The 51,315-nt window shown below is 41.7% G+C and carries 43 protein-coding genes, 3 tRNA genes and 1 pseudogene; 24 read left to right on the top strand and 23 right to left on the bottom strand.

Annotated features, from left to right (window positions below; genetic code table 11):
- Positions 1 to 182, bottom strand: a 182-nt coding sequence (locus BB781_RS15960; protein WP_207205247.1) for a hypothetical protein, incomplete at its 3' end; no start/stop codon positions are given.
- A 651-nt stretch (positions 183 to 833) separates the two neighbouring features.
- Here BB781_RS15960 and BB781_RS06545 point away from each other — a divergent pair.
- From BB781_RS06545 to BB781_RS06520, 6 genes are all read left to right on the top strand, one after another.
- A complete protein-coding gene (locus tag BB781_RS06545; protein ID WP_094227702.1) occupies positions 834 to 1,346 on the top strand; it encodes an amino acid-binding protein in 513 nt (170 codons plus the stop codon).
- On the top strand, positions 1,346 to 2,341 hold the full coding sequence (locus BB781_RS06540; RefSeq protein ID WP_094227701.1) for a homoserine dehydrogenase: 996 nt from the start codon (positions 1,346 to 1,348) through the stop codon (positions 2,339 to 2,341). The genes BB781_RS06545 and BB781_RS06540 overlap by 1 nt, the downstream gene beginning before the upstream one ends.
- Positions 2,342 to 2,382: 41 nt before the next feature.
- Positions 2,383 to 4,074 (top strand): ATP-dependent DNA ligase, encoded by a 1,692-nt coding sequence (locus tag BB781_RS06535; RefSeq protein ID WP_094227700.1) that lies wholly within the window; start codon positions 2,383 to 2,385, stop codon positions 4,072 to 4,074.
- A gap of 46 nt (positions 4,075 to 4,120) precedes the next feature.
- The gene (locus tag BB781_RS06530) at positions 4,121 to 4,486 is read left to right on the top strand and encodes a cupredoxin domain-containing protein (protein ID WP_129582649.1); all 366 of its coding nucleotides are present in this window, start codon (positions 4,121 to 4,123) and stop codon (positions 4,484 to 4,486) included.
- A 198-nt stretch (positions 4,487 to 4,684) separates the two neighbouring features.
- Entirely contained in the window at positions 4,685 to 5,530 is an 846-nt protein-coding gene (locus BB781_RS06525) for a phosphatase PAP2 family protein (protein ID WP_094227698.1), read from the top strand.
- 80 nt (positions 5,531 to 5,610) lie between these two features.
- Positions 5,611 to 6,834: an MFS transporter gene (locus BB781_RS06520; RefSeq protein ID WP_094227697.1), complete on the top strand. Its 1,224-nt coding sequence runs from the start codon at positions 5,611 to 5,613 to the stop codon at positions 6,832 to 6,834.
- Here BB781_RS06520 and BB781_RS06515 read toward each other — a convergent pair.
- The 5 genes from BB781_RS06515 to lonB form a co-directional block, all read right to left on the bottom strand.
- Entirely contained in the window at positions 6,831 to 7,637 is an 807-nt protein-coding gene (locus BB781_RS06515) for a response regulator (RefSeq protein WP_094227696.1), read from the bottom strand. The genes BB781_RS06520 and BB781_RS06515 overlap by 4 nt on opposite strands.
- On the bottom strand, positions 7,637 to 9,679 hold the full coding sequence (locus BB781_RS06510) for a CHASE4 domain-containing protein (RefSeq protein WP_094227695.1): 2,043 nt from the start codon (positions 9,677 to 9,679) through the stop codon (positions 7,637 to 7,639). The genes BB781_RS06515 and BB781_RS06510 overlap by 1 nt, the downstream gene beginning before the upstream one ends.
- A gap of 277 nt (positions 9,680 to 9,956) precedes the next feature.
- Entirely contained in the window at positions 9,957 to 11,267 is a 1,311-nt protein-coding gene (locus BB781_RS06505) for a TldD/PmbA family protein (RefSeq protein ID WP_094227694.1), read from the bottom strand.
- 1 nt (position 11,268) lies between these two features.
- Positions 11,269 to 12,600, bottom strand: a complete 1,332-nt coding sequence (locus BB781_RS06500) for a TldD/PmbA family protein (RefSeq protein ID WP_094227693.1) — start codon at positions 12,598 to 12,600, stop codon at positions 11,269 to 11,271.
- A 58-nt stretch (positions 12,601 to 12,658) separates the two neighbouring features.
- Positions 12,659 to 14,560 carry an ATP-dependent protease LonB gene (gene lonB, locus BB781_RS06495; protein WP_094227692.1) on the bottom strand — a complete coding sequence of 634 codons (1,902 nt, stop codon included), beginning with the start codon at positions 14,558 to 14,560 and terminating at the stop codon, positions 12,659 to 12,661.
- 385 nt (positions 14,561 to 14,945) lie between these two features.
- On the opposite strand from lonB, the gene BB781_RS15315 reads away from it, so the two are divergent.
- The 4 genes from BB781_RS15315 to BB781_RS06475 all read left to right on the top strand — a co-directional run bounded on the left by BB781_RS15315 (position 14,946) and on the right by BB781_RS06475 (position 16,143).
- Complete coding sequence (locus BB781_RS15315) at positions 14,946 to 15,197, top strand: hypothetical protein (RefSeq protein WP_129582648.1); 252 nt, start codon at positions 14,946 to 14,948, stop codon at positions 15,195 to 15,197.
- Between the two features lie 647 nt (positions 15,198 to 15,844).
- A tRNA-Val gene (locus BB781_RS06485) sits at positions 15,845 to 15,921 on the top strand.
- Positions 15,922 to 15,985: 64 nt separating this feature from the next.
- Positions 15,986 to 16,059: transfer RNA gene (locus BB781_RS06480), tRNA-Phe, on the top strand.
- Between the two features lie 12 nt (positions 16,060 to 16,071).
- Positions 16,072 to 16,143 (top strand) — tRNA-Gly (locus tag BB781_RS06475).
- Between the two features lie 697 nt (positions 16,144 to 16,840).
- Here BB781_RS06475 and BB781_RS06470 read toward each other — a convergent pair.
- The gene (locus BB781_RS06470) at positions 16,841 to 17,881 is read right to left on the bottom strand and encodes an AI-2E family transporter (protein ID WP_094227690.1); all 1,041 of its coding nucleotides are present in this window, start codon (positions 17,879 to 17,881) and stop codon (positions 16,841 to 16,843) included.
- 619 nt (positions 17,882 to 18,500) lie between these two features.
- Here BB781_RS06470 and BB781_RS16090 point away from each other — a divergent pair.
- Positions 18,501 to 18,818: a hypothetical protein gene (locus tag BB781_RS16090; protein WP_242492565.1), complete on the top strand. Its 318-nt coding sequence runs from the start codon at positions 18,501 to 18,503 to the stop codon at positions 18,816 to 18,818.
- A gap of 49 nt (positions 18,819 to 18,867) precedes the next feature.
- On the opposite strand, the gene BB781_RS16085 is transcribed toward BB781_RS16090, so the two are convergent.
- The 3 genes from BB781_RS16085 to BB781_RS06460 form a co-directional block, all read right to left on the bottom strand.
- Complete coding sequence (locus tag BB781_RS16085; RefSeq protein ID WP_242492564.1) at positions 18,868 to 19,152, bottom strand: hypothetical protein; 285 nt, start codon at positions 19,150 to 19,152, stop codon at positions 18,868 to 18,870.
- 5 nt (positions 19,153 to 19,157) lie between these two features.
- Positions 19,158 to 19,517 carry a phage integrase N-terminal SAM-like domain-containing protein gene (locus tag BB781_RS16080; RefSeq protein ID WP_242492563.1) on the bottom strand — a complete coding sequence of 120 codons (360 nt, stop codon included), beginning with the start codon at positions 19,515 to 19,517 and terminating at the stop codon, positions 19,158 to 19,160.
- 303 nt (positions 19,518 to 19,820) lie between these two features.
- Positions 19,821 to 22,466, bottom strand: coding sequence for a cation-translocating P-type ATPase (locus BB781_RS06460; RefSeq protein WP_094227689.1), 2,646 nt, complete (start codon positions 22,464 to 22,466; stop codon positions 19,821 to 19,823).
- 205 nt (positions 22,467 to 22,671) lie between these two features.
- Between BB781_RS06460 and BB781_RS06455 the strand changes: the two genes are divergently transcribed.
- Positions 22,672 to 24,087, top strand: a complete 1,416-nt coding sequence (locus tag BB781_RS06455) for a sodium/glutamate symporter (RefSeq protein WP_094227688.1) — start codon at positions 22,672 to 22,674, stop codon at positions 24,085 to 24,087.
- A 58-nt stretch (positions 24,088 to 24,145) separates the two neighbouring features.
- Here BB781_RS06455 and BB781_RS06450 read toward each other — a convergent pair whose 3' ends face one another.
- Genes BB781_RS06450 through BB781_RS06440 form a run of 3 tightly spaced genes read right to left on the bottom strand, consistent with a single transcriptional unit; the run spans position 24,146 to position 25,957 of the window.
- Positions 24,146 to 24,541 carry a P-II family nitrogen regulator gene (locus tag BB781_RS06450; protein WP_094227687.1) on the bottom strand — a complete coding sequence of 132 codons (396 nt, stop codon included), beginning with the start codon at positions 24,539 to 24,541 and terminating at the stop codon, positions 24,146 to 24,148.
- A complete protein-coding gene (locus BB781_RS06445) occupies positions 24,534 to 25,268 on the bottom strand; it encodes a DUF1538 domain-containing protein (RefSeq protein WP_094227686.1) in 735 nt (244 codons plus the stop codon). The genes BB781_RS06450 and BB781_RS06445 overlap by 8 nt, the downstream gene beginning before the upstream one ends.
- Positions 25,265 to 25,957, bottom strand: coding sequence for a DUF1538 domain-containing protein (locus tag BB781_RS06440; RefSeq protein ID WP_094227685.1), 693 nt, complete (start codon positions 25,955 to 25,957; stop codon positions 25,265 to 25,267). Before BB781_RS06440 ends, BB781_RS06445 begins: the two co-directional genes overlap by 4 nt.
- Before the next feature lie 211 nt (positions 25,958 to 26,168).
- On the opposite strand from BB781_RS06440, the gene BB781_RS06435 reads away from it, so the two are divergent.
- Positions 26,169 to 26,393 (top strand): YgaP family membrane protein, encoded by a 225-nt coding sequence (locus tag BB781_RS06435; protein WP_094227684.1) that lies wholly within the window; start codon positions 26,169 to 26,171, stop codon positions 26,391 to 26,393.
- A gap of 158 nt (positions 26,394 to 26,551) precedes the next feature.
- The gene (locus tag BB781_RS06430) at positions 26,552 to 28,282 is read left to right on the top strand and encodes an alpha-amylase family glycosyl hydrolase (protein WP_094227683.1); all 1,731 of its coding nucleotides are present in this window, start codon (positions 26,552 to 26,554) and stop codon (positions 28,280 to 28,282) included.
- Positions 28,283 to 28,369: 87 nt separating this feature from the next.
- On the opposite strand, the pseudogene BB781_RS16435 reads toward BB781_RS06430, so the two are convergent.
- Positions 28,370 to 28,468, bottom strand: a pseudogene (locus BB781_RS16435) (hypothetical protein); the annotation flags it as partial.
- A 414-nt stretch (positions 28,469 to 28,882) separates the two neighbouring features.
- Between BB781_RS16435 and BB781_RS06420 the strand changes: the two are divergent.
- The 10 genes from BB781_RS06420 (at position 28,883) to mtaB (ending at position 39,995) form a co-directional block, all read left to right on the top strand.
- Positions 28,883 to 30,025 carry a pyridoxal phosphate-dependent aminotransferase gene (locus BB781_RS06420; protein ID WP_094227681.1) on the top strand — a complete coding sequence of 381 codons (1,143 nt, stop codon included), beginning with the start codon at positions 28,883 to 28,885 and terminating at the stop codon, positions 30,023 to 30,025.
- A 182-nt stretch (positions 30,026 to 30,207) separates the two neighbouring features.
- The gene (locus tag BB781_RS06415) at positions 30,208 to 30,693 is read left to right on the top strand and encodes a metal-dependent transcriptional regulator (protein ID WP_094227680.1); all 486 of its coding nucleotides are present in this window, start codon (positions 30,208 to 30,210) and stop codon (positions 30,691 to 30,693) included.
- Between the two features lie 172 nt (positions 30,694 to 30,865).
- A complete protein-coding gene (locus BB781_RS06410) occupies positions 30,866 to 31,108 on the top strand; it encodes a FeoA family protein (RefSeq protein ID WP_242492562.1) in 243 nt (80 codons plus the stop codon).
- A 66-nt stretch (positions 31,109 to 31,174) separates the two neighbouring features.
- The gene (gene feoB, locus BB781_RS06405; protein ID WP_094227679.1) at positions 31,175 to 33,172 is read left to right on the top strand and encodes a ferrous iron transport protein B; all 1,998 of its coding nucleotides are present in this window, start codon (positions 31,175 to 31,177) and stop codon (positions 33,170 to 33,172) included.
- Entirely contained in the window at positions 33,162 to 33,659 is a 498-nt protein-coding gene (locus BB781_RS06400) for a hypothetical protein (protein ID WP_094227678.1), read from the top strand. Before feoB ends, BB781_RS06400 begins: the two co-directional genes overlap by 11 nt.
- Positions 33,660 to 33,661: 2 nt before the next feature.
- Positions 33,662 to 33,934, top strand: a complete 273-nt coding sequence (locus BB781_RS06395) for a winged helix-turn-helix domain-containing protein (protein ID WP_094227677.1) — start codon at positions 33,662 to 33,664, stop codon at positions 33,932 to 33,934.
- A 256-nt stretch (positions 33,935 to 34,190) separates the two neighbouring features.
- A complete protein-coding gene (locus tag BB781_RS06390) occupies positions 34,191 to 35,813 on the top strand; it encodes a methylamine methyltransferase corrinoid protein reductive activase (RefSeq protein WP_094227676.1) in 1,623 nt (540 codons plus the stop codon).
- A 35-nt stretch (positions 35,814 to 35,848) separates the two neighbouring features.
- Positions 35,849 to 36,985: a GTP-binding protein gene (locus tag BB781_RS06385; protein ID WP_094227675.1), complete on the top strand. Its 1,137-nt coding sequence runs from the start codon at positions 35,849 to 35,851 to the stop codon at positions 36,983 to 36,985.
- Between the two features lie 849 nt (positions 36,986 to 37,834).
- Positions 37,835 to 38,596 carry a methanol--corrinoid protein MtaC gene (gene mtaC, locus BB781_RS06380; protein ID WP_094227674.1) on the top strand — a complete coding sequence of 254 codons (762 nt, stop codon included), beginning with the start codon at positions 37,835 to 37,837 and terminating at the stop codon, positions 38,594 to 38,596.
- Positions 38,597 to 38,609: 13 nt separating this feature from the next.
- Entirely contained in the window at positions 38,610 to 39,995 is a 1,386-nt protein-coding gene (gene mtaB, locus BB781_RS06375; RefSeq protein ID WP_094227673.1) for a methanol--corrinoid protein co-methyltransferase MtaB, read from the top strand.
- Between the two features lie 332 nt (positions 39,996 to 40,327).
- On the opposite strand, the gene BB781_RS06370 is transcribed toward mtaB, so the two are convergent.
- From BB781_RS06370 to BB781_RS15955, 9 genes are all read right to left on the bottom strand, one after another.
- On the bottom strand, positions 40,328 to 42,259 hold the full coding sequence (locus BB781_RS06370) for a hydantoinase/oxoprolinase N-terminal domain-containing protein (RefSeq protein ID WP_094227672.1): 1,932 nt from the start codon (positions 42,257 to 42,259) through the stop codon (positions 40,328 to 40,330).
- Positions 42,260 to 42,388: 129 nt separating this feature from the next.
- A complete protein-coding gene (gene mtaA / locus BB781_RS06365) occupies positions 42,389 to 43,399 on the bottom strand; it encodes a methylcobamide:CoM methyltransferase MtaA (protein WP_094227671.1) in 1,011 nt (336 codons plus the stop codon).
- Between the two features lie 256 nt (positions 43,400 to 43,655).
- A complete protein-coding gene (locus BB781_RS06360; protein ID WP_094227670.1) occupies positions 43,656 to 43,841 on the bottom strand; it encodes an MM0924 family protein in 186 nt (61 codons plus the stop codon).
- A 111-nt stretch (positions 43,842 to 43,952) separates the two neighbouring features.
- Positions 43,953 to 46,784 carry a DEAD/DEAH box helicase gene (locus BB781_RS06355; protein WP_094227669.1) on the bottom strand — a complete coding sequence of 944 codons (2,832 nt, stop codon included), beginning with the start codon at positions 46,782 to 46,784 and terminating at the stop codon, positions 43,953 to 43,955.
- Positions 46,781 to 47,629: a metallophosphoesterase gene (locus BB781_RS06350; protein ID WP_094227668.1), complete on the bottom strand. Its 849-nt coding sequence runs from the start codon at positions 47,627 to 47,629 to the stop codon at positions 46,781 to 46,783. The genes BB781_RS06355 and BB781_RS06350 overlap by 4 nt, the downstream gene beginning before the upstream one ends.
- Positions 47,630 to 47,679: 50 nt before the next feature.
- Positions 47,680 to 48,090 carry a hypothetical protein gene (locus BB781_RS06345; protein ID WP_242492561.1) on the bottom strand — a complete coding sequence of 137 codons (411 nt, stop codon included), beginning with the start codon at positions 48,088 to 48,090 and terminating at the stop codon, positions 47,680 to 47,682.
- Positions 48,091 to 48,510: 420 nt separating this feature from the next.
- On the bottom strand, positions 48,511 to 49,122 hold the full coding sequence (locus BB781_RS06340) for a hypothetical protein (protein ID WP_094227666.1): 612 nt from the start codon (positions 49,120 to 49,122) through the stop codon (positions 48,511 to 48,513).
- Positions 49,123 to 50,240: 1,118 nt separating this feature from the next.
- Entirely contained in the window at positions 50,241 to 50,834 is a 594-nt protein-coding gene (locus tag BB781_RS06325) for a hypothetical protein (RefSeq protein ID WP_129582647.1), read from the bottom strand.
- Positions 50,835 to 51,099: 265 nt separating this feature from the next.
- Positions 51,100 to 51,315: hypothetical protein (locus BB781_RS15955; protein ID WP_207205252.1), on the bottom strand; the 216-nt coding region annotated here is incomplete at its 5' end.

Here is a 51,315-nt window from a genome sequence, read left to right as displayed (position 1 = left end):
TTCTTTTCTTTATCCCAGTATGATACGGATTCATAGGCATAGGTTATCCCGGATCGGTTGTCTGTTTGATAGACAATTGCAGTCATGTGTATCAGTTCCTCGTTATGTATTACATATGATACATAACGATGATAAAGCTTTCGCTCCGATATGGAAGAGGTTTTGGAGATTTTAAGGCACATCAAAGGAGGAATTTATGGACACGTTATGAGTAAGCGGGAATGTAGGGTACATCGTTATTTATGGGATTCCTTTTGTCTTTGAGCAGCACTGCCATAGTTCTCCGATCACTCAGGAAAAAGGAGAAATTTATACCACATTGAAAAAATGACTTTTCATACTCATATTTCAGGACATAATAATTATTCCTATGATACTTGTAACACCTATTATAGCTGGAACAACGACAGATACACTAAATACATTTCTTATTTTTGCTCTGTAGAACCTATCAAAATCAAAATTCATAGACTGGAGATGAGGTTGTAATCCAATATCTTGCAACACATTAAATAATATTTTTAATCAAATTGTTGTTCGAATATTGAGGATTTCTACAAAGCCCAATTTCTGCTATATTTTTAAAGATTGTTAATTGATATTGTCTGTTATACTCTTACAGCACTGAAATAATATCCCTGCCTTCATATAGAATTAATTATAAATGTAATTATTTAAGTACTATTTAAGTGTATCTAGCACTGATTTGCAACTAAATCTTAACACATTTGTAGCAAACAAGCAAAAAGTTTGTACGTAGAATATATCTACATTTAATGTGTATGAGGTTAAGCGTTCATAAATAATTCTATTTACACATTACGAGGGTATACATGCGAGTTTCCATGGACATTGAGTTGAAAGATATCCCCGGGCAGTTACTTCTGGCTTTAAGACCTGTATCCGAATTCAAAGGAAATTTGATTTCGGTGGTCCACCATCATGAGAAAAGGACTCCCCGTGGCACTATCCCGGTTCAGGTAGTGTTTGAGACTAAACCGGACAACCTTTGTAATATCATTTCCAGCCTTGAAGAGAGTGAAATTGGTATTGCACGTATCGATGAGAAAAGATATTTTGAGCACGGTGCGGTAATTCTTATCGGACATATCGTCCACACGGATATCCAGGATACAATAGATACTATTGATAATACCGGCTATGCAGAAGTTGTTGACCTTAACCTTTCAATGCCAAAGATCAAAATGCCATCTTCAGCATCTTTAAAAATAGATGCTGTCAGCAAGGAACATCTCGCATCAGCTATTGAGCTACTAAAGGAAATTGCCAAAAAGAAAGACCTGCTTGTCATCGAACCTATTAAAAGCGAATTGGGGGCAGTTTGATGAGAACAATACGTATCTCCATTATAGGATTTGGTGCAGTGGGACAGGGTGTTGCAAGAGTTATTCTGGATAAGAAAGACTATCTTGACAGTATCGGCCTTGATTTTAAGGTCGTTGCTGTTGCGGACTCAAGAACAGCTGTTATTGATCATGATGGCGTGGACCTTGCCGCTGTGCTTTTCAGGAAGAAGACTGAAGGGAAAGTAGGCTTTGAAAAGGTCACAGGACTTGAGATCATAGAAAACATTGATCATGAACTTGTGGTTGAGACCACTCCTACTAACATAGTAACTGGTGGCGCCGGCCTTAAGAACATGCTTATGGCTTTTAAGCATGGAAGGGATGTCGTGACTTCCAATAAAGGTCCTCTTGCAATGAAATACGGGGAACTTATGGAGACTTCCGCTGCAAATGGTTCAAAGTTCAAGTTCGAGGCAACCGTAGGTGGTGCAATGCCTGTACTGAACCTGGCAAGAGATGTTCTGGCAGGTAATAAGATCACGAATGTGGAAGGTATTTTCAACGGTACCTGTAATTATATTCTTACCCGCATGATGGAGGAGCATGCCCCGTATGAACAGATGCTTGCAGAAGCACAGGAGCTCGGATATGCAGAAACTGACCCTACCTACGATGTAGAGGGAATTGATACTGCCTGTAAACTGGTCATACTTGCAAACAGTGTATTTGGAATGAATGCAACCCATGAGGATGTCACGATCACAGGTATTACAAAGATAACACCTGAGGCACTGCTTCTGGCCCAGAATGACGGGTATGTCATAAAACTCATAGGTGAGGTCAATGACAGCAGGATAAATGTAGCCCCTAAACTGGTGCCGACAGATCATCCACTGGCAGTGGGCGGTACTCTCAATGTTGCATCCATGCAGACAGAACTGGCCGGCCCTATCACTGTAACAGGACGCGGGGCAGGCTCTATTGAAACTGCAAGTGCGATCCTCAGTGATATAATCTCTATTTACAGGGAATGAAAAGGCCTCTATCGTCTTATATTTTTAAGGAAAGGCGCATTATGACAAGTTTCAGAGAATTCGCTTACGCCTGTAAGGTCATCGAAGGTACTTCCGGTTCGCTTGATATGGCCTCTCTGGTCGCCGACTTGCTCAAAAAGGTCACTCATGAGGAACTTCCTGTTGTCACTCACTTTGTGATGGGTGAGGTTTTTCCTGCCTGGAGCAGTGAAGAAATAGGTGTTGGTGCAGGTATTCTCTACAATGCCCTTGCAAAGTCAGCTGGGCTTTCTGTAACTGACATCAAGGAACTTGTGAAAGAGACTGGCGATATCGGTGAAACCGCATCAAGAGCTTTAAAAAAAAGTTCCGGGGGCCAGGCAACATTCTCTTCTTTCCTTGAAGAATCTAATGACCTTTCTATTCTGGAAGTATTTGAAAGGTTCAGGTCTATCTCCAAATCTTCAGGCAAAGGCTCCCAGACATCTAAAATAAAGAATCTTCAATATCTTTTTAATTCATCCTCGCCTGAAGAGGTTAGTTACATTGCACGCCTTGCAGTTGAAGAGCTGAGAATCGGAGTTGGCGAGGGAATTGTAAGGGATGCCATTTCCAAAGCCTTTGATGTTACGGCAGAAGAAGTTGAAAGGGCTTTCATGCTTACCAATGATCTTGGGCTTGTTGCAAGTGCCGCGAAGAATGGTGGACGGGATGCGGTAGTATCTCTTGGGCTTGAGCTCAATCGTCCAATACGTATGATGCTTGCTCAGGTCACTCCAAGCCTGGATGCAGCTCTTTCAGACATCGGCACTGCCGCAGTAGAATGGAAATTTGATGGCGCCAGGGTCCAGATACACAAAGAAGGAGACAACGTTACACTATTCTCCCGCAGGCTTGAAAATATTACGGAATCACTTCCGGACATAGTGGAAGCGGTAAAGGAAAACGTCACTGCCGGATCTGCAATACTTGATGGTGAAGCGGTGGCTATAGATGAGAACGGCAGGCCCAGGGCATTTCAGGACATACTGAAACGTTTCAGACGAAAGTACGATGTCCAGGCTACTGCACGCGAAATTCCTCTCATACTCAATCTTTTTGATATTATGTACCTCAATGGTGAGGAACTGCTTGATCACCCTCTTGTTCAGAGAAGGGCGAAACTTGCCGGATGTGTGAGAAACGGTGAGACGATCAAAGTTGATACACAGTATCTCACCGATGATCCAGAAAAGATCCTGGAGATATACAATGATGCCTTAAAGGCAGGTCATGAGGGTGTGATGATAAAAAACCCTGAGTCACCATATTCTCCCGGGAAAAGAGGTAAGAACTGGCTCAAGAAAAAACCGGTTATGGAAACCCTTGATCTGGTCGTTATCGGGGCAGAATGGGGGTATGGCAGGCGTACAAGTTTCCTCGGTTCTTATGCACTTGCATGCCATGACCCCGACACAGGACGTTTCCTGCCAGTCGGGCGTGTTGCCACTGGTTTTTCTGACGAGCAGCTTGCAGAACTGACGGAACTGTTCTCTGAACTCATTGTAGTGGAATCCGGAACAGAGGTTGAAATTAAACCCGAGGTAATCTTTGAGGTTGCTTTTGAAGAGATCCAGAAAAGTGTGAACTACGAATCAGGCTATGCACTTCGTTTCCCTCGACTGGTAAATGTAAGGTCTGACAAATCTGTTGAAGATGTTGAGACTATCGGACATCTTGAGGAAATGTACCTCTTGCAGCGTGAAAGGAACTGAGATGCCATCAAAAGTGTTATTAGCAAATAGCAATTGTTCTAAGAATATGAGAGTAAGAAACCTTGTATTCCTGACCATACTGATATCCCTGATGGTATTATTCTTTTCAGGTTGTATAGAGGAACATTCTTCAGATGTACAGGCAATTGAAGCAGATGCTGTCATATACATTGAGAACTATGAGTTCCATCCATACTCAGCCACAATCACGCCTGGAGATACTGTCATTTGGGTTAATAATGACTCTGTAGCCTTTATCATAAAAGGCAATCTTGTTGGAGGCGACAGTTTCCAGTCTCCAACACTCCGGAAAGGTGACACATTTACCTATGTATTCGAAGACGCGGGCAGTTATAAATACGAGCTTATGACCCACCCCTGGACAAAGGGCGGCTTCATTGTCGTGGAGTGAACTTCAAAGCAGGACATCCTTAAATCCTGCATTTTTTACCAATCTGATTGCTTTTTCGTAAAATAAGATTGCAGGCAAATGATCGTTTGGTATCTTCTGATAGCATTTTAGGAACATATGTTCAGGCACAATCTTTATCTTTAAAGGTAAATTTGTTAAATCATATCTTTATGCATTGAAAAACAACTGAATGATACAATGGAAGGTATTCATCTAATAGCGATAATTGTTCCTGTAGTTTTCCTTATGAACCTTATAGCTTATTTTGTATTCATACCCCACAGATACAGGATCGAAAACAGAATTTCCGCAGCAGATTACAGAAGCATGCAAACATTCACATCGGAGATACTGCCACATTTGCTGTTGGTTTCGTTCATCTATATTCTAGTGAAATCCCAGGGCGTGATTGTAAGCATATTCGAAATTTCCCCTGATTATGACCTTGCACAATACATACTCCATATGGAAGGCAGCAGTGTGAGTATGTTCCAGGCTTTTACCCATCCTTTGTTGACATATGTAAGTTCATTTATCTACATTTTTGGATTTTCTTTCCTTCTTATATTCACTTTTGTAGCACTCATATTTACCAGACATTCCCAGGCACTGCGGGAGTATGCCATTGCAATTGCCATTATTTACATGACTGCTTTTCCGTTCTACATCTTCACTCCTGTAAAGGTCACTGGCCATACTTTGCCAGAAGTAATGCCGCTGCTGTACAATTTAAGTCCTATAGTATATGAAGGCTTGAAGACCGTGGACCCTTTTTTTGACAACTGTTTTCCAAGTCTTCATGCAGCCCTTTCCATCCTTGCAATGCTCTTTATCGTTTTCAGGACAGATCTGAAGAGATTCAAGATGTTTGCAGTTATTATAACTCTGGCTATCCAGTTCACAATATTTTATCTTGGGATACACTGGATAACTGATTTTGTTGGCGGCATTATACTTGCTATCTTTAGTTTTCACGTTGCTACAAGATACAGTTACTGGATTCCAGGTAAAGTTCGTGTTTCATATGACCGCGATGATAGATGACCGGTTCGTCCTCAGGATGTTTATTCATTGATTCTTAGGCTTTACGCTTTGACAAATAATCACATTACACAGGTCCTAAAATGAACTCTGATGCTCCGGTACTTCAAAATAATAAGCAGAAACTGGACCCTGCCCTTTATATTCTCTCTCTTTCCAAATTGTTCAAGGATCTTGGTACCGGGATGCTTGCATTCCTGCTTCCCCTGTACATAATTGGGATGGATAGTGATATTTTCTCAGATATTCCTATTGTGGTCAGGGCAGGTATAATAGCTACTGTTTTCGGACTGTCAAATGCTATATCGCAGCCATTCCTTGGCCGGTTGTCAGATTCCCTTGACCGAAGAAAGCCTTTTGTTGTCATAGGCATGATCGGGTTTACTCTGATTTCCTTCATGTATGCAAATACCCACAATTTCGATCATCTGGTAATGCTGCGTATGGTGCAGGGAATTACTGCAGGTGCAACAGTTCCTGCTATTGTTGCAATGGTGACCCATATGTCGACAACTGGCACAAGAGGTATTGCCATTGGAATGTATTCCACGGTGCGGGGATTTGGTTTTGGCATTGGTTCTATAATAGGTGGTGTTGTGGCAAGTTATTATGGTTTTGCCACAGCGTTTTATGTAAGCACTTTACTGGGCCTTGCAAGCCTGATATTAATCTCTTTTTTTGTATCTGAGACCCATGATGGTACGCCTAATAAAAAAAGTACATCAAAGCCGGAACATGGACTCCAGTTTTTCATTCTTGCAGTTGCCATGTTCATGATGATGGCAGGAATTATGATAATCTTTGCTTTCCTGCCTGAATATGAAACAAGGCTCAACACAGGTGAAATATCTCTTAGTATTGCAGTCTCTGCCTACGTGATAGTAAGGGTATTGTTCCAGACCCCGATGGGATTAATATCTGATCGTTTAGGAAGGAAAAGGATAATAGCAATGGGCCTGCTCCTGAACATTCCTATTGTAATTGGTCTTGGCCATGTTGAAAACGTTAGCCAGCTGATAGTACTGCGTTCGATACAGGGAATATCCATGGCTGCTGTGGAAACTCCTGTGATGGCTCTTGCGGTTGATCTGGCAGGGGTTTCTGTCAGTTCCAGAGTAAGTACTATAACAGCTTCCCAGGCAGCCGGAATGGCCCTTGGTCCTATTATGGGAGGACTTCTTGCCGGTTATATCTCATTTGAAATGCCTTTCTATATATGTGCAACCATGTTGTTGTTGTCATTACTGCTTGTGCTGGCAGGCATTAAAGAACCCTTAAAATTAAAAACTAATAATAAGCCCACTTAACTATAGGCCACCTCAAAGCTGCGAAATGATCTTTCTATCTTTTTCCGGTCAGTGATATCATAGAAAATCACAACAGTTCCTATGATCTCATTTTTCTTATTGGTAATAGGAGAGCCGATCACATCAAGTGGTATGTGGGTGTTGTCTTTTGAAATGAGTGTAGTGTTATCATCAAGGCCAAAGAAAGCACCTTCCCTCAGTATTTTTGTTGTGGGGTCCTCTGCACACCGGTTGCCCTCACAAACAACTTTAAAAATCTGACAGATTTGCCGGCCCATGGCTTCTTCCTTCGTATATCCGGTAAGTGCCTGCGCAAATGGATTCATATATTTAATTACGCCGTTGTTATCAGTGGATATAATTGCATCACCAAAGTTATTGTGCAATGAAGTAATCCACTTTTCATGATCGAAAAGTTTTTCTTTTTCTTTTTCCCTTTTATAGAGAGCAATTTCAATATTTGTCCGAAGCTCTCTTTCATCAAAGGGTTTCAGGATATGTCCAAAAGGTTCTGTGAGTTTTGCCCTTTGAAGTGTTCTCTCATCAGAATATGCTGTGAGGTAAATGACAGGTATATCATAATTTTCACGTATGACCTTTGCAGCATCTATACCGTCTATATTTCCTTTAAGGACTATATCCATCAATATAAGGTCAGGATGGCATTGATTAGCGATTTTGATAGCTTCCTCACCACTGGAAGTCATACATGGCACAGAGTATCCTAAATGTTCCAGACTATCTTTGATATCCAGAGCGACTATTTTTTCATCTTCGACTATCATTATCCGTTCATTAGCCATCAGTAGTCCCTTCTCTTGTAGGATAATTCTTTAAATGTGATCCTGAATTCCGTACCATTGCCTCTTTTAAGTTCTATACATCCTTCTATTTGTTCTACCAGTGAGACAACAAGCTGCATTCCTAATGAATCTGTATTCATGAAATCAATATCTTCAGGGAATCCTATTCCGTTATCTTTTATATAAAGCACGTAACTACCATCATTCTCGTGGTTTACCTCTATGAGTATTTCCCCTTTGTGCTCCTTAAAAGCATGCTTCAAGGCATTTGACACGATCTCATTAATGATAAGCCCAAGTGAAATAGCTGTATCAATGCCTTGTGTTACGTTTTTAATCTTTATATCAATTTTGATATCTTCCGGGTCACATGCATAGGCATTAAGCAAATATTTAATAAGTGTCTCAATATAAGTTCCAAGTTCGATATTCTCAAGATCACGGGACTGATATAGTTTCTCATGTGCTATAGCCATCGTCTTTGCACGATTCTGGCTCTTTCGGAAAGCTTCGATGGTTTCTTTATCAGTGAATTTTCTTGACTGGAGTCTGAGAAGGCTTGATATTATCTGCAGGTTATTTTTTACACGATGATGTATCTCCTTTAAAAGCAGATCCTTTCTACGCATTTCTTCTGCCTGCTTTATTTCAGTTATATCCTTTACAACAGCCATTACCTCATCTTCACCACTAACGATTACCCGCACCTCAAAATCCCTCATTTGGCCCTTCACATGCATTGTATATTGCATAGTCTGGATCGTATTTGTCAAAAGGGCCTGCTCTATCAATTTCAGTTCTCTCTCTGCAATATGAAAAGGAAGAACATCATCCAGAGTAAGATTTAGTTCTGTATCAGGGGACTCATAGATGCAGTTATCCGTGGAGAGTTTGTAGTTGCAAATCGTTCCATCCCTTTTAATCTTGAACATCATGTCAGGCATTGCCTGCAAAATAGCATTAATGGTTGTATCCCTTCTTAAAACAAGTTCCTGTGATCTTTCAAGTGATTCAAGCATCTTGTTTACGGATTCTCCCAGATTGGCGACTTCATCGGTACCTTCATGATGGACTCTCCTGGAGAAATCTTCCCGTTCACCAATATCCTTCACTTCACTCTGAAGCTTCTTGAGGCGGGAAAGATGTGATTTTTCCAGCAGTGTAGCCACAGAAATACCAAAAATAATTCCTGTAAGGACTAAAATAAGAAGGAAATAGTTTATAGCATTAATTCCATGTTGGTGTATGGACCGAAACATACTGGTTTCCAGAGAATATGCTTCATTTCCATAGATATCATTGAAATGCACATATGAATAAATATGAGTATCATCGTAGAGGATACTTGTAGTTATAGTTTCATTTTTATCGCCATAAGGAGTGTTTTTGTTGTTACCCTCCGGATTATAATTCCGAAGATTTGTAATTTTTATTTTGAGGTTTATTGTTTCTTCTAACCTTGTGATCTCGTCAGTATCAAGAAATCTCCCCATAAGTACAGTTCCCACAATTGGTCCGCTTTTATCACTTTTTACAATTGGCTGGGAAGTTAACATTATAGGTTTGCCTGCAAATACCAAAAAACCTGTCTTTCTGCTATTCTCATTATCATGCTCCAGAAGATCATTTCTTTGTCCCAGATGATCTTCCAGTTCATGAATTATCCGGTAATTATCTTCTCCGGAATGTACAATTTTATTATAGACCAAAACCCCCGCTTCATTATAATATAGCATAAAATCCAGCCTCTGGTTAAAAAAAGTATCATCCATCAAGTAATTTTCAATATAAATGCTGTTATTATCCTGAATGAATTGATACGTTTCATCCCAGACAGACCAGTCAGATGTTTTTTTTTCAAGGTCCAGGGTTTCGAACAACAACGTATTTTTAAGGCAAATGGCATTTTTATTTGCATCCTGCTCTTCAAGTTTATCAAAACTCTTTAAAATAATAACATGTGAACTCAGGTATATGATCAAAATCATTCCTACAAGAGTTGCACCAATGATGCCAAATGTTTTTTTGTGTAATGTAACCATTATCTGCCTTAACAAATGATTGTACAATTAGCATTGTTTTTAATTAAATATAACTCTCTTATAATTTAGATGTATATATAATTGTTTCTAATATGTGCGCACATTTGAGAAGTAATAAGTTTAAAATCGATAGTTATTGCCTATAATCATTGTTAATATACTGCAAGAATACACATATAAAAAAGATATGATGTACAATTCTGCATATAAGAGAACATATAAAAAAAAAGAGATCGATTCTCATGAGAATGATAATGTTCCCATGTAATTTATATTCTCAGCCTATTACACTGATGTCCGAAACTCTTATAGAGGGGGTAATGGTACCACCAACTTTCCGTACGTCTGTGCCTGCCCCATTAATATTCTTAAGCATATCGAATATATTACCTGATATCATGAGAGATGCAATGGGTTTGTCCAGTTTTCCATCTTTTATAGTAAAGGCGTTCCTTGCTTCTACTGAGAAATCACCGGATATGCCGTTTGCTGTATGTGCACCTATCACTGTATTTACATAAACACCAGAATCAGTATCATCTATAACATCACATTTGGGGAAATCTATTATGAAATTCCTGGTTCCCACAGAAGGTGTTGAAAGATATGAGTTCCTGGATGCGTTTCCAGTACTTTCCACACAATCTTTTCCTGCTGTGTAGGTATCATATAGATATGACATGAATGTCCCGTTTTCAATGACAGTGGTCCTTTGTGAAGCAACTCCCTCGTCATCTGCGATCCCCGTTTCGATACCACCTTCAAGCAATCCGTCATCGTAGATTGAAAGCTGTTCATTTGCTATGATTTCGCCCTTCTTTCCGATGAGGCTTGAACGCCCCTTCTGAACATTATCGGCATCTATTGATGACATGAATGTATTTTCGATCAGGTCTGAGAATGCAAATGGGTGGAGTATTACCTCTGTTCTGTGAGGCTCAATTGATATGGTGTCCTGGGACATCCTTGCAAGTTCTGCAGCATTCTTCCCTATGGAAATAAAATCAATATCATTGTTCCTGGATATTGCAAAATCATAGGCTGTGGATGTTTCACCGGAATTAGTGATGACATCGACAAACCCGGAAACTCCGGTTCCTTCTTCTGATACTTCAACTCCGTTGGTATTCAGGATGAGTCTCTTTCCATAACTGCGTCCAAAGCTGCCGGATGTAACTATTATTCCAGGTACGGTTTTTGTTCCTTCTATCATTTCCATAGTATGAGCGATACAGTCATCGAGTTCCATGTTCTTAAGTTGCTGGTCCATTATTCCGGAAACAGCCGGATATTTCTGGTTCGACGGCAATGATCTCCAGTCCGGGTCACTGTCCTGTATATTTGCAGAGCTGACCGCATTCTTTGCGGCCTCATCAATAAGGCTCATGATGTTGGTGCTTGCAAAACCTACAGCACCGTTTACAACAGCACGGATACCGATACCTGTTATTATATTTTCCTTTGCCCCTTCTATAACATCTTTCTGTATGCTTACAGACGTCTTCTGACTTTCAATGATGTAGACTTCAGCTTCTTTTGCACCGTATTTTGTCACTGCTTTCAGGGCTTTTTCAGCAAGATCATACATATTATACACCTCCGACCATGGCTTGGGATATCATCAGGTGTGGGGAACCGTCTGTAACAGGCACAAGCTGACCACCTTTCCCACATCTTCCTGAATTCATTTTCAGGTCATTACCGACCATTTTCACGTTATTCAGTATTTCAAGGATCTTGCCGGAAAGTGAAACATCCCTAATGAGTGTTGTTAGTTTTCCATCTTCAATGAGATATCCTTTTTCAGCATTGAACTGGAAAACACCTTCACCGGTATTTACCTGTCCACCCCGTGAACCTATCAAATACATTCCGTTACCTATTTCCTCAAGCATTTCCTCAAACCTGGAATTCCCGTTATCTATGTAGGTATTGCTCATACGTACGATGGGTCTGGAATGACCCTGTGCTCGACAATGTCCTGGCGTTCCTCCAAGTTTTGCGGCAGTTTCCCTAGAATGCAGATATGACTTAAGTATACCATTTTCTATGAGGGTTGTTTTCTCTGACTGTGAGCCTTCGTCATCAAAAGGGAAATATCCATATTCATGAAGTGTGGGGTCATCAACAATTGTGACCAGAGGAGATGCTATGCATTCTCCAATGCGATTCTCTAGGACCGAACTTCCTTCAAGTACAAGGTCAGCTTCTGATGCATGACCTACTGCCTCATGGGCAAAAACACCAGCAAGTTCCTGGTCAAGGATCACAGGCATATTTCCACCTTTGGCAGGTTTTGCATCGAGGAGTTGCAATGCGCTTTTTGCGGCAGCCTCTGCAAGTTCGGATGCATTATATGTATCGAATATTTCGTAGCCCGTAACACCAAAACGACTTTCTCTGCCTGCCTGGTAGATACCATTCCTTGATGCTACGGCACTTATGGCAAAACCAGTGCGTACGACTTCATATTCCCCTTCTATGCCCGTGGAGTCTGTATACTGTATTTTATAAGCTGACTCACTGTATACTGCACTTGTACTGCTGATGCTGTCCATTTTGGCATGTTTGCCGAATTCAATCAGGTTTTGGACCTTCTCTTCAAGAGATATATCAAGTGGGTTCTTTTTTACTTTTGGGAGGTTCGTGACAACAGGTTTTGCTATTTCCTTCATCCTAACTTTGTCTTTAGGTGATTTCTCATCCATGCTTATGGCAAGTTCTGTAGCGGCCCTTATTGCTTTTTCAATATCGAAATCCCCATCTGCGGAAGTGAATCCCCAGGAACCCCTTTTTAACGCACGTACAGCAGCTCCTTTTGTAAAATTGACCGATATCTGCTCTATCTTGCCATTATCGAGGACAACGGAAGTAGTAGTCCCCTCTATGATCCTTGTATCAAAAAAGTCTACACTATGCATAATTTTGCTCCTCCCAGTATTAATAAAATAAAAGTTTAAATAAATGAGAGTCCCCGATTTATACAGGGACTATCTCCGGCAGTTCGGAACTCATTTTGAAACTGCTCAGGCTCTTGAGCTTCTCAACGATCCTGTTTTTATCCGGACCAACCAGACTGTGTTCGATGACTTCAATAATATTAGTTACCGGAACGATCTCGATCTTATCCCTATATGCTTCTTCGATTAGCACATCATCCTCATTTGATTTTGGGATAATGACTTTCTTGATGCCGGCCCTGGCTGCAGCTTCGATCTTATAGGTTGCACCTCCTATTGGAAGTACATCCCCTCTGACAGACAATGAACCTGTCATGGCTACGGACTGGTCGATAGGAATGTTCTCAAGGGCTGATATTACAGCGGTTGCTATGGATATGGATGCACTGTCCCCTTCCACACCTTCGTATGTACCTATGAACTGGATGTGGATATCATGATTTGTGATGTCGTTACCTGTTATGTTCTTGATAACGGCAGAGACATTCTGCACAGCTTCCTTTGCTATATCCTTTAGCATCCCTGTGGCAATTACTTTTCCTTCTGAGTTGGAAAGTGATGGCGTCACTCCTGCCATTATAGGCAGAACGATACCTGAATCTCCTCCCATTACTGCAAGACCGTTAACTCTTCCAACAGCACTACCTGTTTTCTTGAAAAGCTGGTAATCGTTCTTGCGTTCAAGGTAACTGTCAGCAAGTTGCTGTTCTATGGACCTTGCCATCTTCTTTGCTGCAAGCACGTGTTTTGCAGTTGTGACCGCAGCATCTTCTGAGTGTGCAATGTCGCCTGCAACCCTAACAAGCCCTCCAAGGTCACGAAGTTTCAGTGTGAGGTGTCCTTTTCGTCCTGCTCTTCTCTGGGCTTCACGGATGACCTCATCCACAGCTTCCTTGTCAAACGGTGGAAGGTGCCCATCTCTGAGAACTTCCTGTGCTACGAATCTAACCAGGCTCTTACGATTCTCAGGTGTGTCCTCCATGGAATCTCTCATGAACAGCTCATATCCGTAACCCTTTATACGCGACCTGAGTGCCGGATGCATCTTTTCCATCGCATCAAGGTTACCTGCAGCTACCATGATGAAATCGCAAGGTACAGGTTCTGTCTTCACAAGTGCACCGGAACTCCTTTCTGACTGGCCGGTGATGGGGTACTCCTTTTCCTGAAGTGCTGTTAACATACTCTGCTGAGATTCAAGGTTCAAGGTGTTGATCTCATCTATAAAGAGTACGCCTTTGTGCGATTTGTGAATGTCACCGCTCTCAACCCTGTCATGTGCCGGAGTTTCAAGTCCTCCTGACTGGAACGGGTCATGCCTTACGTCACCAAGAAGCGCACCTGCATGGGTACCTGTTGCATCCAGAAAAGGTGCGTGCTCCTTCTGATAGTTTGAAACTATAAGCTTTGGAATCATCATTTCTTCTTTAGGCATGAACTGGCGTGTCAGGAGCAATATCATGATCGCAGCTATGATCCCCCATAAGAGCTCATTTACGTAGAATGAATAGATAATGATACCGAATATCAGTATCATCATCAGCATGTTGCGCGACTGGACTTTTTTCTGAGCTTCCAGTTTATGCGCCATGACGATCTCCCTGCCTTTTCCGGCTGGCACTGAACGTATTTTGGGATTATTATTATCCTCCGGGTTAGGATATGCCATTATATCCTGCAACTCTTCTTTTGGAAGAAGTTCAGCCATTGCTTTTGCAAGTAAGGATTTACCTGTACCTGGGCTGCCTATCATCATGACATGCCGTCTCTGGCTCGCTGCTTTTTTAACCACCTCCACTGCATGTTCCTGTCCGATAATCTGATCTATCAAAAGCTCGGGAACATCTATGGAGTCCGTGGTTTCGAAATTGTCCTCGTATAGTTCAATCTCTTCGCTAGAAGTAGTAATCTCTTTTTCCATAGTCTTCTCACAAGGTTTGCGGTTTGTTCACAGTTGTGCGTACAAAATATATACTTAACGGTTTTTATAATTATGTAACTCAAATTTATTAAATTTAACTTGTGAGTAAAGTTAATATGAACAAAGTGACATCTCAATATAAGAATCTATGCATTTCTTCATTCAGAGTATGATATTTCAGGGTAGGATATAAATGAGGTTGGCAGTTTTTCTAGTCTTTGCGTTGATTATCTCTCTGTCATCTTTCCCAACCAGTAGCAATATCATTTCAAATGGTGAGGAATATATTCACTTTAATCAGGTTTCCATTAAATTTCAAGGAACAGATGCCGTGATTTCTATGTCATACAGTCTGGATATGTTTTCAAGTATGTATATATTTTTAATGGGGGCCTACAACCTGGAACCTGCAATTGGTGATCTCTTCTGGGATTTTGATGACATGGAGGTTCTTGATATTGGAAAGGATAATGCAGTTGTTTTTGTAAAGGATGTATCACGTAAGAATGATGAATACTATCTTCATGATTCCCATGAACTGGGGGATACTGTAGATATTTTAACAATTGTGTACCCCGATGGATCCTCACGAACTATTTTGGATGCGAGCGAAACACCTGATACTTTCTACAACTAATGAGACATAAATGCATTTTACGGCTCCATTTAAAGTTCTGTATGAATCTTTAAAGAAACAGTGATCACATGCAGAAAATAGTGAACTGTGTGAGGGTTAAGGCCTGCAATGAACAGGTACCCCTGAGATTAAAGAATATATCCAAGACCATTAGGATTAGGATTATGGTATTGTCATTGATTGTCCGGATACGTGTGTTACCCGCTACATTGTCAATGATGCCTGTGTACTTGCCCGAAATCCTCTGTCAGGACATGACTCAATGCAGATGTTAGGGATGTGCTGCCGGGGCGTTATGGACAGTATTCTGGCAATAACGATTATCAAGTACTTGCTGGACATTGTTGATAAATGATGATATGCATAGTGTATTATGATACACTGTATGTGATATTCGATAGATCAAAATGAAACGCAACCCACATTGCCCGTTTGCGATGAAGGACATGCAATAAAAGAAATGTTCCCTGATGAACATCATCGTAAATGCTCTTTATATGGTAAATGATATTGTATACCTGTTTACCCAAAAGATTTATCAACCATTATGCATTATGTGGGGTGCTGATAAGCGCCAAGGCTTGCGTTAATAGTACTCAAGTGCTGTTAAGCAGTAAGGTGTTTACAGGCATTTGCTAACTGTTAATGGGCTCGTGGTCTAGCTGGTCATGACGTCGCCTTGACATGGCGGAGGTCGGGTGTTCGAATCTCCCCGGGCCCACCATAAACAGTTGGCTGGCAGATAAATTTAAATCTAAAAGCAACAATTAGGTGCTTCGGGTCATTATGCCCAGGTAGCTCAGTTTGGGAGAGCGCTGCCCTGAAGAGGCAGTTGTCCCCGGTTCAAATCCGGGTCTGGGCACCTAAGCAAAGAACATCAGTAGTGTAGCGGTCATCACCGGGCGTTGCCAACGCTCGAACCCGGGTTCGAATCCCGGCTGATGTACTAGTAAATTTTTTATACACCGTCATTAATAGATAGTGATTTTTTTTCTTATTTTCTAGCACTAAAAAAGAGGATACTATCGTTTTTCGATCCATAGGTAGAGCAAAAGTAGGGTATAACTCATCATATCACATTACCTTGAAAATGGGTTCAGAGAGGTTATGAAATAGGCTCATTAAGGCTCTGTAGATAGCCTGAATGTTTCGCAAAGTTTTTATTGATAGGACTCCCAAAGTTTCATTTATCAAAAAAAGCTATGTCGCATAGATACCACTGGAGCGAATGATCCAGTGAATATAGTGCACAAGGGGGAGAACAAACAATGGAGAGAATGTTGGTAATAGTTTTTGACAACGAAAATTAGTTCTCGATCATAGGGAGGACACGCGCATATGATATTTTTCAGGGATTGACGGGATTTTTACGACAATGATCCCTTATCTAAGGGAATTGTATAAGAATGGTTTCCATGATTTGTTCATGAGTGATATTCGCATGTTCTTGGAATATGAATATCCAGATGTACTCAATAAGTCGTGCGCAACAACTTTTTTACGGTATTTTCCTATGGGTTCTTAGCAAAGATTTATGTCATATGGAATTCGATAAAAATTCAAGTCTCGTTAATATTTCCCTGGATGATTTGGAGACAAAATCTTTTGTTCCGTGCAGATAGATGCCATTAAGATAGGCATCCTCATTTGCTTTTGCTCTCTCCCATAAGCTCAGCTATCCAGTGTGTGTCTTCAAAACTTCCCAAGACGGTTCGCACCACCATTGTAAGGGGGGTGCTGATGAGTGCTCCTGCAGGCCCTAATACGAAACCCCAGTATATAAGGGACAGGAATACGACAGATGGCGATATTTCCAGTCCTTTCCCTGCAAGTGAGGGGAACAGGAGGATATCAGAAAGACCGTTTACGATCAATACGGCCACTACAATAGCCAGGGCACCCAAGGGGCTGTACTGCAGCAGCGCAAGGATCGCCGGAGGGATAACGGCTAGTGCCAGGCCGATATATGGGATATAGCCTAGCAGGAATGCCAAAAAACCCCAAAGGAAGGCAAATTCAATATCCGCGATGAGTAGAATAATAGTAGTTCCAATGCCCATCACAAGATTGGTTTTTGTACGTATCACCGCATAGTCCATTACCTGGCCGCCTAAATTCTTGATGTTTACTGCAAGTGTAAAACGCTCTTCGGTTTCTCTTTGGACCTTCTTCGAAATTCCTACCGCGTCTAACAACAGAAACGCAGTTGTGATTATGATGAGACCGACTGTTGTTGCAGCACTCACAGTTCCTGAAAATATCGATGCCAGAGAAGCCAGCAGGAAAACTCCCACATCGCGGGCGATAGACCCCAGGGAGATATCAAGATTCTCTATGTATGGAATATATTCCATAAGGCTGTCAACTCTTTCTTCCAGGTTGCTCTGGTAAGCAGGGGTCAGTTCATTGAACTGCAGTATAACACTGACTGTAAAGATGCTGACAACCACAACAATCACCAGGAACAGCAGGATGACAAGGGCGATACTGATCACAGGATGTACTCCTCTTTTCTGGAGCTTGTATATCAAAGGAGCAAATATGAGTGTTGCAAAGAGTGAGAACAGGATGGGAATCAATATTGATGCGATCTCCCGCATTCCAATTGTCAGAAGTACCACGGCAACTATAACGAATAGAAGCTTTGTGGGCGCGGAAAATGTGTCAGTTTGTAAATTCTTCATACACACTACCTCTTAGGTCTTCATCAATATCTACTATCTCTTATTCTATTATTCTATAAGTCTCTATCTACATGTTTTCCATACACTTTGCAAGAGCCCGCACATTATTTGTACCTCATGAAAAGGAAAAGGAGGATTATATACAGCAATATCAGCATTGTCAGAATGCCTGTGACTATTTTGAAATATGTTTTCATACATTGCCTTTAGGTTAGTCACCATATATCATTATCATATTTTTTAACTCGTTCACGCTGATATTCCCGTGAGTTCCGATAGCCATCCAATCATCTACTAACGATAGTTTGCCATTTTAACCTTCCATCCTCTTTTCTCTTTATTCTATGTGGAATGGAAAGAGCACTGAATCTTTGGATCTGTTTATGCACGGACCACAAGACTACAGTTAAAACAATGATAAATAGCCACTTTAAAACATTGATACAAAAAGCTAATCTGTCTCCATTTTGCTCAATAACCTTCTAGCTTCTTCTGACTTCATCACCAGCTGCAATATCTCCGGAATCTTGGCTTCAAATTTCCCAATATCATCAAGTGCCTGCCTATCCAGTACAAGAGAACACTGCGAACAGAACTTGTCCTCGGGCCGGAGGATGTTGTGGCATCGCGGGCAATTGCTCAATGTGACCTGCTTCTTGTCATCCTTCTTGAGGCCATACTTCTCATAGACCACATCATTCATTTCCTAGTCCGTGAAATTGCCGTAGACCTTGTACATCTGTGTGCTACCCTTGGACCATCCCGCATGATAGTTAATTATCTGCTCATTGAACCCCTGCAGAATCCAGTCGGTTATTGCCTTGTGCCGCAACAGGTAAGGATAGAAATCCTTGATACCTGCGTCCTTTGCTATCTTCTGGATGGTTACGCAGAACGTCTTATAATCTCATTGCTGTGTGGTTTTTGTCTAGAGTAACCCACAGAGGTGCTTCTGGGTCGTCTCGGAGAGGGTGCACAGCCAACCATTACTGCAGGTAACCCGAAGACCATGTAAGAGGAATGCCTTTTGCTGGAGTGGTCTTCTTTGATCTCGATGTTTTTGAGAGATATACGATTGATCCATAATCGTTTGACTCGACATTCCCAACCCTACATGAGATCAGGGCCCCCGGAAGGAACCCACCGTCATAGAAGGTTGCCACAAGGGCCCTGTTACGAGCATTTGTGCAGACCTTGATCATCTTGTCTATCATATCCTTTTCAGGCAGGTCCTGGGGCTGCACATACGTTTCTACAGTCCCCAACCTCATCTTCTCTACCCACCGGGAACATCATCTCCATGGATGTGCCTGTAGAGCTTCCTCACGACCTTCTTGTAATTCCGTATCTCATTGTGTGATAACTTCGCTTCATCTTCCAAGTAGATGATGAAGTCATAGAAAGCATCCTCGTCGAGCTTGTCAATTGTGCCCTCAAAACCACTTTCCGGAAGTCTTTGAATCATTCTCTTCAGCTGGTTGGTATAGTGAGTAAGGGTACTTTTTGCCAAGCCATCCCGCCTGCAGCTTTTGATGAACTTCTTAACGGTGGCCTTGTTCTCATCTGAGGTGTCGAGTTCATCCAACCTTTCCATTGCCTTTAAAAAACCAGTATCAAAAGAGTGTACGTCGTCCACATTGCGAGTTATATACTCTTTAATATGTGTTTTAGGTGTATAAACTATCGTTATATACACCCGGCAGATGTACTTCTTCTTTTTTATGCACCATGTAATCAGAGCGGTATCGCCTGCGTTGCGTCAGTTATTTCCCAGACACTGATTAACACCGATTACATAGCTTGAACCTTAATTCTTTTGTGCATCAACGCAAAAACATTTCATAGAGAGATACCCAAGAAGTTCTGGTATTTCTTTCCACATTCATGTCAAATCCGTATCTATAGGTATAATCCATATCTATTCCATTACGAATCCATATTAAGACAACCACCCCTTCTTATACATGTATTTCTCAAACTCTATCAGGAAGAACACTGAACTGGAAACGAGTACTATCATCAGCCAGTCCGCTGCATGTATGGGAGCAGTGGAAAAGATGGAGTTTATGGCGGGTACATAGGTGATGATCATCTGGAGCAAGATCACAATAGCTATACCCAATAGCATTATCCTGTTTGACAGCAGGTCCCTGAACACATATTCATACATGGACTTAGAGTTGAAGAGATAGAATATCTGGAAGAATACTATGGTGTTCAGTGCGATAGTGCGTGCAGCATCCAGACTACCTCCGTTTTCGAGTTTCATGAAGAAGTTGATGTATGCGCCTGCAACGATAAGCAGTGAGACGAATATAACCCTTCTCTTAATGAGCGGAATGAGTATTGGCTCCTTCGGGGGTCTGGGTGATCTTTTCAAAATACCCCTTTCCTTTGGCTCCATAGTAATAGGAACTCCCAATCCAATGGCTGTGACAGTGTTAAGCCACAATATCTGCAGGGTCACCAGAGGCAGTGTGATGCCTAAAAGTACCGCAAGCACTATAGATAGAGCCTGTCCTCCGTTAGTAGGCAGTGTCCAGAGCAGAATCTTCTGTATCTTGCTGTAGACATCCCTGCCTTCCTCAATGGCCGCTACGATGGAAGAGAAGTTATCATCCGCCAGCACCATATCGGAAGCCTCCTTTGCAACCTCAGTACCTGTAATACCCATGGATATACCTATATCGGCCGTTTTCAGGGCAGGTGCATCATTGATACCGTCCCCGGTAACTGCAACCACTTCTCCCATCTCCTGGAGGAGTTTTACAACCCTCAGCTTGTCCTCCGGAGATGTCCTTGCGAACACCGAGGTCAATTCCAGGCGCTCTTTAAGGTGCCCATCTGACATTTCTTCAATATCCTTCCCTGAAAGTGCACCTTCTGTTTCAATGCCTATCTTCGTGGCTATGGCATAAGCTGTTTTCAGGTGGTCCCCTGTGATCATTATGACCCGGATTCCTGCCGTCTTGCATTTTCCAATGGCCTCCATCACCCCTTCCCTAGGCGGATCCATCATACCTTGCAAACCAACAAATACAAGGTCCTTTATATCCGGAGCTTCTATTCTTTCCACATCCACAGGTACATTCCTGTAAGCCATACCTAACACTCGCAAAGCACCTGAGGCCATCTGCTCAGCGGCACGTGTAATACCTTCCACATCCACCGGACCTGTACTCTGTCCGTCGAACTGGGAAACACACATGCTCATTATCTTTTCCGGAGAGCCTTTTACATAAATGACCTTTGAACCATCCTCATTCTCATGAAGGGTTGCCATGAACCTTTCTTCTGGCTCAAAGGGCACTATATCCTTCCTGGGCAGATAGAATTTCCCGGCTTTCATGCCTGAGATGAGCAAGGCACCTTCCGTAGGGTCTCCGTCAATATTGTCCACTCCTTTGAAAGAAGCATCATTGCACAAAACACCTGCCCGGAGGGTTTCTGTAAGGACATTATCCTCCAGCGGGTCAACCTTTATTCCATCCAGCAGGAAATCACCCTCGGGAATATAGCCTGTACCTGTGAGTTCATACAAGTTCCCTGCCGCATATGCCTGGGTCACAGTCATCTGATTTCTTGTGAGGGTGCCGGTCTTGTCAGTGCAGATGACAGTGGCACTGCCAAGCGTCTCCACTGCAGGTACTGTACGAATAATAGTATTCTTTGCAGCCATCCGGTTAACTCCGATGGCCATGGATATGGTTATGACTGCAGGTAACCCTTCCGGGATTGCTGCAACAGCAAGGCTTACTGAAGCCATGAATATCTCTACGGCGTCATATCCCCTCACCACACCTATAGCGAAGGTCAGGGCAGATATGATTACGATAACAACCGAAAGTACAACGCTCATACGTGCTATTTTACGCAGAAGAGGAGTGGATATCTCCTTACTTTCCCTGATGAATTCGGATATCTTGCCAATCTGAGTCGCATTACCTGTAGCCACCACGATGCCACGGCCCTGCCCCTGGTTTATCAGTGTCCCAGCAAAGGATACGTTCTTCTGCTCACCAAAAGAAGCACATCCCGTGCTAATGGGGGCAATATTTTTTTCAACAGGTACAGACTCTCCCGTCAGTATAGATTCGTCGGCCCTCAAGTTCTTAGCATAAAAGAAGCGCATATCTGCAGGGACCCTGTCCCCCGCTTCCAGCAGTACAACATCACCGACAACAAGCTCCCTGCTTGGGAGCATGGTGCTTACTCCACCCCTAAGAACCCTTGCTTCAGGCACAAGGAGTTTTGAAAGGGATTCAAGAGCATTTTGTGCTTTTCCTTCCTGTATGAAGCCTATTATAGCATTTGCCAGCACAACGAACAAAATGACTATGGTATCGACATGTAGCCCCAGGAAAAAAGTGATAACAGCAGCTGCAAGCAGCAGGTATATCAGAGGACTTGCAAACTGTTTCAGAAAACGATATATTGATCCATGCTCCTGTTTGGAAGCCACCTCATTATACCCATCACGCACAAGTCTTATCTCTGCTTCTTCCTGACTCAGACCATCAGGATGACTGTTAAGTAAAGTAAACACATCCTCTGAAGGGATGCCACACCACTGTTCCTCTGCCATAAAGAAGAGAGATGACCAAATAGATAAATATCTTATTATTGTATGCCTCAGACAATTTAGTATAATTGTGATATAGGTTTATTTGGTATCTGTTTAAGAATATACGAAGCTATCGCAAATAAGGCAAAGAGGTATATACTGTTCCTGACAAATCGAAACTGTCGCCTTTGCATATTATGTTCTTGTAGTAATAGGAGTTAATCCAATGTCTGTCTCTATGGTCGGAATGAGTTTTCTTGTACTTGGCACTATCCTGCTCCTTGGAAAATGGATGCGAGTCATGTCCCCTTCACTTCAGAAGCTCTTTATCCCAAGCTCGCTTATTGGAGGGTTCCTGGCCTTGTTCCTTGGCCCGGAGATTCTGGGACATGTGGCTTCGTGGACAGGTTACCAGGATACATTCCTTTCAGGAGGAATATTTCCCGAAGAGATGCTTGACGTATGGAAGACTCTCCCGGGACTGTTCATAAGTATAATATTTGCCACATTGTTTCTTGGAAAGAAAATTCCAGGTCTCCGTGAAATATGGCTTCTGGCAGGGCCGCAGATAGCCCACGGACAGACCATAGCATGGGGGCAGTATGTGTTCGGGATACTTGTGACAATTCTCATTCTGACTCCTTTTTTTGGAATTGATCCCATGGCAGGTGCCCTTATAGAGATATCTTTTGAAGGCGGACATGGTACTGCAGCTGGCATGGCTGCTACCTTTGAAGAGCTGGGTTTTCCAGATGCAGCAGACTTAGCACTTGGTCTTGCGACGGTGGGAATACTTTTTGGTGTCGTCTTGGGGATCGTGCTCCTTAATTACGGTGTAAGAACAGGTAAAACAGAAGTGTTGACAAATAAGGACCACATATCCCTCAATGAAAGATATCAGAGCGGTATCATTGATTTTGATGCCCGGGAGTCTGCCGGGAAGATCACTACAAGACCTGAATCCATTGAACCTCTTTCACTCCATTTCGCCTACGTTGGAGTTGCTATAGGAATAGGATATCTGATCCTTCAGGCACTTATACTGATAGAAGAGATCGTATGGGCCCAGACTACAGGCATATATCTACTGGCCCATATCCCGCTCTTTCCTTTAGCAATGATAGGTGGCATCATTCTTCAGATGTTCCTGGACAGGTTCGACGCGCATCAGACCCTTGACAGGGACCTCATGATGAGGATACAAGGCTTATCGCTCGATATACTGATAACCAGCGCGATAGCGACGCTCTCGCTGACAGTCATTGGGAATAACCTGATGCCTTTCCTGATCCTTGCAACGGTGGGTATTGTCTGGAACCTTGTGGCGTTCATGTTCCTGGGACCAAGGATGATGCCTTCTTACTGGTTCGAAAAGAGCATAGGTAATTTCGGACAGTCCATGGGAATGACAGCAAGCGGACTCCTTCTTATGAGAATCGCTGACCCTGGAAACAGATCTCCGGCCCTTGAGGGATTTGGCTATAAGCAACTGCTTTTTGAACCAATTGTAGGAGGCGGTATATTTACAGCAGCATCTGTCCCCCTCATATTCTACTTCGGTCCGGTACCTATACTCATCCTTGCAGCAATTATCATGCTATTCTGGGGAGGGCTTGGCATATTCTATTTCGGCCGGAAATAAAAAAAGGAAATCAAAAATAATGGACATAAATGTAACAAAATAATTTTATTTACAAAATCTATTTTTTATTACTGTCCCCGTTTGGATCATTACCTTCCAGTGAGTGCAGATCACAATTCTGGTGCAGTTCGCATAGTATATGAGCAGTTCCGAACACTTTCTCAAGCGGAACTACAAATCCCAGTCCGCACCCTGGTTTATCAAGACCTACATCTTCACGGATGGACTCTATGATGCTATCGGCATTTGGAGAATCCGATAACGTGAGCACGATCTCCTTTTCCGGCTCTATCAACATTCCAAGAAGGCTCTTATTCTCGTGCACCCCAGTACCGCGCCCGTAAATAATAGTTCCTCCCCTGGAACCTGCTTTTCGGGATGCATTTACAACCTTGTCACCCCAGCCTTTTTTTACTATGGTCACTATCAGGACCAGATCAGTTACATCATACATTATCCTTACCTCCTATATAACGCATATATACGCCTAAAATCATTACAAAGATTATTGGTGCCAGAGCTATCATTGCTATCATGCCAAAACCGTCGATTACAGGATTTCTGTTCTCAAGGGATGAAGCCACGCCCACGGCCATTGACATGAGGAAAGTGACAGCCATCGGACCTGTAGCCACCCCTCCTGCATCGAAGGCAATTGCTATGAAGTCCTTGTCGCACAGCCACATCAGTACAAGGGCAAACAGATATCCGGGAACTATTATGTACATGAAGGGGATGCCATAGACGAGCTTGGCCATTGCGATGGCAACAAATACGGCAACACTGAAAGACAAAGTGTAAAGCATCAGTTTTGACCTTATGTAACCGCTTGATGATTTTTCAATCTGGTAACACAATACCCTTACTGCAGGCTCTGCAAATGTGGCCAGGAAACCAAGAAGGAATCCTACCGGTATCATTAGCCATTTATGTTCCATTTTCCCGAAAAAACGTCCGATTTCCAGTCCCACAGGAAAGAAACCATTGTACACCCCATAAAGGAATAATATCATTCCAGCGGCTGTCATCGATATCCCAAGGAAGAGTTTTATAAGTTGCGAAGAAGGGAACCTGAGATACAATAGCTGGAACACAATGAAAAACAATACAAGAGGCAGTAAAGCCTCTAATACCTCAAAAACGATGGAAAAAAGACCCTGACCATGCTCAACACCACTCAAGGTGAAAACACCCCTATCAGCATCACACTTATTATCGGACCTATGGACGCCAGACCAATGAGTCCAAAGCCTTCGGACAGCTCAGATTTCTCCCCCAGCACCGACACAGTACCTATACCAAGTGCAAGGATCACAGGCACTGTCATGGGCCCCGTGGTCACACCACCTGCATCATAGGCTATTGCAAGGTATTCGGGGTTTGTGAAAAATGATAGTACTATAACGACCAGGTAACTCACCGTCAACAGGTACTTTATTGGAATACCATAGACAATCCTGAGCATGGAAACAGATACAAAGAACCCTACACCCATGGCTATGGAAAATATCAGTGTATTGCGGGATATGTTATTATCTGAGACAGAATCGATCATGGTGCTTAGCACCCTTACATCAGGCTCTGCGAGGGTTGCCATGAAAGACAGGGCAAAAGCAACTGCTACAATGAACAGCAATGAATTGTGTTTTGGCAGTTCCGAACCAATGGACTCACCGATGGGCAGCATTCCCAGCTTGACACCCATAAGGAAAAGTACCATACCTGCGATCACCATAAAAGCCCCTGTGAAGAACGACAGGATCATATCGGAATTCAGGCCAATGACCAGCATTAACAGAAGCACCGTTAGCGTTAACGGCAATACTGCCTGGACTACCTCCTTGAACGTTTCTTTAAAATCCTGTATCATGTGATCTATTCTCCCGGCGGGTCAAGTGCAGATGAAGCACGGTTTGACTCCATAAATAGACTGGAATAATATTACATGAGGTTTATGCTTTGATGTGATGATAAATACTCGTATCCTGCTGCCTTACAGGCAAATTTATCTGTAGTCTTGTCTATAAGTTTCATTGCTGACTGAACAAACAATCTTTCAGTTCGTCATTGGGAGTGAAGATATGGATATAAAAGAATTATTCCTTCAGGAGAACGTAGGAGGATTTGACCTCCTCTTCAGGGCGCTTTTCGGATCAATAGCAATAACTGTCCTGGCACTTGACCTTGTGGATCCAGGTATCTGGCGTTGGGTGCTTGCTATCATTGCTTTTGCGGGACTGTTCTCAGCCCTCATGCGGCACTGTACTCCTTATTATTTGATAGGCTTCAGTACTGCAAAAAAATGAATCGAATCGATTGTGATTCTGAGATAGGTTTTTATATAGAGAGATATATATTTATATATACGATTGGTATAATAAATCTTCTGATAATTAATCCTTATTCTTTTATTTCAATGCAAAAACATATATCTGTCAGAAAAGAATGATCCATTGGGGATTATATGGGAGATAATATCAGATCAATTACAGATATAGATTTTACACCAACGAATGATGTTTTTCCTTCCCCTCCGGACTGGAGGGATGTGTTCATCTATTTTTTGCTGGTGGACCGTTTTGACAACAATGCAGAAGATCCTGAACTCTATGATCCATCAGCACAGTCGCAGAAACCTGACATTTCCCAGGGGAAAAAGTTCCAGGGAGGAAAAATAAAAGGAGTGAACAGAAGGCTTGAGTACATCAAAGGCCTGGGTGCCAATGCCATCTGGCTAAGTCCTGTCTTCAGGAACCGGCAGGAGATGGATGACAGTTATCATGGTTATGGCATACAGGATTTCCTGAGGGTTGACGAAAGGTTTGGAACCATGGAAGATCTTCAGGAGCTTGTGAAGGAGGCCCATAGTCATGAGATATATGTTATCCTTGATATCGTGATCAATCATACAGGTGACAACTGGGATTATCCTGGGGATTACCCTTATTACTACTGGAAAGATGCCACAGATCCCTTTAAGTTTGGAAAATGGAGGACATTCAGACCGACAAAGAAACCTGACAAGGTTCTGAACGATAGTGATGGGGTCTGGCCAAAAGAATTGCAGCAACCGGAATGCTACAAGAGAAGAGGGCAGATATGGGATTGGAATGACCATGAACAGGCGGTGAACGGTGACTTCTTTTCACTGAAAGAGCTTGATATCAGAAAACCAGAGGTTCTTGATACTCTTATAAAGATCTACAAGTACTGGATAAAGATGACAGATGTTGACGGGTTTAGAGTAGACACCGTAAAACACCTTGAATCCAGTTCTACAGCCATATTCTGTAATGCCTTAAAAGAATACGCCAAGTCAATTGGCAAGCATGATTTCTTCATCTTCGGGGAAATTGTAGGCGATGACACCACAATACAGAACTATATCGGGCGCAACAGCCGTATTCCAGGAACAAACGAACGTTTTCCATCCCTGGATGCCGCACTGGATTTTCCTCTTTATTTCGTGCTTGAGGATGTAATCAAAGGATTCAGCAATCCGGTTGCTCTTCGGGAAAGGTATGAGGCATTCAGGAACCTTTATACAGACCATGGAGAAGCAGGCAGATATTTTGTGACTTTTGTAGACAACCATGACCAGATGATAAGACCCTACAGACGCTTCATGCATGGCAATGCTTTCCCGCAGCAGGCAGTCCTTGCCATAGCCTACCTGCTCACCAGCCAGGGTATTCCATGCATATATTATGGGACCGAGCAGGGCTTCAATGGAGGCGGCGAGGATGATGCATACATAAGGGAGTGTATGTTTGGAGGGAGCTGGGGTGCTTTTGGCACAACATGCCATCATTTCTTTGATCCGTGGCATCCTGTCTATTCAGGAATCGCAGAAGTAGCCAAAATAAGAAGAACAGAGCCTGTACTACGTTACGGCAGACAGTATTTCAGGGAAATATCCGGTGACGGAATAGATTTTTCGTTCCCATGCACCGGGAAAAGCACCCTTGCATATTCAAGGATACTGGATACCAGTGAGATACTTGTAACCCTTAACCTTGATTCTGAACCCCGGGATGATTATGTTGCCATAGACGGAAATCTCAACATCAGTGGCCAGAGAATGGTCGATCTTCTCAATCCCGAAAATGAGGTATTTGTAGAGCATTTTGGTTCCAGGAAAGTAGTAAAGGTCCCGCTTGATCCTCACGGGATATGCATTCTAAAAAAGGGATAATTAGTTCCCTGTTCACTTCCACCTTTTCTGGAAGGGGATAATTGCACGTTCATTACCTCTACATCTTTCTGCCACATCTGTTTCACTTCAGCCATAGAGATATGTACATTTGTCCATTATTGCTTGCATGATAATGTCAGACTCAATGAAAACCATATCCTGATAACAATGAGTGCAGTAGTTATTGTTCTTTGGGCCTTGTTACCTATTTACCTGTTTGCAGACTATATGGAAAGCATGTTTGGGAATATGAATGTGCAGGAAAATAATCTATGGATACCTGCATCCGGGAATTCCTTACATCCATAGTATCCTTCTGTTACAGGATATACTGCATATTAACCCAAGCGCATTCTGCATACTCATTGGTCTGCTTTCATAGGGAATTGCCTTGGTAATGGCATTTCGATGGTGCATCAAGGATGCACCTCTGGCATACCCACGGCAAGAAAATATTGGACCTGGTTATACCAGACAGAGGTTATAATAAACACTGTTGGTTTTTCTTGTCACTTTTTTACCACTGAGTCTTCCCGGAACAAAAATCTTTTATTGTTCCGGCTCAATCCTTAACTATAATTTTTACTAACGATGAGTATCATGTTATCTAATAAAGTTGCAAATATTCCGCCTTTTTATGTGATGGAAGTACTTGAAAGGGCACAACAGCTAGAAGAACAGGGCAAAAGTATAATCCACCTGGAAATAGGAGAGCCTGATTTTCCCACCGCCCCACACATCTGCGATGCAGCAAAAAATGCCATGTGCATGGGCAACATCAAATACACCCATAGCCAGGGCCTTATCGAGCTCAGGCATGCAATCGCTAAGAACTATCGGGATAGATTTAGCGTGGATATCGACCCCGGACAGATAATAGTGACATCCGGCACAAGCCCTGCAATGCTTTTACTTTTTATTGCACTCATTGAACCAGGGGATGAGATTATCATGTCCAATCCACACTATGCCTGCTATCCTAACTTTGTAACAATTACAGGAGGAGTTCCGGATTTTATATACACCAACGAGGACAACGGCTTTATGCTCCAGCCGGAGGAGGTTGCCGCACACATAAACACCAAAACAAAGGCAATACTAATCAACTCACCCTCCAATCCCACAGGCCAGGTACTGCCCGGCGCGACATTAAGAGGGATTGCAGAGATCGCCGGCGATGTGCCCATAATCTCGGATGAGATCTATCAGGGACTTGTCTATGAAGGTGAAGACCATACTATATTAGAGTACACAGAAAATGCCTTCGTACTTAATGGATTCTCAAAACTTTATGCTATGACCGGATGGAGGCTCGGCTACCTCATATCTCCAAAAGAACATGTAAGGACACTGCAAAAGGTCCAGCAGAACCTGTTCATCTCGACCAACTCCTTTGTACAGTACGGAGGGATAGCAGCCCTCGAAGGGCCACAGGACCAAATAAAAAAGATGGTCGAGATTTATAATCAGAGGCGCATATATCTTATAGATCGGTTGAAAGATATCGGTTTTGAAATCATGATCGAGCCAAAAGGCGCCTACTACGTACTTGCCGATGCCCGCAAGTTCGGCACAGATTCCCTTAATATGAGCAGGCAGATCCTAGAAGATATAGGAGTCGCCATCACGCCAGGAATCGATTTTGGCCATGGGGCAGAAGGACATCTGCGCTTTTCGTATGCTAATAGCATGAGTAATATCAAGGAAGGTATGGACAGGCTGGAAAGGTATCTTAGAAATTAGTATTGATCCTCAATTATCTACTTTTTTTTATAATACCTATATAATGTAGGAAAAATAGGTAAACTTAAAATAGTACCTGTAGCATACAAATTTATGAGATATAGGATTTGCATAAATAAATCCACTAATCCGGATATTGCCATAAAATAATAATGGACAAACCAAATAAAGGTAGTTTTTACATGACGACTGAGAGAACTGAAGATTATCTTAAAGTGATCGAGAAGATCATTGAAAGAAAAGGCTATGCCCAGGTAAAGGATGTGTCAAGAGAGCTGGAGCTCAGTTCCCCAAGTGTTACCGGCATGTTCAAAAAGCTCACCCAGATGGGATTCATCAACTACGAGAAATATGGTGGTGTCACCCTTACTCCCGAAGGTGAGAGAATTGCAAAATGCACCATGGAGAAACATAGTGTCATCAGGGACTTTTTACAGATACTCGGCCTTGATGAAGAAATTGCAGACCATGATGCCTGCAAGATAGAACACGTACTCGCCCCTGAAACCTTTGAACTCCTCACCAAATTTGTAGAATTCATGAATATGAAAGAAGAGTGGCCATACTGGCTTGACCACTTTTATCACTACCATGAAACGGGAGAATACATTAATTGCCATCCTTCTGCGAAAGATAATTGTCCCATACATGGAAAAAAGAAAGCATAGATTATAGCTTTATTTTGCTTATTTGCGATATTGTAAAAATTACCCTGTGCAACAGGCAGAAAATTGAAGTTGACAGGGGTTTGTTTTGTATACAGAAACATATTAGCTAATGCGAAATTGCTAAATATTAAAAAATTGATTACAGCTATCATTAAAAAGGACAGGGAATTACTTGCTCGATATCCAGGATACCACACTTGACACACTAAAACCCGGTGAGAAGGCCAGTATCACAAAAGTTCGTGTCAAAGGCTCTGCAAGAAGGAAACTTTTTGACATGGGAATGGTTGCTGGTGCTGAAATTGAACTTATCAGAAATGCACCACTTGGGGACCCCATGGAGTACAGGATAAAAGGGTATCACCTGTCAATCAGGAAAGAAGAAGCAAGACAGATATTTATCCAAAAACTTTAGTTTGGGGCTTTTTCCAAACCTTTTAGATATCCTGGCACATAATAATTATTCCCAGAGGACTGTTCCATGGAAGACAGGGAGATAAAGATAGCACTTACAGGAAACCCTAATGTCGGAAAGACAACTCTTTTTAATGCACTTACAGGCTCCAGACAACACGTTGGTAACTGGCCCGGCGTCACCGTTGAGAAGAAAAGTGGCAGAGTAGCGTATAAAGGGTATAACATTGAAGTTATAGACCTGCCAGGCACATACAGCCTTACCGCATATTCCATGGATGAGATAGTTGCAAGAGATTTTATAATAGAGGAAAAACCGGACATTGTCATCCAGGTCGTGGACGCTTCCAACCTTGAAAGGAATCTCTACCTTACTACACAGCTCATGGAGCTTGGTTCGGAAATACTCATTGTCCTTAACATGTGCGACATTGCAGAAGATAGGGGGGACCGGCTATACATCGACAAAATGCAGGAACTTCTTGCAACACCTGTAATAAGAACTGTCGCAACCCAGAAAAAAGGTCTTTGTGACCTTCTTGACAAAGTAATCGAACAAAAAGAATTAAAACAGCATCATGGCCATGAGATCGGATATGGCAATGAGATCGAAGAGAAGATCCTTGATATAGAGAAGGTGCTTATTGAAGATGAAAAACGCGATAAGAGATATCCTCTGAGATGGGTGAGCATTCGCCTGCTTGAAGGTGATGATAACGTAAAGGGGAAAATTGTAAATAGTCCCGTATATGGCAGGGTCATGGCAATAATTGATTCAATTGACCAGGAAGAATATGAAGCTGAAATTGCCGACAAGCGCTACCTTGCCATCAATACCATTTTTCCACAGATGTGTACCCGTGCCAATGACACTTTGACCAAATCTGATATGATAGACCGGGTACTCACTAACAAATATCTGGGTATTCCTATATTCCTTGCATTGATGTGGGGGGCATTCGAACTTACATTCGCCTTTGCAACCCCTTTTATGGATATGATAGACCTCGCGGCCACATGGGCTTCAGAGTATGTGTCATCAAGTATTCACCCAGACTGGCTTGCATCTCTTGTGGGAGATGGAATTATCGGCGGTGTGGGTGCTGTGCTTGTATTTGTACCTAATATATTCATTTTGTTCTTCCTGTTATCTTTACTGGAAGGCAGTGGTTATCTTGCAAGAGCCGCATTTATCATGGATAAGCTAATGTATAAAATCGGCATGCATGGAAAGTCATTCATACCCATGCTCATGGGTTTTGGATGTAATGTACCTGCCATTATGGCTGCAAGAAGCATAGAGGACGAAAAGGACAGGCTTATAACTATACTTATAGTACCATTCATTTCCTGCGGAGCCAGACTACCTATATATGTACTGTTTGCAGGCACTTTCTTTGGCAGGCAGGCAGGAACCGTCATATTTGCAATGTACATACTGGGCATAGCTATTGCGATAGTATCAGCAAAGATACTTAGAGAAACAATTGTCAAAGGAAAACCAGCACCATTCATAATGGAACTGCCACCATACCGTGTCCCAACCCTTAAGACAAGTCTTATACACATGTGGGACAATGGATTTATGTACATCAAAAAAGCCGGCACTATCATATTAGCAGGTGTTGTTGTTATATGGGTGCTGGCTTCATTCCCATGGGGCGTTGAATATGGAAGCGAGGCAAGTTACGTTGGCAGCATAGGACATGCTGTGGAACCACTGATGAAACCTCTTGGTTTTGACTGGAAAATATCAGTTGCGCTCATATTCGGACTTGTTGCTAAAGAAATAGTTGTGGCATCTATTGGAGTACTTTATGGCACAGGAGATAGCTCTGAAGCCCTTAGTGAAAGACTTCTGGCAGATTCGGGGGTCACAGCGCTCTCTTCACTTAGCCTGATGGCTTTTAGTTTGTTATACATGCCCTGTGTGGCAACCGTAGGAGTTATCAAAAAGGAAACAGGTTCGTGGAAATGGACAATCTTTGCGATTGTCTATGGAATTGTTGTAGCATGGATAATAGCGTTCTTAATTTATCAGGGAGGGAGACTGCTTGGATATTAAAAGAGAAAATGGGAACGATGTGCAAGACACTAGTACACCAATGGTTTTTTCGACAGTTACCGGCTCTCTTTATGTCCTGCTGGGACTGCTACAGTTATCTGCAGGAGCAATCAGGATCCTCATAGGACCTGATGTGCAGGTACCATTAACTAACCTGCTGTTCATACCTGCCGACATCATTGGGGCATTCGTCTTGCTGCTGATTGGAACAGTATTTATTTACGGCGTGATTGAGATGCATTCCGGAATATTTGAGGGCATATCCTACGCCTATGTCGGCATCCTGATATCACTGATCTTTGCAGCAATATACATGCTTGTAAGCACAGGGAATATGCTTGAAGCATACCTTCTTAAAAATGAAGACTTTATAGGATGGACACCTGCCAGCGACCTGAGACCCGGAATATATCTTGCCATCCTTCCGTTATTTGCATTCATAAAATGGAAGAATATGTTCGAGCCAATAAATGAAAGCAGGTTATAAAAATGATCATAGAGACACTAAAAATCCTGTTTATTGATAACTGCACAATGCAGGAAGCGGCAGAAAAGCTTGCAATAAGCCAGAGCAGCATGAGGGACAGGCTTGCAATGCTGCAACATATGGGTTACGTCCAGGAACTATGCAACAATTCCGGACCTAAAACATCTGCATGCTGTTCATGCAGTGCGGCACCGGCCTGCCATACCGAAACCGGAAGTTTTGAAGGAAAGGCATACCAGCTTACTGAAAAGGGAAAAAGGATGTGCTACAAGTAAATGCAGCCTAAATCCATAATCACTTTTCAATAAACAAAGCCATAAACCGATATATTGAGACTTCCTTTAATTAATTAGACCACCGCCATTTCTGGAAGACAGCAAACAGGTACTGTTAAATTACGGCGGTTTTCGAATGTACTTCAATCAGTTTAAATAATGACACAAAGAGAGAAAAAATACCGCAACATATATTTTTAAGTTCGGACACAGATACTGCGTTATTAAAATTTAAAAAGATTTGAAAGGGATTAATATGAAACTTGGAGTTGCAATAGATATAGGAACCAGTGGAATAAGAGCACAGAAAATAGACCTGGAAACCGGTGAGATTCAGAAAACCGTTATTACTCTCCGTAATCCGCTTCCGGGAGCTAATGTAATGGACCATCTGGACTTTGCCATCACTTACGGGCTGAACCTTGCTCAGGGACTGCATGTTAATGCCGTTAAGCACGTTATAGAAACATTGGGAGTAAAACCAGATGAACTGGAAAGAATGGCTATTTGTGGAAACCCGATACAGCTATCAATATTCCAGGGAATCCCGATAGATGACCTTGCCTATGCAGGTGAAAGAAAGAAAGAAAAACTGAACATCAAGGAATCTGACAGAAGTGCACGAATTGTAGACTGTTCTGAGATCAAGGGACTTGAAGTATACCCTAATGCAAAACTTGTAGTACCACCGGCTATCAGACACGAGGTTGGTGCCGATGCACTTGCGCTTATCATCAAATCCGGTTTCCTGGACACAAAGGAAACAGCTATTGCAACTGACTACGGGACCAATGCAGAGATGGCCCTTATTCATGAAGGTACGATCTATACAGGTTCTGCTGCTGCAGGTCCTGCACTTGAAGGCCAGCAGATAAAGTACGGAAACCTTGCATCACCTTTTGTCATATCAGATGTTGAATTTGAGAGTGGGAACATACGCAACTATGTACTTGACGAAGAGATGAACACTGTCAAGGGCAAACTCATAAATCCAAACAATGGAGATATAATCGAAGATGACACTATTAAAGCAAAAGGAATTACAGGAACGGGTGTCATTGCTATCATCGAAGCAGGAATGAAGAATGGAATTATTCAGCTCCCCAAGATCAACACTCCTGACCATATACTCTATTTGCAGGACAAGATTAAGTTCTTTGAGAAAGATGTTGAAGCAGCAGGACTCGCAATGGGTGCCATTCGTGCAGGCCACCTTGCACTTTGTAATGCCGCAGGAATAGAAGTTGCTGATGTTAAGAAAGCATATATGTCCGGTGCTGCGGGCACTTACATGGATGCTATGAAGGCACACCAGGTGGGTATGGTCCCATTTAATGTCGATGAGGTTATTCAGATCGGTAACACATCATTGATAGTTGCAAGGGAGATCCTCCTGGCCGAGGAAAGGCTGTGGGAACTCCAGGAAATTGCCTCAAGGATTGTAAGCAACCACGTTATGTTTGCAACTGACCCTGCATTCAAGGAAGCATACATCCAGGAGATATCATACTGGACCGAAGGAATGCCTTTCAAGATGCTGAAGAAATTCCTTAAGAAGAAAGGACTTCCACAGATAGACCTGCCCGAGAAAACCACAACTGTCACAAAGACTGTGCAAAGGGATATACCCGTACTTGGCCCAGAAGGACTTCAAGTACTAGAGCGCGTCGGTACTTTCCTTACAATGAAAGTAGATTGTCCGGAGTGTGCAAAATGCATTAAGGTCTGTCCAAATGACGCGATTACCATCGATGAGGAAGGTATCGTTATGATCAGTTCAGACCTCTGTGACGGTGCAAACTGCAAGAGATGCATTAACGCATGTCCAAAGGATAAATTCCAGTGGGAGAACCTTAAAGTGCTGGAACAATCAGCATAATCTCCTTATTTATTTTTTTTAAGAAGGTAATTGATATGAAAATACTTGTAGTTGGTGGATTCTTAGGTAGTGGCAAGACATCCACTATTATAAGACTGGGGAAGGAGTTCAGTGAAACTGGTAAGAAAGTTGCTGTCATTGTGAATGAGATTGGTGAAGTCGGTATTGACGGAGATGTCATCTCTAAATATGGGCTGGATATGACAGAACTCACAAGTGGCTGCATTTGCTGTTCACTTAAAGTCAATATGAAAATAACATTGACCATCCTGAAAAGAGATTATAATCCTGACATCGTCCTTATAGAACCCACAGGAATAGCATTCCCTCAGATAATCAAGAATGAAATCAGCCTGATGGATCTGAAGGACACAACCATACAACCCCTTGTCACATTGATAGACGGTAGCAGATTCAAACAGTTGATGAAAGAAGCTAAGAATTTTGCCATGCGCCAAATAATTGATGCAGAGATATTGGGCATCAACAAGATTGATTTGATAGATGAGATACGAATACCCATCATTGAGACTTCTGTACAGCAATTGAATCCAAAGGCAAAGGTCGTCCTGCTTTCTGCATCCAAAGATGATGACCACTGGCATAACTTTGTGAAACTTGCAATGGATGAAGAGATATCCGCCAAAAAGGAAGTTCGCGAGTTGAAAACAACAAGCAAGGATACGCTGGTGATTGATGAAAGAACAGGAGAACCACTTGTTGAGAGTCTTGATTCAATAGAAGCATCTGGTATATCCAGCTACGCTACTGAGTACCTGCTAAACGAGGGGATAAAAACCGAACTTGCACGGGTCGTTGCAAACGAGATAATGGAATCTATAAAATCAAAGGTTATTGAGCTAAGTCCTGAATTTGTAGGACACATCAAGTTGTTCATAGAATCTGATTCCAATACCATAAAGACAAACCTTACAGCATTTGATCAGGACATAACAATGGAGGTCATAGATAGCTTGACCAAGGAAACGCCCAGACTTAAAATATTGTCTGCCGCATCAAGCATCGATCGTGAAAAGCTTGTACAAATCGTAAATGAGACTATTTCATACAAACTGGATGCCCAGATGATTAAATTCACGCACAACAAACCACATGGACATAATCATGATCATGGTAACCAAAAACCAATTGACCTAATCAATAACAATTGATTAGTATGCAGCTTTAATCTAATAAAGCCTGCACTTCCTTTTTTTATTAAAATTTGTGTTCTCTGAGCAGATTGTTTACAATACATGTGATCAAAAAAATTAAACACATCATTTGTATCTGCGTGAAATCTCCTTGAAATAATACGTTATATAAGTGTAACGCATATGTAAGCTAAACCGAAACAGACGATAAAAATAACTGAAGATGTAATGTATACTTCGACTTTTGACGATACTTAAATCGAACGGTTAACAATTAATAAAAAAAATAGAGAATGATCTAAAAATTATGAAAAAAAAAGGATGATCACACTAACTGTACTAAATAATTGTAAAGAATTGTAGAAAAGAAACTCAAGTTAAATAAATATATTTTTTATTTGATTCATTAAGAAATAACAAGCAAAGTTTAGTTAGAGACTTAAAAACGACAAAAAAGACAGTTGTATTTAAAGTTAACCGATACATTCGTGCTTTTTTGATATGAATTTATGAATAAATACAAAAAGAAGGGTGCATACTGTATAAATATAATCAGATACTAAAGAGAGAATACCTAGCTAAAACATAAAACAGTGAGTACTGTATAAAAACATACGTTCGTGATATATATCACTATTATTATAAATTGATAAAACCGCTATGTTTATATAGCTGTCCCGAATAAGTGGTTATGTGGAAAGATGAAGTTAACGAATGACTAAAGATTGTTAGCAAACGGTTGTGGAGACTTTTGCTGCATCGTTCAAAGTTATGAGTTAACAGAGATCCATCTGCTGCTTAGCAACATACTTCGTTTGAATGTATGAAGTGGCAGGAAGGAATCTAGATCTAAGGAGGTAGAATTAGATGGATATAGACCCAAGTAAAATATTAATTAGGTACAATGTGCAGAAAGAAAAAGCACAGACACCTGAAGACATGGCAGCTGAGATGTACCCAAAAGCAGAACCAGCAAGAACAATCTGTGCTGCAATCTTTGAGGGAGAAGAAGACGACGTTATCGAAGGTCTTGAGAAGGCAATCGAAGGCGGAGCAGATGCAATAAAACTCATCGACGATGTGCTGATGGTCGGAATGAAGATCGTCACTGACATGTACGACCAGGGTGTAATTTTCCTGCCAAACGTTATGATGTCAGCAGATGCAATGTTAGAAGGTATCGAATTCTGTAAAGAACAGGGCGGATCTGCACCTAAACCAAAAGGAAAGGTTGTCTGCCACGTAGCAGAAGGTGACGTACACGACATCGGTAAGACCATTGTAGCAGCACTCCTCAGAGCAGCTGGCTTTGAAGTAGTTGACCTTGGACGTGACTGCCCAGTTGATGAAGTTATCGCAGCTGTAAAGAAGGAAAGCCCAATGATGCTTACTGGTACAGCATTGATGACAACAACAATGTATGCATTCAAGGAAGTCAATGACAGGCTCCTCGAGTCAGGTATCAAGATACCATTCCAGTGCGGTGGCGGAGCAGTAAACCAGGACTTCGTAACCACATACGAACTCGGAGTATATGGTGAAGAAGCAGCAGATGCACCAAAGATGGCAAATGCAATACTTGCAGGAAAAGGTCTTGCACAGCTGAAGGAGACCTTCCACAAACACTAAGGAGATGAGTCAAATGGTAAAAAGATACACATCAATGGCATACAAAGCTGCTGACGACATGATTTTCGGTAAGTCAATTTACCCAGTCAAAGCAGAACTCGGATTAGAAGTTGGTGCTGGATACGTAACAGCAGAAGTTAACTATGCACCAAGACCAGAAGCAGGTGTCTCCAAGGAGAAACTCGTTTCCGAATACCGCAGACTTACAACCGACATCATGGCAAGAGCTGTACAGGTCGGTTTCCCAGCAGTATCACTTGAGACAGAGCACGTAGAGCAGATGACCAACAACCCAACCTGGGGAGGAGAAATCGCTCACGTACAGAAGACAATTCTCGAAGAATACCACGAAGAATACGGAATCAAAACTGCTCTCAGGCACACCCCTGGTGACGTCCGTGAAAACCGTGACCTTCTTGCACTGATCGGTGACAAGTACGATGTACTCATGGAATCCTTTGAAGCAGTAGCAGACGGAGGAGCAGACTTCCTGTCCATCGAAACAATGGGCGGCAAGGAAATCCTCGACTACGCAATTCTCAGGAACGACATCCCTGGTCTCGTATACTCAATTGGCTGCCTCGGTTCAATTGACATGACCATGATCTGGTCAGACATCAGGAAGATCGCAGACAAGAAAGGCAGAATTGCAGCTGGTGACACAGACTGTGCACAGGCAAACACCGCAATGTTCATTGCTGGTGGTCTCCTCGACAAGAACCTTGCACACACCATTGCAATCATTGCAAGAGCAATTTCCGCACCAAGGACACTCGCCGGATATGAAGCAGGTGCCCAGGGCCCAGGAAAAGACTGTGGATACGAGAACACAATCGTAAAGTCCATCACAGGATGTCCAATCGCTCAGGAAGGAAAGACCTCAACCTGTGCTCACTCTGACGTAATGGGTAACCTCGTCATGCAGTGCTGTGACCTTTGGTCAAACGAGTCCGTAGAATACCACGGTGAATTCGGTGGTACATCTGTCCAGTGCTGGTCAGAGACCCTTAACTACGATGCAGCAATGCTTAACGTAGCAACAGAGACCGGAAACGCAAAGCTCCTCCGTGACATGCTCGTACTCTCTGACAAATACAGAGACCCACAGGGATACGTCCTTGCATACGACAACGCATACAAGGTAGGACAGGCAATCGTAAAGAACGGTGACGACCTCTACCTCCGTGCAAAGAACGCAGCAATATCCTGTGTCGACATACTCAACGCAGCAGACAGCAAGAAACTCATCATGTCCAAGTTCGAGAAGAATGCACTTGCAGATGCAAAGGCAGCACTCGATGCAATGACAGATGAATCTGAAACATTCATGAGCGACTGTCTTGAGAAGTACAAGGCAGAAGTTGCAGTATTCAGACCAGACGCAAACTACAAGTTCTAAATCTAGAACTTGTTCTTTTTTTCTTTTTATTATATAATATAATGATTCCGTAGTTTTAAGTATATCTTATTTTAGGGTTTTTATAAAAAATAAGAATCGGCTCTGTAGAGCTTTTTATTTATATATATGTATATATATATGTGTGTGTGTATGTGTATTCTTATACATTATATTAAACCTAAGATACTCACTCCCAAATTATTGAGTAATATTAGAATTTATTAGTAAGTAAATAGATAAACACAGATAAAATCCATACCTACGTTTATCGGTAACTCAAAATATACAGATCAATAAGATTTTTCTGCATAATAAAACAATGGAGTGAAGAGTTATATATTGAATTTTTTAGGATAACCTACACCCATGATTATAATTGTGGTTTCAAGAGGATCATGTTTCCAATCTTCCGGCGAGAAGGTCTTTTTTGTAGTATTAATATCAATATTATCCTTACTTACACCACATTCACCCATGTAATCAAAAACCAGTTTCACACCATGCTCTTTAGCATATTCCACTGCTTCATGATATTTCTCAAAACTATTTCTTCCATCCGGAGAAAATACCAGATAACCCCCATCAGGGTCTGCAACCGAAATTGGCCTTATAATTAGCTCGACTCTTTTAATGCCTTTACCAAAGAGGGCCCCTGCAGCATTCCCAACCTCCGCATGCTCAGGAATGATTATATCTGCATCGATTATATCTGCCATATTCTCCCGATAAGCAGCAACCGGGCCACCAAGCAAAACAACAGGAATGTCCACCTTAAATCTTGCATTAAATTGTCCCTCAACAATTTTTCTGATTCCTGAAACATCAATACCTGGTAAAATATAAGACATTAAGTTGAAAGCCATATTCCGGGCTACAACATCCTTGACTTTATTACAAAATTCAAGGCCCTCCATACCATTAAGTTTTCCAAGCTTTTCAGCTCCTGCTTTTGATGCCTCAATATCCCAAAAAGTATAGTCCCCAACTACATGGAGAGCATCAGTAGGCGTGAAACCAATTGCCTGAATAAGCCTTTTTTGAATAAGGGAATCAAGAACAATAGTAGAAGGAACTTTTTTTGACAGCTTTGAGATCTCATCGAGGCTCATCGGCTCATTGCCAATTGTATTGAATACCTCATTTTCCGACTCATCAAGACTACCAGGTTCAAAACCAGACCGCATAAAAAATTTAGTCGGCTGGACATTCCTATCAAGGACGCTTCTCAAAGGAATCCTGCTGGTTTGTAATTTCTCCAGAAAGCCCGGATATTTAGAAGAAGCAAGACAAAGAGGAATAACTCTCCTTGGGCCTATGTGTATTGACTTAGAACACGTCCATACATGACTGTCCCCCCCCATGGCAGAAGTTTCCATCCTTGTTGCACGAACCTTGGTTTTCCATCCACCAACAATTGCACCTGTCTCAGATAACTCCGGTATTCCTCCTATTATTGCAGAAACATCTGTGCTTGTCCCACCAACATCAACTACTGCACATGTTTTTAGACCGGAAAGGAAAGAAGCTCCCACAAGACTTGCAGCAGGACCGGAAAAAATAGTTTCCACAGGTTTATCCAGTGCGTCTTTGAGACCTACAACAGTACCATCACACTTCAGCATCAGTAATCTGGCATTTATATCTCTTCTTTTTATCTCATCCATAACAGAACGGATGAATTTATGAGTGATAGGAAGTAACTGGGCATTTAAAGAAGCAGTGACTGCCCGCTCATATGCACCGAGATCCTGGGACAGTTCATGACCACAGACCACTGGCAATCCGGTCAGTTCATGTATGACCCCAGTAATAGCCAGCTCATGTTCAGGATTTCGAATACTAAAAACAGAAGAAACTGCAAATGCAGCAACATCGTCTTTGAACTTTTCAACAAATTTCCTGACAGCATTGATATCTGGTTTTTCAATTTCTTCACCGCTGTAACCATGACCACCGGAAATTGAAAGCACATATCTTGCGGGAAACTCACCCTTAGTAGGATGCTCACCCACCAGAATCAATGCCACAGGACTTCCAGTACCTTCAAGTACAGTGTTGGTAGCAAGAGTCGTGGAAACAGACACAAGAGTTATGTCTTTATAGTATTTTGGATCTATCCCTTCAATCGCATTCCTGATGCCCACAACAAGATCGGGATATGTTGTAAGTGCTTTACTTGAGCCCAGTACAGAACCATCCGAATCCCTTACCAGAATAGCATCCGTATACGTACCACCTGCATCAATTCCAAGACTAAAGTGCATATAAACGCTCCATTTTAATTTTATATAAATAATTACAACAATAAGAAAGTTACCTCAAAAACAAAGAACAAATCCAAAAAAAGATGTTACAGGGCCATAGTAAAACTATGGCATACCTGTGTAAAAATTTTATGCGTAGAATTCGTCTCTTGCTTCGACCATTGCCTTAATGTTTGCAACTGGAGTGTCAGGTGCAATCCCGCAGCCTGGTGCGAGGACATCGACGCCGTCTTCAAGAGCCTTTGTTGCATCTGCCTTGACCTTTGCTTCGTCGCCTGCAAGAAGTGTGAAGGGGCTTGAAACGTTACCGCAGATTGTTACCTTTCCAGCAACCTTTGCCTTTGCACCTTTAAGGTCCTTTACCTTCTCTTCAATGCTGATTGATGGGAAGTGGCAGTCTGCCATCATTTCAAGGATGGGTGAAACATCGCCACAAACGTGGAGAATCATTGGGCCCTTGACACCATCTGCAAATTTCTGAAGGAATGGCTTGAGCTGCTTGTCGAATGTATCAGGTGACATGAGGTCAGGTGATGCTACTGGGTCTGGTACACTGACAACGTCTGCTCCTGCTGCGAAGAGTGCGTTTGCGTACTCGATACATGCATCACATGCGAAGTCAAGAATTGTATTGAAGTCTTCTGGTGCCTTGATGGACCATTTCATGAACTTCTTTACGCTTGCAAGGTCAGATGCAAGGGTTACGGGGCCTTCCATACCTGCAATTATAGGTACTTCATCTCCTACCTTATCTCTGATGAGCTTCATTGCTTCAAGTACAACAGGAATTCTGCCTATTGTAAGGAGATTCTCTGGCATCTTAAGGTCCTCTACGCCCTTTGGATATGGGTGATCGGTAACTGAAGGCTGCCTGTTCTTTGTACCCATGTTGACTGTACAGCCCATTGCTTCTGCAAGTACTGTAAGACAGTATGGAGCCCTTACACCTTCAAGACCACATACTTCGTATGATGCGATTGCAAGATCTGCCATCTTCTGTGCGTCACTGTGTGCCTCTGGCCATGCTGCGCCTGTCATGTCCATGAGCTCAACAATAGCGGACTGAGTAACGGTCAGAACTGGAACTTTGTCGACTTCTTCACCTTTTAATGCTTTGAGTAATCTTTCTTTCATGTTCATAATGAATCCTTCTCTGTTGAGTAGATTTTAATCACCCTGATTTGAGTTACATCAGATATAAAACTATTGGATTAAAGCAGAGAAGAACATAAAAAAAGAAAAAAGAGAAGTAATGAGCATGATAAGGCATGTTCACATATATTGGCAGAAACAAAATAACACAAAAATGTTTAAATATAAATATTAATAAGTATCTTACAAATTTAAAGAAAAAACTTGCCGGAAATTCCGAATACAAGTTAAACCTACTTTCCACTTATTTTTTACCATCGCTCCAGATTGCTATGATCTTGTCAATGGAAATATGCGTATACATATCATTGTCCTTGATCGTCAGTACCCCATCGGCACATGCTTCAACAAACCCGTAGAACCTGTCAGGTCCACCACAATAAATATCGATCTTCTTGTTCAGGTAATGTTCAACTATAAATGATTGCATTTTCAGCCCCCTAGCCTGTTTAGTATCGATCAAAAATTCTTACCATATAAAATTTGTACTTGTTTTTATATTAAGATTATCTACCCAAATAGCCTTACACATAATAGTACATCAGCTCCAGAATTTCTTATTCTTTGCATAATTCCTTTCAGCAATCAGTATATCACGATAGAAAGCTTCCTCATCATGACGCATTTTTTGTATCACCCTGGTTGCCATTTCTGGCCCGACACCTCTGCTTGCAAGCGCTATCACTGCCATTTTCCTATGAGTCATCACAATATTCGCATTCCTGTAAACCTTCCGTATACGTTTTATATCCTCTGCAGAAGTGGCGCTACCCTGCTTCTTCACAAGCTTGATCTCTTCTTCTTCCCATGGTTTCAGGGCGGCCACCATTCCCGAATCACACACCGGACATATAATATTTTCAGGAACATTCTTAACCTGTCTTTTTGATGTCCACTTCTTGCAATGAACACAAAAAAGTATCACATTATCATTCATGATACGTTCCTTCAGCGCCATCACAATTGACCTGTCAGCCTTTTCAGGAGCAACAAGGTCACGTTTCATAGAAAAGCCGGAACGACCGATAGGTGTTGAAGTGCTGACAACAAGATGAATATCCCCGGCAGCCAATTTAGTAAGGATATCCGTGACCTTTTTAACATCCAGCATATCGTGAAATATCTCCCTTATGACCTCATCGTACATTGCAGTATCACGATATATCTCAAGAAGTTTCTTCATGCTTATCCTGTCATAATCCAGATCCTTGCTCAGAGCACCAAACTTCCGGGCAACATGCACCATTTTCCACTTCATCAGGGAAGTATTCTTCAAAGTCATCTCAATGATAGGCTCGATATGCTCAGGCTGTATATCCCTCAGAAGGGTTTCGATCTCCTTTGCCTTTATCCTGCGTGGAAGTGTCAGTCGTATCCTGTAAGGGTCTATCTCCTGTGCAACGCTGCTTCCATATCTTGCAGCAAGCAGGGAAGTGAGAACTTTTGCCAGCGTTTCATTTGCATTATGTCCAAGGCAAACGTTAATAAGAACAGCGTCGCCATCGTTCTCAATAACGAACATATGCTGATCAGGTAGCGGATAACCCCCTTCAACATGCTCCCTCAGTATTGTAAGCAATTCAATCAGATCTTCGGAATCGATAGGATAAACAGAGGACACCTCTTTTGCTATGAAATCATCTTCTTTTTCCTCATGGATCATACCTGCGACAAAGGAACGAATACTGGCTACTTCCTGAGCAACCTCAAACGGTACAGGTATCTCCTCACCGACCCAGCTTGGTATCTCCCCCATACCCCTTACAGGTTCCACTTTGATCCTGTTGCGGTCACTGACCATCTCAATGACCCTCCACATGTCACCTTTAGTAATAAACACAGCTCCGGGGGTTGCAAAATTAATAACAAAAGCCTCATCAAGCACACCCACCGGCCTGCCGGTGACAATATCAAATATCTCATACTTCCTCTCATCCGGTATCATAGAGAGGTTCTCATAATAGTATTGCCAGCTTTTTTTTCTGCGGCTTATTGAATCTGAACCTTCTTCCTGCCAGACCATCCGATAATCCGCTATCTGGCTGATAACCTTCCTGAGCACTTCTATTCGCAGGTCTTTGAAAGGATATGCACGTTTCAGGATACTGTGTATCCAGTCAATCCCGATCTCTCCGAAATCAAGCACCATTCCTGAAAGCTGGTTGGCTATCACATCAAGGGAATTCATATGCGGAGATATCGACTCAACCTTCCCGTCCATGGCCAGCCTGCAAATTGCCATACTCTCGACAACATCATCTGCATCCATGGCAATTATAGTACCCCTGGAGATCTCATGTATCCTGTGCCCTGCACGACCTACACGTTGCAGGAGCCTTGAAACCTGACGAGGGGAACCATACTGTACCACATGGTCAACGTTTCCAATATCAATACCAAGTTCCATTGATGAAGTACATATAAGACCACGAATGTCTCCGTTCTTGAATGATTCCTCTGCCTCTATACGTGAATCCACTGAGAGAGAACCATGATGAACACCAACCGGAAGCTCCAGCATATTAAAACCCGCTGCAAGTGCTTCAGCACTTTGTCTCGTATTTACAAAAACAAGAGTTGAAACATTATCCATGACAATGTCCCTGACACAACGAATATGTGCAGCGAAGTTCACATCACATGCCAGCCTCTTTGAAATTTCCACATCCTCATCGGTGACCTGTGGGCTCATTACCCTGAATTCCAGAAGTTTTAGCAGGGAAACTGAAACAATGGAAACATCCCTGTCAGTTCCTGCAAGGAACTTCGCAACCTCCTCAGGATTGCCAACTGTTGCCGAAAGACCAATCCTCTGGAACTCGCCTGCAAGTTCCACAAGCCTTTCAAGACCCACTGCAAGCTGGGTACCTCTCTTTGAAGAGGCCATCTCATGGATCTCATCCACAACAACATGGGTAACTGATTCCAGATTCTTCCGCAGGCGTGACCCCGTGAACATTGCCTGCAAGGTCTCGGGAGTCGTTATCAGGAAATCAGGCGGCTTGCGGGATTGTTTCTGCCTCTCATACTGGGAAGTATCCCCATGCCTCACCTGCACATCAATTCCAAGTTCCTTTCCCCACCACTGGATACGTGAGAGCATATCACGGTTGAGCGCCCTGAGTGGAGTTATATAAAGGGCAGAGATCCCTTTTCTCTGCTCCTCTGTCTTGGAGAGTATACTATTAAATATAGGAAGGACTGCGGATTCAGTCTTACCCGACCCTGTAGGAGCAATAAGGAATGTATGATCGCCTTTCAGGATATATGGAAATGCCTTTTCCTGAGGTTCAGTGGGAGCCTTAAAACCCTGCTTTTCAAGGGAATCCTGTATCCTCTGATCAAATAAATCAAAAAGATTGCCAAAACTCATTTTTTAGTCCCCTTGCGTTTTCTTTTAGAAGGACGCATCCTGCTCTCTTCCAGTTTCCTTATGTTCTTTAATTTCCCGAGTTTTGTCCCGTCAAGAAGATAGGCTTCTGCATTGTCGATATCAACGCTCTTTGAAGAGAACAAAGGTCCGAGAAGGTCATCATGAAGTGATTCATTGAAAGCAACGCCACCACATAATTCATTGAACGACGGTACGACTATAAGCTCAGGGTCACCCCAGTTACCATTTTCCTCCTTCAGGTCCAGGCTTGCAAAATGCTCCCTCAGCACCTGAAGGTTAAGGTGTGTCCTTATCCAGCTTTGCTCCACTGTGGCATATCCCAGGGAATCGGTGAAACGGATAGTTGGATGATTGTGGGCAGCGATCATGTATTTTGCTGCAAGCAGAGCCGGGTCAGGCCATGTATGCCCGTGGAAATAACCCACGCCCTCAATAACAGAACCACGCACCGGATGAATGTTTATATTCTTCCCCTCAGGCAGCAGGAATTCGATACCACCATCATGGTTTCCCGGGAAAATGTCCACTGTTGCATGATCACAGAGCGCTGAAAGAAAATAGGGGATCTCATCTCGTTCCTGCCAGGATATCTGGGGCACATTATGTTTCACATCACCCAGCAGGATTATCCTGTCAGGAGATACTTTTTCAATGTATCCGAGAATCCGCTCAAGACCGTGTTTCATGCGGCTTGGAATGGAAAAACCACTCCTGTACAGATCCCACTCTATCCCCAGGTGTATATCGGCAATTACCAATGCCTTTGTCTCATTGCTTACTACAATTGCAGGTTCATCGAAAAGCGGGTCTATCTCGATTGTCATTTTAACTGTTAAATAATCAGTCTTTTTTTAGCTGTTTCTTCAGCCGTTTTTCAGTCCTTTTTCTCAGCCATGCTGTCTATCTTTTTTGATATCTCATTTACAGCATTTTTCAGTTCTGATAGCTCACTCTCGATCTCAAGCACCTTATTGAACAGAGGACTTCTGTCATCCTTAATAGCCTGTTCCTGTGCAAAGCGCTGCTTGCTTGGGAAAACGTAAACGTAGGTCAGCCACATGCCTATGAATGCCGCAATGAATAATGCTGCAAGGAAGAAGAGATAATGGGGAAATAACTGCCTCATGAAACTGTCCCCGGAACTATAGTACTGGAGCCTTGTTATCATCAGGAAATTCAGCAGGGAGAAAAGGAACATAGTCTCTCCCACGATTATCAGCAACCCGCCAACTTTTGTTGACATTTTTCGCTGCTTTGGGACTATTCTATCAACTATGGAACTCATTCTAGTAAATATGGCATTTATATGATATTTAAATTGTGTAGTGTGAGAAGAGTTGACATTATAGGAGAGAAATACAGAAATACCTAAGAGATATCATTTTACGCTATAATAGATAGCTATTCAATTCTTGACAGGACACAATCATTTAACCATGCCGGGATAGGATGTTCTTTTGACAGGACAAGAGAGCGAACTCGGTGATCTTTTGGTGTATTTTGATTTCATCGGGATAATTAAGAGCACACGGATTAACAAGTAAAGGAAGGTCAGATCATGAAAACGGTATGCTATTTCTTCAAGAAGAGCACAGTTGTGAAATCACTAAACTCAAATGTTTGAGGGTGCCAGTGACATAAGCGAATTATCATATATTCATCCACATGACATTCATTTACGTTCAACATGCGGGATTATATGCTTTTAGCTTTCGACTGTGTATGTGATTTTAGTTTCTTCTTGAATGTTCTTAATGAGGTTCATTCCTGCAAGAAATGTACCAATATGCAATTTACTCTTGAAAGTGACCTTTGATTTGATGTAATTATCAGTTAATCTTGAAGGCGAAGCTATCAAAGCTTCAGAAATGAAGGCCATGTTTTCAATTTCGATCCAAGGTTTTGCATATATTATCATCATGGGTGGTTCGTCGATGTCTCTGAATCCCTTCATTTTTTTATGGTTAATTACTATGTTTCCACAGACACAATAGTCTTTTGAATTTTTGTATCTGTTTATTTCCAATATATCACTGACATCTTTTCCAATAACCTCTCCTTGATATGTGATCTTTAAGTTATCTTTTGGCCAGTCATATTCTCTATTTGTTATAAAAGCTATTAATATCTCTGCCTGAAGGACTCTCTTGACACCTATATTGTTTTTTCTACCAAAATATCGCGAGTTCATTTGCTCATCTTCTTCTTCGAGTTTTCTTATTTGTCCGATATCCTGTTCGTTAAGAAGAAAAGCATTTTCGACTCCTTTTGTAACGCGAAGCATGTCTATGGCTTTTTTAGCTATCAATGAACGCAAAACATCCCTCCTTATGTTGCTGCTTTAAATGAAACTGATCCAAAAGTATTGATATTGATAGTTTAGAATATAGTTCGGAGCACATACAGTAGTTATAATCATAATGTCCCAACTGATCATATTCAATACTTAGAAAATTCAATGATGTGTTAAAAGGGAGTTAGCTGCCAATATCAGCAACTGTTCTGTCAATAGTTTCATAGATGATTTCAATTTTGGGTTCAACCAGAAATCGAATGATGTTTATAAGCCGATAGTTGAACCCGAGTTCTCTTTTGTAAATATAGGTGTTCCAAAACAGCCCATTTTTGTGTAGCTCATAGCCGAAACCTCTATAATCTGTAATTTGACAAATCATTTTTAAGCCTCTTTCTAAACTCTAGAACTAGTAATGTAATTATAGATAATAAAAATTAAGGTTATACTAATAGTTGTTAGTTTAAATGATTATGTAATGTGCCCATTTAGCTGTTAAAATCACGTTCTGCAGAAATCTCTGAAACAGTTGGTTATACGATATGACAAATGCAAGGATTGGTGATGGCAGAGCCCGGGTAAATGACCTAAACCACCAAGTAAATGTATAAAACAAATAATATGAGTTAATAGTTGTGTTGATGTTTGATTTATTGGAGAGAATAAAAGATAGAATGAATGTATTGATATACATTCATGATCCCGGTGTAAACGAAGCGCTTGATACTTTAGTGATAAATGATGACAGATATGAGTGAGTGAAAATGAGTGAATACGAATTACCCGACATTCAAGAAAAAGCCCTGGATAATTGAATAACGGCAAATATACTCCCACAAAAAACACCAGAGAAGGCTTACGCCAGTTATGCGCTTAAACTTCTTTTTGAGGAATCACCAGATGGTTCCTTTATCACGAATAAGCAGTTTAAAGAAGCGATGGTCAGATGTGGATTCTCACCTGTAAATAAAAATAAATTAAATTGGGATTTCCGTGTTTCCCTAAAATCTCCAGAGTTTAAAAAATCTAAATGAGGACGTAGAGCTAAGATATGTTGAATGAGCTTATCCAATTTCGCCAAGTGAAGGAAATAACCACCGGAATCCCATAATAAATCAAGCTTTGGAAGAGGAGATGCCATATTAATAATCTAATACCTCAATGAATATAATATTAATCCACGGGATTGCTACTGTTTTATTAGGGTCTTCTTCAAGTATAATTACATTTTTGTCATGAACTGTTATAATTTTTCCTTCTATTTTTTTTGAAGATGTGCTTATTGTTACATACGGATAACCTTTTTTATAGAATTCTGATATATTATTTTCTGCTGTTTTTTTAGCATTTATAACTTTACTATACGACAATTTAATACAAAAATAACTTACCAGAAATCCACCAATGAAGAAAGGAACTAAGAAAAAAAGGTCATAAGTAAGTTCTGAAAATATAAATTCTGGGATAATTGATTTAATGATATATATAAAAATTAAAAATATAGATATGAATATAGCACCTGCTAAAATGCATAATGTGTATAATAATCCTTTAGATTTCCGTGATACAGATTGACCAGGAATAACGTTTAATTTCACATGCTTATATATAATGTACCAAAAAATTGCTAGTAAGAATATAGTCAAATTAAAATAAGCTGCATCGATTAATTTTCCATTTATTCCAACATAGGGATCAATGTCAAAATAAAATAAAGAGAAGTTGTTTGTACTCATAAATACTAAGGTTTTAATTATGTAAATCATAACAAAATTGAAATATATATATCCTAAAAACCACCCGGTAAAAAAGTGTGATATTGCATATCGGTTGATACTTTCTATTCGACCTACTTCTGATAATACATTATAAATAGCATCATTCTTTTTGAAAAACCCGAAATACTTATTTTTTTCATATTGAATATTTACAAGATAATTCAGATTGGTTGCCACAATTCCAATCAATGTAGATACTATTATTATTAAACCTTAACTCTGCTCATTTAGGGAATAACCCAAGATTTAACTTCTTTCCTAAATCCTCTACCTTTTTTGGTACTTCAGTCAACATCATCTGTCCATCAATATCCATCATATAGACTTTACCGAACATTTCAATTAAATCCCTTGGAGAATACTTCTTTGTAAGGGAGGCATTGCGTATGCAATTCTCAATTTTTGCATATCCATAAAGTGATAGGAACGAAATGAACAA

Origin of the sequence: Methanolobus psychrotolerans, assembly GCF_002243045.1 — an archaeon.
Classification (GTDB): domain Archaea; phylum Halobacteriota; class Methanosarcinia; order Methanosarcinales; family Methanosarcinaceae; genus Methanolobus; species Methanolobus psychrotolerans.
This window is presented reverse-complemented; position numbering and strand designations above follow the sequence as displayed.

Excerpts from the sequence above, each read along its gene's own strand:
- BB781_RS16085 (WP_242492564.1), bottom strand. The coding sequence starts at position 19,152 with ATGAGGTTGGGGACTGTAGAAACGTATGTGCAGCCCCAGGACCTGCCT.
- BB781_RS06500 (WP_094227693.1), bottom strand. The coding sequence starts at position 12,600 with ATGCATAGTGTAGACTTTTTTGATACAAGGATCATAGAGGGGACTACT.
- BB781_RS06525 (WP_094227698.1), top strand. The coding sequence starts at position 4,685 with ATGGAAGGTATTCATCTAATAGCGATAATTGTTCCTGTAGTTTTCCTT.
- BB781_RS06530 (WP_129582649.1), top strand. The coding sequence starts at position 4,121 with ATGAGAGTAAGAAACCTTGTATTCCTGACCATACTGATATCCCTGATG.
- BB781_RS06385 (WP_094227675.1), top strand. The coding sequence starts at position 35,849 with ATGAAAATACTTGTAGTTGGTGGATTCTTAGGTAGTGGCAAGACATCC.
- BB781_RS15315 (WP_129582648.1), top strand. The coding sequence starts at position 14,946 with ATGGGGGCCTACAACCTGGAACCTGCAATTGGTGATCTCTTCTGGGAT.
- BB781_RS06510 (WP_094227695.1), bottom strand. The coding sequence starts at position 9,679 with ATGGTTACATTACACAAAAAAACATTTGGCATCATTGGTGCAACTCTT.
- mtaA (WP_094227671.1), bottom strand. The coding sequence starts at position 43,399 with ATGAACATGAAAGAAAGATTACTCAAAGCATTAAAAGGTGAAGAAGTC.
- BB781_RS06440 (WP_094227685.1), bottom strand. The coding sequence starts at position 25,957 with ATGATACAGGATTTTAAAGAAACGTTCAAGGAGGTAGTCCAGGCAGTA.
- BB781_RS06355 (WP_094227669.1), bottom strand. The coding sequence starts at position 46,784 with ATGAGTTTTGGCAATCTTTTTGATTTATTTGATCAGAGGATACAGGAT.
- BB781_RS06540 (WP_094227701.1), top strand. The coding sequence starts at position 1,346 with ATGAGAACAATACGTATCTCCATTATAGGATTTGGTGCAGTGGGACAG.
- BB781_RS06395 (WP_094227677.1), top strand. The coding sequence starts at position 33,662 with ATGATCATAGAGACACTAAAAATCCTGTTTATTGATAACTGCACAATG.
- BB781_RS06350 (WP_094227668.1), bottom strand. The coding sequence starts at position 47,629 with ATGACAATCGAGATAGACCCGCTTTTCGATGAACCTGCAATTGTAGTA.
- BB781_RS06345 (WP_242492561.1), bottom strand. The coding sequence starts at position 48,090 with ATGAGTTCCATAGTTGATAGAATAGTCCCAAAGCAGCGAAAAATGTCA.
- BB781_RS06460 (WP_094227689.1), bottom strand. The coding sequence starts at position 22,466 with ATGGCAGAGGAACAGTGGTGTGGCATCCCTTCAGAGGATGTGTTTACT.
- feoB (WP_094227679.1), top strand. The coding sequence starts at position 31,175 with ATGGAAGACAGGGAGATAAAGATAGCACTTACAGGAAACCCTAATGTC.
- BB781_RS06390 (WP_094227676.1), top strand. The coding sequence starts at position 34,191 with ATGAAACTTGGAGTTGCAATAGATATAGGAACCAGTGGAATAAGAGCA.
- mtaC (WP_094227674.1), top strand. The coding sequence starts at position 37,835 with ATGGATATAGACCCAAGTAAAATATTAATTAGGTACAATGTGCAGAAA.
- BB781_RS06430 (WP_094227683.1), top strand. The coding sequence starts at position 26,552 with ATGGGAGATAATATCAGATCAATTACAGATATAGATTTTACACCAACG.
- BB781_RS06455 (WP_094227688.1), top strand. The coding sequence starts at position 22,672 with ATGTCTGTCTCTATGGTCGGAATGAGTTTTCTTGTACTTGGCACTATC.
- BB781_RS06535 (WP_094227700.1), top strand. The coding sequence starts at position 2,383 with ATGACAAGTTTCAGAGAATTCGCTTACGCCTGTAAGGTCATCGAAGGT.
- BB781_RS06360 (WP_094227670.1), bottom strand. The coding sequence starts at position 43,841 with ATGCAATCATTTATAGTTGAACATTACCTGAACAAGAAGATCGATATT.
- BB781_RS06325 (WP_129582647.1), bottom strand. The coding sequence starts at position 50,834 with ATGAGTACAAACAACTTCTCTTTATTTTATTTTGACATTGATCCCTAT.
- BB781_RS06470 (WP_094227690.1), bottom strand. The coding sequence starts at position 17,881 with ATGAAGAATTTACAAACTGACACATTTTCCGCGCCCACAAAGCTTCTA.
- BB781_RS06515 (WP_094227696.1), bottom strand. The coding sequence starts at position 7,637 with ATGGCTAATGAACGGATAATGATAGTCGAAGATGAAAAAATAGTCGCT.
- BB781_RS06505 (WP_094227694.1), bottom strand. The coding sequence starts at position 11,267 with ATGTATGATCTTGCTGAAAAAGCCCTGAAAGCAGTGACAAAATACGGT.
- mtaB (WP_094227673.1), top strand. The coding sequence starts at position 38,610 with ATGGTAAAAAGATACACATCAATGGCATACAAAGCTGCTGACGACATG.
- lonB (WP_094227692.1), bottom strand. The coding sequence starts at position 14,560 with ATGGAAAAAGAGATTACTACTTCTAGCGAAGAGATTGAACTATACGAG.
- BB781_RS06450 (WP_094227687.1), bottom strand. The coding sequence starts at position 24,541 with ATGTATGATGTAACTGATCTGGTCCTGATAGTGACCATAGTAAAAAAA.
- BB781_RS06545 (WP_094227702.1), top strand. The coding sequence starts at position 834 with ATGCGAGTTTCCATGGACATTGAGTTGAAAGATATCCCCGGGCAGTTA.
- BB781_RS06520 (WP_094227697.1), top strand. The coding sequence starts at position 5,611 with ATGAACTCTGATGCTCCGGTACTTCAAAATAATAAGCAGAAACTGGAC.
- BB781_RS06415 (WP_094227680.1), top strand. The coding sequence starts at position 30,208 with ATGACGACTGAGAGAACTGAAGATTATCTTAAAGTGATCGAGAAGATC.
- BB781_RS06435 (WP_094227684.1), top strand. The coding sequence starts at position 26,169 with ATGGATATAAAAGAATTATTCCTTCAGGAGAACGTAGGAGGATTTGAC.
- BB781_RS06370 (WP_094227672.1), bottom strand. The coding sequence starts at position 42,259 with ATGCACTTTAGTCTTGGAATTGATGCAGGTGGTACGTATACGGATGCT.
- BB781_RS06420 (WP_094227681.1), top strand. The coding sequence starts at position 28,883 with ATGTTATCTAATAAAGTTGCAAATATTCCGCCTTTTTATGTGATGGAA.